Here is a 48,491-nt window from a genome sequence, read left to right on the forward strand (position 1 = left end):
TATTGTAATATTACAAATTTATGATTTATGTAAATTGATTTTTCGATATAAAAGAAAAATATAAATCAGCAAAACTAACAACATATTGATAACAAACACTTTAGTCATTAGCAATATGATGAAAAATATAAATATTTTCAATGTCTGAAAGTTCTTGTTTAACCCATATGAATTTGTATCTTTGCATTAAAGATATATTTTTGCAATCACTTAAAATTAATGACGATGAAAAACTTTTTTATATCACTTATTTATATTTTCTTTTTACCGACTATGATTGTCGCAAAAAGCGACAACGAGAATTTACTGAAAGAACTCGACGAAGTTATTTCAAACAAGAAGTATTACCATAAACTGCGTGAGGACAAAATATCACATTTAAAAGACAGTTTAAGGAAATCGGGCGATGTAAAAGAGAAATACGATCTTTGTGGAGCTTTGTTCTATGAATATCTGCACTATCAGGCAGATTCTTCCTTATACTATATAAATATGAAACACAGCTATTTTCCACAAATGAACAAGCCGGAACTGGAAGATGAAATTCTCATCAACCGGGCCGAAGTTTTTGGAGTGATGGGTATGTATAATGAAGCTGAAATAGAGTTGGATAAAGTAGATTTACATAATATAACCAATCCAGGACTAATAGGATATTACTACAGAACGAGAAGGGCATGCTACGGCTGGTTGGCAGACTATACTGCAGATGACAAAGCAAGCCGATATTATAAAAAAATGACAGACGCATACAGAGACTCCATTTCAATGATGAACATATCAAATGCCGATACAAATATAAACCAGGCGGAAAGATTTATTATTAAAGGTGAGTACCTTAAGGCAATAGAGCTGCTCATGCACTGTATGGAATCATCACATGACATAAAACGTAATGTATATGCCTATTATACCTTATCACAAGCATACGAAGCATTAGGAGATACTCTTAACCAAATAAAATATCTTACAATAACGGCCATAATGGATATAAAAATGGCTGAATGCGAATATGCGTCATTGCAAAAACTTGCATATATAATATACCAACAGGGAGACATTGAAAGAGCTTACAGATATCTTACATGTTCTATGGAGGATGCAGTAGCCGCAAATGCAAGGCTTCGTTTCCTTGAGGTAACACAAATATATCCTATCATAGACAAAGCTTATAAGAAGAAAGAGGCTGAAAAGAAAAAAGATATAAGACGATTATTGATTGGAATAAGTATTCTTGCCTTCCTGCTGATAATAGCTACTTTCTACCTCTACTATTGGATGAAAAAACTTTCGGTTATGAGAAGAAACTTATATCATGCCAACAAAAAACTGGTAGAAGCAAACAGAAACCTGGCACAAACGGGTAAAATCAAAGAAGTGTATATTGCAAAATACCTGGACAGATGCGTCATATATCTTGAAAAGTTAGAACAATACAGACGCTCATTGGAAAAACTTGCAATGGCATCGAAAATAGACCAGCTTTTCAAGGCTATAAGGTCTGAAGAGTTTCTGCGCGATGAAAGAAAGATGTTCTACGATGAATTCGACAGGTCTTTCCTTGATTTGTTTCCGAACTTTGTGGAAGATTTCAACAATCTGCTTACAGATGATGCCGGAATATATCCCAAAAAGGATGAACATCTGAACACAGAACTGAGAATTTTTGCTCTTATCAGGCTGGGAGTTACAGATGCAAACCGTATTGCACACTTCCTTGGCTATTCTCTGGCTACCGTATATAATTACAGAAGCAAGATAAGAAACAAGGCTAAAGGGAACAAAGACAATTTTGAACAGGACGTAATGAATCTGTAAGGTGAGTTATTAGTTGTTGGTTCTTAGTTATTAGAGTCATACGGATAAATTATATAAACTAAAAATACATTCACCATGAAAAAAATACCTGATTTAAGTTTCTGGAAGCTATGGAACATCAGCTTCGGATTTTTCGGCGTGCAGATAGCCTACGCATTGCAAAGCGCAAATATCAGCAGAATATTCTCCACCCTCGGAGCTGATCCTCACAGTCTGAGCTACTTCTGGATACTACCTCCCCTGGCAGGAATAATCGTACAACCTATTATAGGAGCATTGAGCGACAAGACATGGTGCCGTTTCGGACGACGTATCCCATACCTCTTCGTTGGAGCACTCATAGCAGTCCTTGTAATGTGTCTGTTGCCTAATGCCGGCAGTTTCGGAATGTCTGTATCAGCCGCTATGATATTCGGTCTGTTCTCTCTTATGTTTCTTGACACTTCCATAAACATAGCAATGCAGCCATTCAAAATGATGGTTGGCGATATGGTAAACGAAAAACAGAAAGGTCTGGCATACTCTATACAGAGCTTCCTATGCAATGCAGGCAGCCTGGCCGGATATCTCTTCCCGTTCATCTTTGCAGCAATTGGAATAAGCAATATTGCACCTAAAGGCGTTATCCCTGATTCTGTGATATATTCTTTCTATATAGGAGCAGCAATACTTATCATATGTGTGATATATACCACTGCGAAAGTAAAGGAATATCCACCTGAGCTGTATGCCGAATATCACGGAATAACAAAGGAAGCGAAAGAAGAAAAATCCAACATATTCTCTCTATTGGTAAAAGCTCCTAAAGCATTCTGGACAGTCGGTTTGGTACAATTCTTCTGCTGGGCTGCATTTATGTTTATGTGGACATACACAAACGGAACTGTAGCTGCAGGTGTTTTCAACACACCTTCTGTAGAAGTAATTAAGGATGGTATCTCGCATATGGTACTTGACACACAGTCTGTCCAATATCAGAATGCCGGCGACTGGGTAGGCATACTGTTTGCCGTACAGGCTGTAGGCTCTGTTCTTTGGGCTATGGTATTACCACTGTTCAAGAGCCGCAAATTCGCCTATGCATTAAGTCTGATATTGGGAGGCGTGGGCTTTATTTCCACAATGTTCATACACGACCAGTACGGACTGTTCGTCTCATTCCTTCTTATCGGTTGCGCCTGGGCCGCAATGCTTGCATTACCTTTCACAATTCTGACTAATGCATTGACCGGAGGACATATGGGTACTTATCTCGGACTTTTCAACTGTACGATATGCGTTCCACAGATAATAGCAGCAGTGGTTGGGGGATGGATTCTCAAAATATTCACTACTCCGGGAAGCGTACCGCCGGAAGTTAACATGCTTGTACTGGCCGGAGTACTACTCATCACAGGTGCATTATGTGTAGGAATAATCAAAGAGAAAGAAGCGGAATAATAACTTAGTGAACGGGCGCTGAACGCCAAGTGAACGATATTCGAACGGACTTCGAACGAGCTTCGAAGTCCGTTCGTCCGGTATTAAAACTGCATCTAAATGATGTTTAAACAGTTTTTAAATACTATTTAAATGGTATTTAAAACTCGTTTAGCAGACGTTCACTGAGTGTTCGGCAGCCGTTCAGCAGCTTAAACTTTTATCAACTTCAACAACGATAATTTTGCCAAAAAGACAAAACTGTTTACCTTTGCCGAGGAACATTATTTTTACAAAATGAATATACTTGGAAAATTATTATCCGGCTCGCTTATTTTAATCTATGCTGCATCTGTTACCGCTTGTGGCAGCAGCAAAAAAAGCGATACTTCAATCAGCAAAGAAGAATCTGCCCCCAGTGTACAGGTTCCTATATTCAATGCCGACAGTGCATACAGTTATGTCAAGGCTCAGGTAGATTTCGGACCTCGTGTTCCAAACACAAAAGCTCATATAGAATGCGGAGAATATCTTGCTTCCGAGCTTGAACGATTCGGAGCAAAGGTATATAATCAGAATGTAGACCTTGCAGCCTACGACGGAACACTGCTCAAAGCACGCAACATCATAGGTGCATATAACCCTGAAGCTAAAAAAAGAGTGATTCTGTTTGCCCATTGGGACAGCCGTCCATATGCCGACAGTGACGAAGAAAAATATCACCATACAGCCATAGACGGTGCCAATGACGGTGCGAGCGGCGTAGGAGTACTGCTTGAGATAGCAAGACAGATTCAGATACAATCTCCTGTAATAGGTATCGACATTGCCTTTTTCGATGCAGAGGATTACGGTATTCCGGAGTTCTATCAAGGAAACTATAAGTCAGATACATGGTGTCTCGGTTCACAGTACTGGGGTAGAATTCCTCACGTATCGAACTACAAGGCACGCTACGGAATACTTCTCGACATGGTGGGAGGTAAAAACGCTACTTTCTACTATGAAGGTTATTCACAACGTACGGCAAACAACGTAATGAAAAAGATATGGAATGCTGCACATGAACTTGGCTACAGCAATATGTTTATCAAGGAAAAAGGTGGAGAAATAACAGACGACCATATCTACGTGAACCGATACAGGCAGATTCCTTGTGTAGATATTATACATTACGATGTAAACAGTCATACAGGATTCAACCCTACATGGCATACCATAGATGATACAATGGAGAATATAGACCGTGCAACTTTACAGGCCGTAGGACAGACTGTACTTCAGGTGATTTACAACGAGAAATAACATAAAAAGCAAAATAACGATGAAAACAATAAACGAACTTCAGGACGAAGTAATAGAAGAGTTCAGTGATTTTGAAGACTGGATGGACAAGTACCAGCTTTTGATAGATCTTGGAAACGAACAGAAGCCGCTCAATCCGGAATACAAGACAGACCGGAACCTTATAGACGGTTGCCAAAGCCGTGTATGGCTTCAGGCTGACATGGAAGACGGAAAGATAATATTCCGGGCAGAAAGCGATGCCTTAATTGTAAAAGGTATAATTGCACTGCTAATAAAAGTGGTATCAGGACATACTCCTGATGAAATTCTAAAATCAGAACTTTACTTTATTGAAAAAATAGGATTGAAAGAACATCTTTCGCCTACACGCAGTAATGGTCTGCTTGCAATGGTGAAACAGATGCGCATGTACGCATTGGCTTTCAAGGCTAAAAATTCATAAGAAACCGCACATACTAAAAGAAACGCCATGTTCCGTTAGAAATGGCGTTTCATTAGTATAAAAAAGACAAGTGTATTATTCAGGCATTACAGGATACAGCGTCCTGCCGTTATTACCGACCGGATATAAAGCCCCCTCAAGCTTAAGTCTTTCAATCATCATCCTGCACATTTCATTCAGCTTTTCAGGATTATCCAAAGCAAGATCAGTTTTTTCATACGGGTCTTCTTTCAGATTATAAAGTCTATATGAAGGTACTCCATCCTTATCCGGATTATAGTAATAAATAATCTTCCAGTCACCCTTACGATAAGTTGAAAAATAACTGCCTCTATGATTATGAGGAAAATGAATAAGTACATCGTCTCTTCTGTGCTTATCTTTTTTCCCGGCAAAAAGTTTGGTCATACTGCTACCGTCAAGAACATAATCTTTCGGAACACTTACTCCTGCAACGGCCAGCACAGTAGGATATATATCCATAACAGTACCAAACTGAGTCTGTACATAATTTTCGGCAATAGGAAATCTCTTCTGGAACTTGTTTGACTTGTCTTGCTTACACCATGAAGCAATAAACGGGACTCGCACTCCACCTTCATATTCGGCTCCTTTCTTTCCTTTTAGCGGAGCTGATGAACCATAATCTGCTGCTCCACCTAACGGAGCATCCCCACCATTGTCTCCGAGAAATATTATCATTGTGTTTTCAGCGATTCCCATTTTTTCGAGATTGTCCATAATATCACCCAACGATTTGTCCATTCCTTCTATAAGAGTGGCAAAGGCACGGGCATCGTCTTTTTTCTCTCCCTTAGGATAATTGTTTATAAAACGCTCGTCTGTTTCGAATGGAGTATGGACAGCATAATGGGCAAGATTCAGATAAAACGGTTTTCCTTCCGATACAGCCTTCTTTACTTCTTTCATGGCTTCAAGAGTAAGCGCGTCAGAAAGGAAAGTATTTGTTCCGTGATACTGTTCGAGGTCAGGAACAGCCCTTGCCCTCTGTCCCTTTATCCATCCGTAGCCATTCTCTCCATGATAACTTCCCGGATGACCAATGGCAGAACCGGCTATATTTACATCAAAACCTATATTACGTGGATTTTCTCCGAAACTGTCATTACATCCAAAATGCGCTTTTCCTACATGAATAGTCTTATAACCGGCCGATTTCAACAATGCCGGATATGTAATATCGGAAGAACGCAACCCTTTCCAATTCCATTCATACGGTCCGAACTCATCCCTGTTGTTGTTTTCTGCATTAATCCAGTTTGTAGTACGATGACGGGCGGCATTCTGCCCGGTCATAATTGAAGTCCGCGAAGGTGAACTTACGCTTTGTGCATAGAATGTAGAAAAGCGTACTCCCCGATTCGCAAGTCTCTCCATATTCGGAGTACGATACCAATCATTCAACGGTTGCGGCATTACGTTCCCCGTCGCATCGGTAATAAACGGTACGGAAGTATCCATCACTCCCATATCATCAACTAAAAATACTATGATATTTGGTTTGTCCTGTGCAGACAAAGCTGAAAAAGCAGATAATGTGATTATTTGTGCACTAATTCTTTTCATAGGTATTATTCTTTAAATGTTTCTTATCGTCATATACAAAGATAGTTCTTTTATTCATATGACAAGAAAAAAAAGCAACATTTATGAACATTTTATAAAATAAGCACAAAACAACGCTTCGGTAAACAAAGCAATCAAACACTTAAAAATCAAAGACTTTAGGAACTTTACAGGAAACGGGACATCATATTGTTCGGAGGCAAGTGAGGATATGGCCCCGAAACAAACAGTGTCATATATTCAAAGTCCAAGATAATTCTTTGCGTTATTATAACATATATCTTCTATCATAGACATTATCCTGCACATTTCCGATTCGGGAAGTAATCCGTTATCAACATCACAGCCTATCATATTACACAATATTCTGCGGAAATATTCATGACGAGGATATGAAAGAAACGAACGAGAGTCTGTAAGCATACCTACAAAACGGCTTAAAAGTCCCTGTTCAGACAAAGCATTCATCTGGCGAAGCATTCCTCCCATCTGGTCGTTGAACCACCAGCCTGAACCGAACTGCATCTTGCCCGGCACACTTCCATCCTGATAGTTGGCTATCATTGCAGCCACCATATCATTCTCCGACGGATTAATATTATAGAGTATAGTCTTTGCCAGTTTACCTTCTGAGTTCAGGCGGTCAAATATCTTAACCATAGCCTCAGCACATCTGAAATCGCCGATAGTATCAAAGCCTGTATCCGGACCAAGCTTTGCCATCATTTTCGAGTTCGTATTACGTAGTGGCCCGTAATGATACTGCTGTGTCCATCCAGCCTCTGCATTCATCTCGGAAAGGATAATCAACAGAGCTGACTGATATTTTGTTTTTTCTTCCTTAGTCAATTCATTACCGCCATATACCTTGTCGAATATCGCTGATATCTCAGCCATAGTATAATCAGCAGCAGGTATATCAGCAAGCCCGTGGTCGGCAAGTTTACATCCGTGGTCGGCAAAATACTGATGACGCACTTTCAAAGCCTCAACCAAATCATCAAACTTGGAGATTGTCACTCCACTTGCCCGTGAAAGCTTTTCAAGATATGCCCTGTATTCGGCCGCTGTAGTGACATTCATGGCCTTGTCCGGTCGCCATGTAGGAAGGACTTTCACCTCAAAACCGGAATCAGCAATAGCTTTATGGTATTCAAGTGTATCAACCGGGTCGTCAGTTGTACATACAGACTCTACATTATATCTTCTCATCAGTCCACGAGCCGAGTATTCAGGAGTAGCAAGCAGTTCATTACATTTATCGTATATCCTTTTTGCCGATGCAGGATTCAAGGTTTCACATATACCGAAAGCTGTTTTCAATTCAAGATGAGTCCAGTGATAAAGCGGATTGCGCAATGTATATGGAACTGTTTCTGCCCATTTCTCGAATTTCTCCCAGTCGGAAGTTTCCTTACCTGTGATATACTTTTCATCTACCCCATTTGCACGCATCGCACGCCATTTATAATGATCGCCGCCAAGCCATATCTCTGTAATGGAACTGAATTTATAATCATCTGCAATCATCTTCGGATTAAGATGGCAGTGATAATCTATGATAGGCATCTTTTCCGCGTGTTCGTGATACAGCATCTTTGCCACATCACTTTGAAGAAGGAAATCTTCGTTTATAAAATCTTTCATACTACAATTATCAAATTTCAATTATCTTATATTTCGGAACAAGTATCTTTATCATTATCCAGCTGAACAGATAAGCTACTGAAGCTATAAGGAACACTATCATATAGCCGGCATGGATGCCTTCGAATCCCATGAAAGCCATATTTGTTTCCTTTGAATAAGTAAACAGGATACCTGAGCCCTGATTGAACAGCAAGCTGCCGATACCACCGGCCATACCACCGATACCTGTAACTGTTGCTACAGCCGATTTAGGGAACATATCGCTCACTACAGTATAAGTATTGGCACTCCAGCTCTGATGCGCTGCACCTATTATACCTATTATAATTATAGGGAACCAGCAGGATATATTTCCGAGCGGCTGTGCAAAAAGCCCGAGCAATGGGAACAAAGAGAAGATGAACATGGCACGCATACGTCCTGCGAATGGATTCATGCCAAGGCGTGTGATAAACACCGTAGGAAGATAACCGCCAATAATGGAAAGCATTGATATAAGATAAAGAGTAAAGATAAGCAGCATACCCATAGTAGAATCGGAGCTGTATCCGTAAACATCTTTCACATAAGCAGGTGCCCAAAAAAGGAAGAACCACCACACACCGTCAGGAAGACAACGTCCGAATATAACTGCCCAGGTCTGACGGAAAGTGAAACACTTCCACAGGCTGATACCCTTCTCCTTTTTCTCTTCTGTTGCAAGCTTTGCAGTCTCAGAAGCTTCTGTCAGACGATCCTGCTCGATATATTCCAGTTCTGCCTTGTTGACTTTCTTCTGCTTTGACGGAGTTTCATACATTCTTACCCAAAATCCCATCCAGAAGAAACCTAAAGCACCGATGATAAGGAATGACATTTCCCAACCCATATAACGTGCTATGACAGGAATGGTGAAAGGCGCGAGCAAGGCACCAAGCTGTGCTCCGGCATTGAACACACTTGTAGCGAAAGCACGGTCTTTCTTCGGGAAATATTCGGCTGTAACCTTGATGGCACAAGGGAAGTTACCTGACTCTCCTACTGCCAGTATGGAACGTGCGGCAAGGAAAAGCCATATACTTACGGTCGATACACTCCATATCACTGTACCTGCTGTTTCGGCAGCTTCGATAGCCTCACGCGCACCTTCAAAAGTGAAAGCCCATGTGCCTGTAGATATTCCGGCAGTAAGTATTCCGCAGAAAGTATGAAGACAGGCACCTACAGACCATATTCCAATAGCCCATAAATAGCCTTTTTTAGTACCAATCTTATCAACAAACTTTCCTACGAAAAGCATACTTACAGAATACAGTATTGAGAAGAAACCGGCGATAGTTCCGTAATTGGCATCAGTCCAGTTAAATTCAGGAGCAATAAAGTCCTTCCAAGTAAGAGAAAGAACCTGTCGGTCCATATAGTTTATCGTTGTGGCGATGAACAGCATAAGGCATATCGTCCAGCGATAATTTGTCATTTTCGTTCTATTATCTTGTGAATTCATGGCATTCCGTTTTTCAGTTCATCTTCTACCACAGCCATCATACCTTCCACCTGTCCTAAGGCAAGCATACGCCCATGGAACGAATATCCGGCATTATATCCTTTGTCTTCGTCGCCAAGCATCATACGGCCATGGTCAACACGCATAGGCAATCCAGGATTTTCCTTTTCGAAAATTCTGATAAGGTCAATCAGATGTCCGCGACCTGACAAATGTGTACTCTCGATAAAGTTACCGCCTGGCATAGCTGCCGTACTGCGCAAATGTACGAAGTGTGTACGTTTGGCAAACTTCTTTGCAAGTTCACGTGTATCGTTATGCTCGCCTGCGCTTAATGAACCAGCACAGAAAGTCAATCCATTGTGAGGATTGTCTACTGCATTGAGGAACCATGCTATATCCTCTTCGTTTGTAACGATACGAGGCAATCCGAGAATCTGGAAAGGAGGGTCATCCGGATGAACACACATGTTTACACCGTATTCCTCGCACACAGGCATAATAGCAGCAAGGAAGTAACGCATGTTTTCGCGCAATGCATCACGGTCTATACCTTCATAAAGTGAAAGCAGACGCTTGAATATAGCTACAGGGTTCTTGTCTCCTTCGCGGATATTTCCGTTTACGAATCCCTGAGTTTTAACTATGATAGCGTCGATAAGCTCATCTTTTTCAGCTTCTGTGATAACCTTGTCGAGTTCTTCCACCTTGCGGAGTTCTTCTTCAGAATAGTCTTTCTCCGCTCCTTCGCGCTGAAGAATCTTTACGTCGAAATATGCAAAACGTACCCTGTCGTAATACAACGAGCTTGTACCGTCTGCCCATGGATGCTGCAAGTCTGTTCTCACCCAGTCGATTACCGGCATGAAATTGTAGCATACTGTCTTTACACCGCACTTACCAAGATTGGCAAGGCTGACTTTATAGTTTTCAATCAGCCGGTCGCGTTCAGAACCTGCATATTTGATAGCTTCGCATACAGGAAGACTTTCCACTACCGACCATCTCAATCCGTATGACTCGATATACGATTTCAAGTCGTTGATAGCCTCTACAGTCCAAATCTCACCGTTTGGAACATCATGCAAAGCTGTCACTATTCCTTCTACTCCTATCTGACGCAGCATGGAAAGAGTAATCTTATCCTTCTTTCCAAACCATCTCCAAGTTTTTTCCATCATAATGTATAGAATTTATATCTAAAAACTAAGAACTAAAAACTCACATCATACTCCACTGAATGCACTGAAACCACCGTCGATAGCCAATGTTGCACCGGTGATAAAGCTTGCGGCATTGCTGCAAAGGAACTGAACGGCACCATTCAATTCTGAGATATCTCCGAATCTCCTCATAGGAGTCTTGGCAATTACTTTCTGACTGCGTTCAGTAAGCGAGCCGTCAGGGTTAATAAGCACGGCACGGTTCTGGTTTCCGATGAAGAATCCCGGAGCAATAGCATTTACACGAATCTTATCACTGAATTTGATAGCCATTTCCTGAGCCATCCAACGAGTAAAGTTTTCAACCCCACTCTTTGCCATAGAATATCCCGGAACGCGTGTAAGAGATTCGTATGCAGCCATTGATGAAACATTCACTATGGCTCCACTCTGCTGCTTAGCCATAATTTCACCAAAAACAAGGCATGGATATACCGTTCCGTACAGATTAAGGTCAACAACTTTGTTAAGGTCTTCCACCTTCATGTCAAATATATTCTGGTCAACAGTCAGCGTACCGCCGGGAATGTTACCACCGGCAGCATTGATAAGGAAGTCCACACGACCCCATTTTGAAAGTACTGTATCTTTTACAGAACGAAGACTCTCGATGTCAAGCACATTGCATACAGTACCTGCTACATCCCGGCTCACTGCTTTCAGACGTTCCAATGCCGCATCTACCCTGTCCTGATGAGCACCGATGATTATGACTTTAGCACCGGCTTTCAAAAGACCTTCTGCTATATTACTTCCCAAAACGCCGGAACCGCCTGTTACGACGGCTACCTTTCCGGTAATATCAAACATGTTATTCATATATATAAGTTTTAAATTTTTCTTATTGCAAAAATACTATAGAAAGAAACATACGGATATACACAAATTTGCAAGATATTTACTTATATTTGCATTAAAAGTATTTTAAATACATATATAATGAAAAAGATAGTAAACGAACAATTGCATATCTCAAATTCAAACCCCATAAAGGCAAGAAATTATAATTACAAAAAGTTCACTTATCCATGGCACTTTCATAGTGAATTTGAGATAATGTATGTAGAAAAAGGGTTCGGCCACTGCATCATAGGTGACAATATAATAGATTACTCCGACGAGAACTTGCTATTGTTCGGTTCCACACTGCCACATTGCATGCAGAATCCGCCGGAATACGAACACGATGAAAAGCTGAGGGTAAACGGAACGATTATACAGTTTGAGAAGGATTTCATGCAATATTCGTTCACTCATTATGTGCAGTTCATCAACATAAACAACCTACTGAACGAATCAAACAGAGGGGTAAAGATTTCGGTTAAGAACAAACCTGAGATAACATCGCTGCTGAAACGGATACCCGAAACTGAAGGTATGGAGCAGATTATCCTGTTCCTTCAGCTGCTTCAGTCGCTGTCAATGATAAAGAAAAGGGAATTTGCGGCATCGCCGAACTATAATCCTGTACCGGCAGAATTCAAGAACAAGAAGATTGAGAAGGTAGTGGCATATATAAACAAGAAATATACCGACAATATAACACTCGACGAAATAGCATCGTACGCAGCCATGAACCCATCCGCTTTCTGCAGGTATTTCAAGGACAATACGGGAAAAACGCTAAAGCAGTACATCACCGATATGCGAATAGGTTATGCATGCAAACTGCTTGCCGACGACCGTTTCAATATCTCAGAGATAAGCATAGAATGCGGATTCGAATCGGCCGTACATTTCAACAGATGTTTTAAAGGAGTCACAGGAGTTACTCCGACAGAATATAGAAGGAAAATATTGGAGTTGTAGAAACCGTTACACGTACGTGTAACGCGTGGAACACGAACGTGACGCGGGCGGAACACGAACGTGTTACGCGCGTGACACGAACGTGTTACGCTTTCTATTTATAGTCATTTCATCAACTTTTCGGCCAATCCTGCCAATTTCATACTATTCGAACCCTTAATCAGAATCATATACCCCTTCGGCATGTCGGAAGAAAGCACCGAATACACCTCATCGGCATTATTGAAATGCTCAAAAGTATTTACAGTCTTTCCAAATTCCGGACCAACGAGTATCACTCTGTCGAAACCACAGCCGGCAAGCATGTCTGCCACTTTCTGATGTTCCTCAAGGCTTGCTTCGCCAAGCTCTTTCATATCGCCGAGAATCACCATCTTATGTACGGCATCTATCATGCGGAAATTCTCCAATGCGGCAGCCATGGATGTTGGATTTGCATTATAGGCATCTATCACAAAGCGGTTTCCTCCTGCCTCTACCAGCTGCGAACGGTTATTACGTGGCTCGTATGATGAAAGCGCGTGACAGATGGCATCATCATCAACTCCGAAATATCTACCGATAGCAACTGCTGCCAGAGCATTATCTACATTATACGAACCTATCAGGTGAGTCTGCACTTCGTGGACCTTATCTTCCGACTTCCAGCTGAAAGTCAGAAAAGGAGAACATGAAAGGACTTTTCCGGAAACATACAGTCCGTCTTCCGCACCGTAACGGATACATTCCAGTCCTTCGGCTATGGAGTTGAGATAAGGATTTTCATTCTGTATGAAGATTTTTCCACCATTAGCACGAAGATAATCGTACAACTCGCCTTTAGTACGGATAACACCTTCGAAGGAGCCGAATCCTTCAAGATGCGCCTTTCCCACATTGGTTATTATACCATAATCCGGACATGATATGTTTACAAGCGTCTTTATCTCGCCGGGATGGTTCGCTCCCATCTCCACCACTGCCATTTCGTGTTCCGGAGTAAGTTTCAGCAATGTCAGAGGCACTCCGATGTGATTGTTCAGATTGCCCTGTGTGTAAAGTACATTGTATTTCTCTTTCAGAACCGCAGCTATCAGTTCCTTTGTAGTAGTCTTTCCGTTGGTGCCCGTGATACCTATCATCTTAGTGCCCAACTCGCGGCGATGCCATGCAGCCAGCTCCTGCAATGCCTTTAGACAGTCGTCCACAAGAAGAATCCGTCCTTCTACATCGTTGGCATATTCAGCCTCATCAACCACGGCATAGCGGCAGCCGCCTGCTATGGCTTGCGAGGCAAAAGCATTTCCGTTGAAGTTAGCTCCTTTCAGGGCTATGAACATTGAGCCTTCTGTACAATCACGGGTGTCAGTAGTAACTTTTCCGCACTCAAGAAAGTATTTATACAATAGTGAAGTTTCCATTTCTAATTACAATTTAATACGTGGCGCAAAGATAAACGAAAAATCAATCGCAAATCAATAAAAAATAAATTATTGTATGTACATTTGTACCATCATTACGCAAGTATCGAAATGGAAAACAAAATAGCAAAATACATCAATGTGAACGGCTGTCTGATGGACTTGGAACAACCCAGAGTAATGGGAATACTGAACGTCACTCCCGATTCCTTCTATGCCGGAAGCAGAAAACAATCGGAAGAAGATATATTACTGAGGGCCAGACAGATAATCAACGAAGGCGGAGAGATTATAGACATCGGAGCTTACTCTTCAAGACAGGATGCACAACATATCTCTACAGAAGAAGAGGCCTCAAGACTGAAAAAAGCTCTCACCTTATTAAATAAGGAGATGCCGGAAGCAGTGATTTCCGTAGATACATTCCGCGCGGACATAGCAAAGATGTGTGTGGAAGAACACGGTGTGGCAATAATCAACGACATTTCGGCCGGAAGCATGGACGACAGAATGATGCCTGTTGTGGCAAAATTAGGTGTACCATATATAATGATGCATATGAAAGGTACACCGCAGGACATGCAGAAAAATCCTGAATACGATAATGTAGTGAAAGAGGTTCTGTACTATTTCTCAGAAAAAGTACAGAAGATGCGCGACCTCGGTGCAAAAGATATCATCATCGACCCGGGATTCGGTTTCGGTAAGACTGTGGAACATAACTATATGCTTATGGACAAGTTAGAAGAGTTCCGCATATTCGACCTTCCTATCCTGGTTGGAATATCAAGAAAATCAATGATATACAGACTTCTCGGTAATACTCCGGAAGATGCACTGAACGGGACAACCGTACTCAACACCATTTCGCTGATGAAAGGGGCCAACATACTGAGGGTGCATGATGTGAAGGAAGCATACGAGGCGGTGAAGATATATTGCAAGATGGTTGTTGGGTGTTAGTTGTTGGTTTCCATCCGCACGGCTCTAAAAACTAACAACTAAAAACTTAATTATTAATTCTTAATTATTAATTATCAAAATGCCATTCGATTTAAGCATAATAAGTCTGAAAGACATACTGGACATACTGTTAGTTGCATTCATACTGTACAAGACGTACAAGGTTATGAAATCGTCAGGTTCGATAAACATATTTATCGGAATACTGGTTTTCATCATAATCTGGATTATCGTATCTCAGGTATTGCAGATGCGCCTGCTCGGTTCCATATTCGACAAGTTGGTCAGCGTGGGAGTCATAGCTCTGATTGTGCTGTTCCAGGACGAGATAAGGCAATTCCTTCTGACTCTCGGTTCAAGATACCGCACCAACAGCCTGTTCAGGTTTCTGAAAGGAAAGAAATACAACGACAGCGACAAGAATGACATTATGCCTATAGTAATGGCCTGCCTGAGCATGGGTAAGGGAAAAGTGGGAGCCCTCATAGTGCTGGAGAAAGATGTTCCGCTGGACAATATAGTAATGACGGGCGATGTGATAGATGCCAATATCAACCAGCGACTGATAGAAAACATATTCTTCAAGAACAGTCCGCTGCACGACGGGGCAATGATAATAAGCGGCAAGAGAATAAAGGCAGCCGGATGTATTCTCCCCGTATCACATAATCTTAATATTCCCAAGGAATTAGGACTACGCCACCGTGCGGCCTTAGGCGTATCGCAGGAGACAGACGCATTAGCTATTATAGTATCGGAAGAAACAGGCGGTATCTCTATAGCCTACAAAGGTGAGTTCTACCTCAAACTGAATGCCGAGGAGCTGGAAAGAATGCTGACAAACGAATATATCAATCAAGCATAAGGCTCATATAGGGTTTCATATTTCGGAATAACCATGACGGCATATCATTGATATGCATTCTTAAGCACTCTGCATCGGTGACACAATCATGGTTTTCAGTTTTTCTGCATTTACCATCCGAAATAAAATAGATACCGTTATTCTCAGGAATAAGACTATCTCCATAGATTTCAACAATGTGCTTACCTTCCATGCCGTGTGCTACTGCTTCAAGCATACGGTATGCATTTATCACACGAGCCATACCGCAAGGTGAGGGTTTCACTGCCTCGGAAACAGAATAGCGACTGAATATAAAGTTGAGCATTGCAGATTCGGTCTTTGCGTCTATAGCCACCAATTCCCTGATAATCACCTGACTGTCAGAAGCTATAAGTAATGCCAAGGCACAAAGATTGCCTTTTATATCATGTGCTGCCCACGCCTGACCTCCGGAAAGATGAAGGTCGGACAAAACAATCTTCATATCATGCAGAGGATGAAGAATACTTGCAGAATATGTTGATAACTGTTGATTAACAAAGTCTGTAAGCTCCCGGATTTCATTCTCCAACAGGCATAACTCATTGAATATCAACCGGCATTCTGAGTTATCAACAGTTTCGCACATACCTGTTAATAACTTTTCTTCCTGTTGAAAACTTACTCTATAGCCGAATTTAGAATAATACCCGACCAATCCTTCATTGGCCGGTATCAGCAAAGACAGATATTTGCCGTCGGTGTACATTCTCCTGTGCGCCTCGTCAATAAGCTGCGACATCAGACCTCTGGAACGGAAATCGGGATGAGTACATGCTCCTGAAATATAAGCCACCGGTATCACTGTATCCATAAATTGCATAGGATAAGGGATTCGTTGAAGCGCGGACACTACCCTGTCGTTTTCCGTAATGGCACTGTTTATTTCGTCCGTATATCTTGAAGAGAAATACAGATTAACGAATTCGTCCGAATCGTCCGGAAAGCACAGTTTCCAAAGTTCCTTTACCTGTTCCCTCATTTCAACTCCAGTTTATATTTCTCCAAAAGCAGATGCGGCTGATATGAGAGTTTGGCTTTTCTCAGTCCCTCAAGTCCAAGGTCCTCTTCCCTGTTTATGTATATGTACTGTTCGGGAATCATCTTTGCAAACTCATTGTTTATAATTGCATATGCGCCCTCATAGTCAGTATCGGATTTCTCCACACAAGTGTCAAATGTCTCATTATTAACAGGCGCACCATAGGTAAAGCCTACTATCTTTCCGTCCACCATCAACACACCGCCCATAATGTCGAGCTCGTCAAAATAGCGTAATGCGGCATTCATGGATTTCCTTTCGTTCTGCAATGCCTCATCCTCACTACAGTTATTAGCCCTACACCAGATTGATTCAAGCTTAATACATTCCGGTATCAGCTCGCGGGTAAGAGGCTTGAACTCATACCCCGGGTAATTGTTGCGGAACTTGTTTATATGATTGCGCTTGGGCTGAAACTTCTTTCCTACAAGAGTAGCAAGGTCGGAACGCAAATACAGATAATCGGAATAATCGCGGTCCGAAGTGAAGACAAACCTTCCGGGAAAAAGCCTTTCCAGTTCTTCACAATTCTCCTTGCAGACACCATACATCACAAAAGGAATACCTTTCATTCGGGCGTCAGACATAAGTTCCTCCATTACCGGCTTTATATCTCCCTCACCTACAGGCAGCATATATGACAGCTCCCCGTCCACATAAAATCTGAACGACAGGAAACCACCGAACTCGGCAATCTCGGTAAGATAAAGGAAACGCCAACTGTAGAGATTGGCAAATGTCAAATCGCAGTTGCGGCGTTTGCTCTGAAGAGTGTACTTCTGTACCAATAGTTTATCTTCTATATCAAGACGTCTGAAATTCATGGGGAGATATTTTTTGAGAAGTTAGAGAAGTTAAAGAAGTTAGAGAAGTTATATCAATACAACCCTATCAAATGTAATATATAAGGTGAAAGCAACGCGGTAAGAATACCGTTAAGAGTAAGTCCAAGGCTGGCATATGCTCCATACTTACCGCTTACCTCCATTGCACGTGATGTTCCTACGGCATGTGTAGCAGTTCCCATAGACAGCCCCTGAGCTATAGGGCTGTGTACACGTCCCACCTGCAAGACCTTAAAGCCGAAAATGGCTCCGAACAGACCTACCACTATAACTACAGCAGCTGTCAACGAAGGTATTCCACCTACAGCCGACGATACTTCCATCGCTATAGGAGTTGTCACAGACTTAGGCGCAAGTGACATTATGACTTCGGGAGTAGCTCCCAACCATTTTGCAACTACAGTTACAGAAATCAAACCTACCACACAGCCGGCCAACTGTGACAATATGATAGGAAGCAACTGTTTCTTTATCATTCGAAGCTGCAGATAAAGAGGTACTCCCAATGCTACTACGGCAGGACGCAACCAGAACTCTACCAGAGAACCGGCATCCTGATATTTTTCATACGAAACACCGCTGACCTTAAGGAAGCAAATCAGCATTGCTACAGCCAAAAGGATAGGATTAAGCAACACCCATCCTGTTTTCTTCTGTAAAAGCTTGGAAACAAAAAAGAAACCGAAAGTTATAGCCAGAAGAAAAAACTTATTTTCTAAAAAATCCATATTTGCGAACTATTTGATGAACCCAACCTGTTACTACCAACACTAAAACCGTACTTACCAATGTGGCTATCACTATAGGCCAGAACTGTGCCTGAATGATATCGAAATACAACATCAGCGCCACACCTGAAGGCACAAAGAAAAAACCGAGATTTGCCACAAGAAAATCGGACAAGCCTTGAACCCATTCAAGCTTTACCCATCCAAGAGACAAAAACAATGTGAGGAGCAACATGCCTATAATACTCGAAGGCAATTTTACACCGGTCAGGTAAACTATCAGTTCACCTAAAGCCATACATCCGAAAAGGATTGAACATTGACGAATCATACCTTAATTATTCTATTGAAAACCGGTGCAAATTTATGTATTAACACAGAAAACTTACGATTACACCAACAAAAAAGCCTATTATGTCCTTAAACATACATAAAATGACCTATTTTGAGAAAAAAAAGTTTGTATTTTGCAAACTACATATTACAAAAATGCGTATTTTTGCATCGGAATAAGAAATGACCGTTAACGCAAACGGTATATTTAGGAAATTACATTTTATAAAACATAAATCAACATGGATTTAATTAGTCAAATCGTTGAACGCGCTAAAGCAAACAAACAGCGCATTGTTCTCCCTGAAGGAACAGAAGAACGTACTTTGAAAGCTGCCAATCAAATATTGACAGACGGTGTTGCAGACCTTATTCTTCTTGGTAACCCTGAAGAAATCATGAAACTGGCTCAGGAATGGGGATTGGGTAATATCAACAAAGCTACAATCATCGACCCTGAAAACCACGAAAAGAAAGATGCATATGCTGAGCTTCTTTTCGAACTCCGTAAGAAAAAAGGTATGACAATGGAACAGGCTCAGGAACTTGTAAAGAACCCTCTTTACCTTGGATGCCTTATCATCAAAGCCGGAGATGCTGACGGACAGCTTGCAGGTGCACGCAATACTACAGGTGATGTTCTTCGTCCTGCACTTCAGATTATCAAGACTGCTCCGGGCATTACATGTGTATCAGGAGCCATGTTGATGTTTACTCACGCACCTGAATGCGGTGACAACGGTGTATTGGTAATGGGTGACGTTGCCGTTACTCCTGTACCGGACGCTAATCAGTTGGCACAGATTGCAATTTGTACAGCACAGACAGCACAGGCAGTTGCAGGTATCGACCCACGCGTAGCTATGTTGAGCTTCTCAACTAAGGGTTCTGCAAAACACGAAGTTGTTGACAAAGTAACAGAAGCTCTTAAGATAGCTAAGGAAATGGCTCCTGAACTGAAGATTGACGGTGAACTTCAGGCAGATGCAGCTTTGGTTCCACGCGTAGGTGCAAGCAAAGCTCCGGGTTCAGAAATCGCAGGTAAGGCTAACGTACTCGTTGTTCCATGTCTTGAAGTTGGTAACATCTCATACAAACTTGTTGAACGTCTTGGACACGCTACTGCTATCGGCCCAATCCTTCAGGGTATCGCCCGTCCTGTAAACGACTTGTCACGCGGTTGCAGCATCGACGATGTTTACAAGATGATTGCCATCACTGCAAATCAGGCTATTGCAGCAAAATCTCAGAATTAACAGACTATTAACTTTTTCTATAAGCACAAAGGGCTGTAAAAAGGCTTTTGTGCTTTAATTACTTTTTTACATATCATATATGAAAATATTAGTACTCAATTGCGGTAGTTCTTCAATCAAATACAAATTGTTTGAAATGACTACAAAAGAAATCCTTGCTCAAGGAGGTATTGAAAAAATCGGTCTTCCAGGTTCATTCCTGAAACTTACTTTACCTAACGGTGAAAAGAAAGTAATAGAAAAGGATGTTCCTGAACATACAACTGGTGTACAGTTTATATTTGATACTTTGACCAACGAAGAATACGGTGCTGTAAAGAATCTTCACGAAATCAATGCAGTAGGTCACCGTGTGCTTCACGGGGGAACAAAATTCAGCGGTTCTGTACTGATTAACGACGCTGTAATTGCAGCTGTAGAAGAATGCTGCGACCTCGGCCCTCTTCATAACCCGGCAAACTTGAAAGGTATCTATGCCGTACAGAAACTGTTGCCTGAAGTTCCACAGGTAGCTGTATTCGATACTGCATTCCATCAGACTATGCCTGACTATGCATACTTATATCCGATACCTTACAAATATTTCGAAAAATATGGTATCCGTCGCTACGGTTTCCACGGAACTTCTCACCGCTACGTTTCAAAGCGTGTTTGCGAATTCCTCGGAATACCACAGGAAGGCAGCCGTATCATCACTTGCCACATCGGTAACGGTGGTTCTATAGCAGCAGTGAAAGACGGTAAATGTATCGACACAACAATGGGTCTTACCCCACTTGAAGGTCTTATGATGGGTACTCGTTGTGGTGACATCGACGGAGGTGCCGTATTGTATATGATGAAGAAAGAAGGCATGACTCCTGACGAAATGTCTACATTGCTTAACAAGAAGAGCGGTGTTCTCGGTGTATTCGAAAAGTCAAGCGATATGCGTGAACTGGAAGACGCTGTAGCAAGAGGCGAAGAACGCGCTATCCTTACAGAAAACATGTACTTCTACCGCATTACTAAATACATCGGTGCTTATGCAGCAGCTATGGGCGGTGTTGACGTAATCCTGTTCACTGGTGGTGTTGGTGAAAACCAGGCTACTGCACGTGCAGGTGTCTGCAAGACATTAGGCTTCATGGGTGTTGAAATCGATGCTGAAAAGAACAAGGTACGCGGACAGGAAGCTATCATCTCTACAGAGAACTCTAAAGTGAAAGTTGTAGTAATACCTACAGACGAAGAGTTGATGATTGCTACTGACACTATGGACATCCTGAATAACAAATAAGATATAGGAATATCCTAAAAGAGTTAAAAAGAGGATACCTCATGGAAGTAATTCACTATCTTTGCAGCGGAAACAAAGCAAAGAGATTCCGACAAGAGGTATCCTCTTCTTTTTATGCCTTGGTTTCCACTTAAATCGAAAACTTGACATTATGAGCAAAAAGATTGTAACATTCGGAGAAATTATGCTCCGTCTTACCACACCTGACAACTTGCGTATCCAGCAAAGCCGTGATTTTCTGGTAAATTATGGCGGAAGTGAAGCAAACGTAGCCATCTCCATTGCCAATTTTGGCGGAGAGGTAGAGTATATCACAAGACTTCCTGACAATGCATTAGGAGAAACATGTATTTCTGAATTACGCTCGCACAACATCGGAACAAATCACATTCTATTCGGCGGACACCGTCTTGGAACTTATTACATGGAGAAAGCCGCAGCCATGCGTAACTCAAAAGTCATATACGACAGAGAGAATTCTTCATTTTCAGAACTGAAACCGGGTATGATTAACTGGCGCGAGATATTCAAGGATGCTGCAATATTCCACTGGTCAGGCATTGATGCCGCACTTACTCCGGGACTGGCAGATGTATGTAGGGAAGCTATCGATATTGCCAAAGAAATGGGGCTGAAGATTTCTTACGACATAAACTACCGTAAGAATCTGTGGAACTACGGAAAAACAGCCCGGGAAGTATTACAACCACTGATGAAGGACAGCGATATAATGTTCGGAAGCGAAGGAGAATATGCTCTCGTTACAGAAATAAAAGCACCGGGATTCAAGGCTACAAAGAGCGGTGAGAAGTATGACACTTCTGCATACGAAAAATTCTGTCAGGAAATCAGCAAACAGGTTCCTAACTGTAAATACATATATATCGCACTACGCAATGTAATGAGCTCTGAACATCACACTTTTGCAGGAATCCTTTACGCAAACGGAGAGATGAAACATACGCGTGTATTCGACATAGACAATGTCATAGACTGTGTGGGAGTAGGCGATGCTTTCTGTGGTGCCATGCTGTATGCACAAAGCGCATATACCGACAATCAGAAACGGGTAGATTTTTCTACAGCTGCATCAGTTCTTAAGAATACGATAGCCGGCGACTATAATATGGTAAAAGCGGCTGAAGTAGAAAGCCTTATTGCCAGCCATGAAAGTGGTGAGGTAGCAAGATAACAAACAGGAAAAAGAGCCATATCATAAACTCAAAGTAAATATGATATAGCTCTTTTCTTTATTATAAAAATCGACATTATATCTTCTCGCCATAAGCAAGGTCGCCTGCATCACCCAATCCAGGAACGATATACGAATGTTCGTCTATCTCAGGATCGATAGCCCCACACCAGAGAGTTACGTCCTGGCCGGCAAACACACGCTTTATTCTTTCTACTCCAGGCTGACTCGCTATAATACATGCGATAATAAGTTTAGACGGAATACCTTTTGTGGTGAAAGCTTTCCACGCAAGTTCCAGACTCTCGCCCGTAGCAAGCATCGGGTCAACGAGCATGACAGTCTTGTTTGTCAAATCCGGAGCAGCAATGTATTCTATTCTTACATCAAGATCCCTGTGTTCCTTATCCGTATAATAACGATAGGCCGAAACAAAAGCATTTCCGGCTTTGTCAAATATATTCAGGAAACCATTATGAAGAGGAAGTCCGGCTCTGAACACCGTAGCTATAACCACATTATCATCCGCTGTACCGGCCTCGGCAATACCCAATGGAGTCTGTATCTGTTTTTTGGAATAATCAAGGTCTTTGCTTATCTCGTAGGCCATAAGTTCGCCTATCCTCTCAATATTCCTGCGAAAACGCATTCTGTCACCCTGAACATTGACATCACGCATCTCGGCTACATACTGGTTTAGTATAGAATTGGTTTCAGCAAGGTTTATTACTTTCATATTACAGTTCTTTATATTTGATGATATAACACTAAAATGTTCATTTTGTTCACCGGTTTATCTTAAAGTTGAGTTTCTCCCTCGATAAACTGTTCCAAAAACATATTTTCTCCATCGAACACAGCATACGAAAATTCCGATATCCAGTCGCCAAGAATCATCATTCTTGATGTCCTTGAAAGCATCATATCAAACAAAATATGCCTGTGACCATAGATAAAGTAATTGATGTCAGGATGTGTCTTGAGATATTTCTTTGTAAACAATACCAACGGTTCCTTGTCTTCGCCCATATATTCAGGTTCCTTACCGTCCTTGCGCTTCAGGCGACTGTGCTTTGCCCATTCCAGCCCGAAGTCGATACTCCATCGTGGATGCAGCATAGAGAACAGACGCTGCAATGTCTTGCTATGGAAAACCATTCTTAGGAACTTGATTTTTTTGTCGTCATCGCCAAGACCGTCGCCATGTGCAAGGAAGAATTCTTTTCCGTATATCTCACATGTCAAAGGTGTGCGGTGTATAATCATCCCACATTCCTTTTCAAGATAATCGCCACACCATATATCGTGGTTTCCAATAAAGAAATGTACTTCCACTCCTCTGTCGGTCAGTTCAGATATCTTTCCGAGAAAACGTGTATAACCTTTAGGCACTACTGTCTTGAACTCATACCAGAAGTCGAACATATCGCCCAACATATACACAGCAGCAGCCTTATCCTTTATGCTGTCAAGAAAATTGACAAGCCTTCTTTCCTGCATACGAGCATGAGGTATAGCCCGCGAGCCCAGATGAGCATCGGAAATGAAATATATGTTTTTCATCTCATTCATAGTTATACCTTTTATAATTTATTATTACATGAAGCCCAATTCCAACTTGGCCTCATCAGTCATCATATCCTTATCCCATTCAGGTTCGAACACAAGATTAACCTGAGCGGAAGTTACACCTTCTACAGACTCTATCTTCTGTCGCACATCCTCCATTATGAAATCAGCTGCCGGACAGTTCGGAGCTGTCAGAGTCATATCCAAAGTGAGTTCACCATCGTCCTGAAGGTCAATTTTGTATATAAGCCCCAAGTCATAGACATTTACCGGAATTTCAGGGTCATATACAGTCTTCAGCATATCAATGATTTTCTCTTCTATCTTGAGTTTTTCTTCGTTGTTCATATCTTTCTATTAAGTAATATTTTCTGTGCAAATATACACAAATTTTATTTTACATCATATTCTACCTTCATCCGCATAGCTATAATATGCTCCGTCTGTCACTATTACATGGTCCAGCATTCGGATATTCATCACTTTCGATGCCTGAAACAAGGCCTGTGTCAGTCTGTCATCGTCGGCACTCGGACGCACATTGCCCGAAGGATGATTATGACTCATAATCATGGATGTGGCACGCTTTAGAAGTGCCTCGCGCAGAATCACACGTACATCCACCTGAGTAGAAGCCAGTCCTCCCTGACTTATTCTTGTGACATCTATCACTTTGGCAGCCTGATTAAGAAACATCACCCAACATTCCTCTACAGGCAAATCGCACATAATAGGATGGAAATAGCTGTAAATGTCCTCCGACGAACGTATCGGCTTCCTCTCCTCCTGTTTCTCATCCTTTCTCCGTTTACCTAACTCAGAAGCAGCCAGAATAGTGATAGCCTTTGCAGGCCCTATTCCCTTGAACTTACACAAGTCATCCACCGAGCATTTGCCCAATGCACTAAGACTGTTGTTATACTTGTCAAGAACCTTGCGCATGAGTTCCACTGCCGATTCGTCCGTACTTCCCGAACCAATCAGTATCGCCAACAGTTCTGCATTCGAGAGTGCAGACGCACCGTGCATCATCATCTTTTCGCGCGGACGGTCTTCTTCCGCCCACTGATTTATAGATAGTTTTTCCGTCATTTATAGAAACTTTTTTCAAAAGCCGAAAACGAAGATTTTCCTCTCACACAGCGTTTCCACCATGCTATAAGGGAACCGCTTCCATATCCCGTCAATTGTATAAACGATGAAACAATGGAAACAGCACCTATTTTAAGACTTTTATTCCGTATGGATGAATCAATGAATATCAACACTGAGAATAAAAACAAAGGTAACAATCCCACTGCGCACAGCCACAGTCCCAACGGATGCAACATATTATAACTTGAAACATCAGGACTGAATGATGTAAATGAAATCAGATATATCCCAGCAAGAACTGCCAGTAACAAGACAGATACCCCAACTGTAAACACAGCCGGAAGCATATGTACGAGTTTAAGCGATTCCGGGTATTTCTTATACAGATTGATACGGGCGATACCGGAGTTATGTACCTGTTTGAAGAATTTACGCATATCAGTCCTTCGCTTGTGCCATACCCATGCCCCCGGGAAAAGACGGCATGAATATCCTCCCTTGAAAATGCGTATACTGAAATCTATATCCTCACCGAAACGCATATCGGAAAAGCCTCCCAAAGCCTTATATACTTCGGCACGGATACCCATATTGAAACTGCGAGGATAGAACTTGTCCATTTTCTTTTTACCTCCGCGGATACCACCTGTGGTAAAGAAAGATGTCATCGAATAGTTTATGGCTTTCTGAGTGTCGGTAAACGATTCGTGCGCACGGTCAGGACCTCCGAAAGCATCTGCCGGTTCATTTGTAAGCTCTTCTTCCACTGCCTTGAAATAATCCGGAGGAAGAATACAGTCTGAGTCAAGTATTATAAGATACTCTCCATGACTTCTCTCCGCACCATAGTTTCTTGACTGCCCCGGTCCGGAATTGGATTTTGAATAATATCTGATGTTCATGGACGCAGCATACTTATCTACCACATCCTTACATGGCACTGCCGAACCGTCCTCCACGATGATGACTTCAAAATCGGTATATGTTTGTTGCATAAGGCTCAGCAACAGTTCATCCACCTCGTCCGGACGATTGTAAACAGGTACTATAACTGAATATCGCATAGTCTAAAAAATGAGTTATTTGCAAACTTACATAAATTATTCTTAATATCCTTGCGAAAGTAAACATATGTCAAAAAATAAAACAAGCGATACTGAGAAATTCAATATCGCCTGCCTTTAATTAATTACACTCCCTATCACTCAAAAACCAACCTTACCGAACAGAAACGCGGAGTAATGTCCGATTTTCCACGCATAACCTTAATTTCCCATTCTGATGCCTTTAGCAGCTGTTTAGGGAATTTCAGCACATGCAAGGCCTCCTTACCGTTTATATCTCCCATCTTTTGTCCATTGACATAAACTTCGGCATCCCTTGAAGCATCAATGAATGAATTTATCATAACCGCATTTACCGGCTTACCCTTAGACTTCATTTTGTAAGAGAACCATCCTTTAGTTTCGCGCCAAGGTGTACCCTGCTCGCTTCCTATCACGGATTGCTCCATCTTTACAAAATGGTCACTTTCCGGCTGCTGTTCGCCACATACCACCAAATCAGCAGTGATATTCTCCAGTCTGGCACGTTCCATTTCAGCCCTTGCCAACTCATCCTGTTTCTTTTTAAGCTCATCCTCGGATACTAATTCCCAATAAACCATGTATCTGCATTCGTGTGTCTTATAGAAAGGCTTCAATATCATACCTTCATATTTTGAAGGATAAGTTTCTGACAATGTAAATTCAAGTTTACTGCCGTTCTTCTTGATATTGGATAAAATATCCTTTTCATCACCTACTATGACCGGCATATCCTGCAAAGGCAACTGAGGACCTGAAGCAACATGTCCGCCACGGCTATCATCGGCAAACAGACCGTCCATTCTTTCCTTACCCATATCGGAAGCCAAGACTATCGGACCGTACATAAACGAATAATAAGGAGATTTGTCCGGAAGCCGGACAGCACGCAAAGACATAGGCAATGACATTTCTACCACATCACCATCTTTCCATTTTCTTTCGATAGTGAAATGGCCTTTACCACAAGAAGCGTCTGTTTCCTCACCGTTCACCAGGAAAGTAACTTTTGCATTCCCTATCCATTCAGGCTTACGGAAACTTATTTTCATTTTCTTAGGCTTTCTCGTAGCAACACTTATTTTTGTGCTTTCATTTTCAGGGAAAGATGTTTCCTGAGTAAATGTCATACCACATTCTTCCCACTCAAGCACAGAAGGGATGAACAGATTGACTATAAGCTCATTATCACGCGAAGCATATATCATCTCTGCATATTTGGCATGATTCTCCATTCCCGAACCTACGCAACACCAGAAGCAGTTCTGAGGCTGCGAATATACTCTGTAGTGCCCGGAACGCATAGGAGTGAAATACACCAATCCGCCCTGAACAGGATTCTGACTTGACAGAATATGATTATACAAAGCACGCTCATAATAATCCATATATGAAGCATCGGCAGAAGTCTGATAAAGCATCTTTGTCAGACGCAGCATATTGTAAGTGTTACATGTTTCAGGTCCCTGCTCGCTGGTCATCATACTTGAGAAATCGTCCGATTTATGGAAATGTTCCCTGACACTGTTTCCTCCTATTGATACACTTCTGTTGTTTACCACCGTATTCCAAAAGAATACAGAAGCATTATCCCAGTCACTGTTGCCTTCCAGGTCGGCTATTCTCTTGAATCCTATAACCTTTGGAATCTGCGTATTGGCATGAATCCCAGTCAGATTATCTTTATTTTCCAAAAGAGGATTAAGGATAGCCCTGTGCGAGAAACGTTTTGCAAAGTCAAGATATTTTTCTTCACCGGTAATACCATATACATCGGCAAAAACTTCATTCAATCCGCCATGCTCACTACGCAACATGTCCTGAATCTGATTGTCCGTCAAACCCGAAACTATGTCAATCATCCAGTCAGTAAGGGCAACGAGCATATCTTTAGCCTCTTCTTTTCCGGCTATCAAATACGCATCGCGCAAACCTGCATATGTTTTATGGATATTATAAAGCGGCACCCATCTGTTATTCAGTCCGAATGGATTAGCATCTATTTTACCGCTCTTGATTTCACTCCAGACAGCTTTTCCACCAGGTACGCCACACAGATATCCATTACCCGAAGCATCCTGGCAGCGTTTCATCTCCGAAAGAAAATAATCCAGACGCTTTCCTATTTCCTCATCGTCCGTAGAAGCATACATATAAGACAAAGCCGAAAGATAATGTCCTCCTATATGTCCGTCAAGACCGGTATTCTCCCAGTTAGGATAATTCTCTGCCTTAGGCTGTAGTCCTGCCTCCTTCATATACGGAGCGAGCAGTCTGTCAGGATCAAGTCCCATCAGATAACACTTGTCAAGCTTCTCAGCATGTTTGAATACACCCGATGTAAGACGTACATCGTCAATAGGAAATGTTTTGATTCTTTGAGGTAACCCGGCCTCCATATTTACAGTTGCCATAAGCATCAATCCCAAGAAATACAGTTTTCTCATGTTTTCCATTTATAAAATTAAGTTTTAACGGCACAAATATACAAATAAGTGTAAAACAAACAATTTATTTCATGGAAAAATTTTATAACTGACACTTCAGCATTAAATGAGAAACATCATAAATCCATTTCTTTCACACAGCCTGTATGATTATAGAAAACCTTATCGCCCCATATGGAATGAAACAAGGCATATTTGTCTACACCGGAACAATGACATACTCCGAGTTGGTCAGGCACAGACTGTTTCAGTCCCTCGATTATCGCGACATCTTTCTCAGAAGGAGCATTATGAATATGGAAACCACCTATTACCATCTTCAAAGGAAGGTTATCAAAAGAGGACAATATACAGCGTAATATATTTGTAATTCCACGGTGTGAACAGGCACTTAGAACTACCAATCCTTCACCGCCCTTCAACACAAGAGCCAACTCGTCTTCAAACCGGTCAGGAATCAACTCCCCGCCACGCTTTACAAGAAACTGCTCAAAATGCGTATCTCTTTCATCCGAAACAGTAAGTTCCGGGAACACCCATACCTCGGGCAGTATCTCTGTTGTCTTGTCGACAAACATAAAACGCGACATATCCAGGCGTTCAGAATGCTTTATACCATTCTCTCTATCTCCCTTAAACTTTGGATCAAGAGCCTCACGCTTGCATACTACCTTTGCCTTCTTGTTTATGTCAAGAAAGGCCTCAAGTCCACCTGCATGGTCACTATGCCCATGCGAAAGAACCAGATAATCAACCTTATCCAAATCGCAATGCAGGAAACGGGCATTCCTTGCAAACAAATCAGATGCACCTGTATCGAAAAGCACGACATTATCGCCGGCCTCAACATATAAGGACAATCCATGCTCCGCCTGCAGCTTGCGACCATATACACAGTTTTCAACTAATGTGGTTATTTTGTATTTCATATTTTCAGTTGTTTGACGGTATAAATATTTGATAAATAAGCTCTTAACAGAGTATTTTAAAAACAGCGATAACGAATTATTAACCAGACTATTTTCAATGTTTGGAAGTCAAATAACTCAATTGTATTGTCAATGTTTAACCTTACGGTACTTTTGATTTTTATCTTTTGGATTGTTTGGTATGGTCATTTCAATAACGCCCATCTCCAACAACTCACCAATATACTTTTGCCTGTTCTTACTCTGATTGGATATACCCAACCTATCCATTATTTCTTGTGATGTTCGTGGAACACTACAGAAATTACATATATCCTCTTGCTTCTTGGTTAATTTCTGATGGTTACTTTTTTTCTGTTCATAGTTACTTTCATAGTTACTTTCTTCCTTTTGATAGTTACTTTGAACATCTAAGTCATCACAGATTTGAATATGATTAACCAATCAGTTTTACAGTATTTTTAGGCAACAAAGAAAACCTAAATATTCGTATTTGAATGCAAAGTTAACCGTTCAATCTTAAACCACAAATTGTTCAAGGGAAATTGTACTTTTTGCGCCCATAAGCCGAAAAGGAAACGCTTCGTCATTTAAATCAAAACGCTTCGTCATTTAGACTTAAACGACGAAACGTTTTTATTCGTCATTTCTTTATTGTATTTTTGCCGATATTATAATGTTTTTCATCAATGACAAAAGACAAGACAGTATTTGTATGTACAAACTGCGGACAGGAGTCACCTAAGTGGATTGGCAAATGTCCTTCGTGCGGACAGTGGAACACTTTTTCGGAAGAAGTAGTCAGGAAGGAAACTCCTGTGGCTAAACATGTTGCACACGGGATTGAATCCATCCGATCAAAACCACAGTATCTGAGGGAGATTGTTTCATCGGACGAACAGAGAATAGACCTTATGGACGACGAGCTGAACAGAGTGCTCGGAGGAGGACTGGTGCAAGGCTCGCTCACACTTCTTGGCGGCGAACCCGGTATAGGAAAATCCACTCTCGTTCTGCAGACAGTGCTGCATCTGACCGACAAAATAATACTGTATATCTCAGGCGAGGAGAGTGCTCGGCAACTCAAACTGCGTGCAGACAGAATAAAGCATAATGGAGAAAGCGAACTGCTAATAGCATGCGAAACTTCGCTGGAACAGATTTTTGCCAATATTAAGAGTACCGCTCCCGACCTGGTTATCATAGACTCCATACAGACCATCTCTACAGAGAACCTTGACTCATCACCCGGCAGCATAGTGCAGGTGAGAGAATGCTCGGCAGCAATACTGAGATTTGCCAAAGAAACGGGTACTCCTGTCATACTGATTGGACATATAAACAAGGAGGGAAGTATTGCAGGGCCTAAGGTATTGGAACATATCGTCGATACTGTACTGCAGTTTGAGGGCGACCAGCACTATATGTACCGAATCCTAAGAAGCATAAAGAACCGTTTCGGAAGCACTGCCGAACTTGGTATATACGAAATGCGCCAGGACGGTCTGCGTCAGGTAAGCAATCCGTCGGAACTGCTGCTCACTCAAGACCATGAGGGTATGAGCGGAATTTCCATAGCATGTGCCACAGAAGGTATACGTCCTTTCCTTATCGAAGTACAGGCTCTCGTAAGTACAGCGGCATACGGTACGCCTCAACGTTCGGCAACAGGGTTCGACATACGAAGAATGAACATGCTGCTTGCCGTATTAGAGAAACGTGTGGGATTCAAACTGGCTCAAAAGGATGTATTCCTGAACATTGCCGGCGGACTGAAGGTGAACGACCCAGCTATTGACTTGGCCGTGATAAGTGCCATTCTTTCAAGCAATATGGATACCGAGATAGAATCCGGAGTATGTATGGCCGGCGAAGTAGGACTGAGCGGAGAGATACGTCCTGTGAACAGAATAGAGCAAAGGATAAGCGAGGCTGAGAAACTTGGTTTCACACGCATGCTCATACCGAAACATAATATGCAAGGACTTGACAAAAAGAAAATCAAGATAGAACTTGTTCCGGTAAGGAAAGTAGAAGAGGCATTCAGGGAACTTTTCGGATAAAGAATCTTCCAACCCCATCAACCAACAACTAAAAACTAAAAAACAACAACTCCACCCCAAAATGGTAAACGAATATCAACTCAGAATATTGCCTGAACAGGCTGCAAGCGAACAGTCGCTGAAGACATATATCAGCCGCGAAAAGGGGCTTGACATCAGAACCATCAACGCTGTGAGGGTACTGAAGAAGAGTATTGACGCACGTCAGCGTACCATATATGTAAACGTAAAGGTACAGGTCTTCATCAACGAGATTCCTGACACACAGGAATATATCCCGACTGAATATAAGAACGTAAGCGGAAAACCGGAAGTGATTGTAGTAGGTGCCGGCCCGGGAGGACTGTTTGCCGCACTGCGACTGATAGAACTTGGACTTCGCCCGATAGTAATTGAACGCGGAAAGAATGTACGCGAAAGAAAGGAAGACCTGGCAAAAATAAGCCGCGAGCATAAGGTTGATTCTGAATCGAACTACAGTTTCGGCGAAGGTGGTGCTGGTGCATATTCCGACGGTAAGCTTTACACCAGAAGCAAGAAGCGCGGCAATGTGGACAAGATTCTGAATTTATTCTGCCAGCACGGAGCAAGTACTTCAATTCTTGCAGATGCTCATCCTCACATCGGAACAGACAAGCTTCCGAGAGTAATTGAGAACATGAGAAATACCATCCTGGAATGTGACGGTGAGGTTCACTTCAGGACCAGGATGGATGCCATCATAATAGAGAAGAACAAGGTTATCGGTATAGAAACTAACGACGGAAGGACTTTCAGAGGTCCTGTCATACTTGCCACCGGTCATTCGGCTCGCGATGTCTACCGCTGGCTGTATGCCAACGGTGTGAAGATGGAAACTAAAGGTCTTGCCGTTGGTGTGCGTCTGGAACATCCGTCAATGCTTATCGACCAGATTCAATATCACAACAAGAATGGAAGAGGTAAATACCTTCCGGCTGCGGAATACAGTTTCGTACAGCAGGTGGACGGACGCGGTGTTTACAGTTTCTGTATGTGTCCGGGCGGTTTCGTAGTTCCGGCTGCAAGCGGCCCTCACCAGTTGGTTGTCAACGGAATGAGTCCGAGCAACCGTGGTACGAAATGGAGCAACTCAGGTATGGTGGTAGAAATCCGTCCCGAAGACCTGAACGACCCTACCCTGCAACTTCAGGCATGCGAAGTGTTTGAAGGTTCTGCCGAACAGCAGACTGAAGAACTTATACGCAAAACAGCCAAGAATGGAGAGCAGTCGGTACTGGCAATGATGCAGTTCCAGGAAAGATTGGAACAGATATGCTGGCAGCAGGCCAATATGCGACAGACAGCTCCGGCACAAAGAATGGTGGATTTCACAAGAAAGAAACTCAGCTACGACCTTCCTGTCACTTCCTACAGTCCAGGCATCATATCATCTCCCCTTCACTTCTGGATGCCTAAATTCATCAGCGAACGTCTGAGCAAGGGATTCGAAATATTCGGCAGAAGTTCGCGCGGATTCCTCACAAACGATGCAGTGATGATTGCAGTGGAAACACGTACTTCGGCCCCTGTAAGAATTGTGAGAGACAATGAAACCCTTCAGCATGTCACTGTAGAGGGTCTTTTCCCTTGTGGCGAAGGCGCAGGATATGCCGGAGGAATAGTTTCGGCCGGTGTTGACGGAGAGAGATGCGCAGAAGCCGTGGCTGCATTTATGAGAGTTTAAATACCATTTAAATACTGTTTAAACAATAATTAAATGACTTCAGAAATAGCTATCATAGAGAGAAATACTCTTACCGCATTAGGCTTACAGACTATCTTGGAAGAGTTTATTCCGCAGGCTGTAATACGTGTGTTTCATTCGTTCGAAGAGCTTATTGACGACACTCCCGACATGTATGCCCACTATTTCGTTTCAACAGCAATATACTTCGAGCATACAGCTTTCTTCCTGGAAAGAAGACCTAAAAGCATCGTTCTCTCGGCCGGAGAATCACAGATTCCTATAGGAGTTCCTGTGCTCAACACCTTCCTGCCACAGGAAAAACTGATAAAGGCTTTCATGAATATGCGCGACAGAGGACACGAAATGACTCACCACCGCACAAAGCCACAACCTCAAAGTGACGCTCCTACTCTTTCTGCAAGAGAGATAGAGGTACTGGTTCTCGTAACCAAAGGATATATCAACAAAGAAATAGCCGACAAACTTAACATCGGACTGACAACTGTTATATCGCACAGAAAGAACATCACAGAGAAACTTGGTATCAAATCCGCGTCCGGACTGGCCATTTATGCCGTAATGAACGGATATATCGATGCCGACAGCATATAAAATCATAAGAAATTAGGATTGTACGTTTATGTAATTTGGAGTTTCTTTGCATCCGAATTACAAAAACCACAAACAGACTGAAGAAATGAGAAGACGTACAGTTCTAAAGACATTTAAGTTTATGGCGGCAGGCGTTACCGTAGCAATGGGAGTAACTCCTGCCTACAGTCTGCCAACAAACGAGAGCATCAGTGCACCGGCAGACACTACAAGAGTGATAGACATAGAAGAAGTGGTGGTCATCGCCACTCCTAAGGAAAATAACAGACTGAGACAACAGCCTCTGTCGGCCACATCATTCTCACAGGGAGATATGAGGAACAATTCTGTAACTTCCGTAAAATCATTATCCGGACTTGTTCCAAACCTTTTCATCCCTGACTATGGTTCAAAGCTTACTACTTCTGTATATGTAAGAGGTATCGGCTCAAGAATCAACACTCCTGCCGTGGGACTGTATGTTGACAATATACCTTTCATAGACAAGTCGGCTTTCGACTTCAATTATTCCGACATTGAACGTATCGACGTATTGCGCGGTCCGCAGGGAACACTGTACGGACGTAATACTATGGGCGGTCTTATCCGTGTATTTACTAAATCACCGTTCACATACCAGGGTACTGACATCAGTCTGGGAGCTGCAACTTACAATAATTATAAAGCTTCCGTAAATCACTATCACCGTATTTCTGATAAATTCGCTTTCTCGGCAGGTGCTTTCTACGAGCATGAAGGAGGTTTCTTTGAAAATACAGCACGCAACAACGAAAAGATAGACAAGGGTGATGAAGTCGGCGGCAGAATGAGGGCTATATGGTTGCCAAAGGAGAATCTGAAACTTGACTTTACCGTAAATTACGAATACTCAAATCAGGGAGGTTATCCGTATCAACTGACAAGCCTTTCTGAAACAGATATTTACTATCAGGACTTGAAAGGCGACTTGGGCAAAGTGGCATATAACAACGAATGCGGATATATGCGCCATCTTCTTAACGGAGGTCTGAACATCGAGCACCAGGCTGAGAACTTTATCCTAAGCAGTGTGACAGGTTTCCAGTATCTTAAAGATGAGATGAACCTCGATCAGGACTTCACAAGAAAGAATGTCTACACAATGTCACAAAGACAGAACTCAAAAACCATAAGCGAGGAGATTGTGCTCAAATCAAAACCGGGACGCCGCTGGCAGTGGACTACAGGTGTGAGCGGTTTCTATCAATGGCTTAATACTGAAGGTCCTGTGACTTTTCACGAGGATGGAATTCAGAATTTGATTGAAGATAATATAAACAGTATATTCCCAAGTGGCAATCCTAAAGCACCTGAAATGAAGGTAGATATCGCTTCAAATCAGATTCATGTACCTGGTATATTCGACACACCAACACTAAATAGTGCAGTATATCATCAGTCAACCATTAATGACTTATTGGTTGAAGGTCTTTCGCTCACTGTTGGTATACGTTTGGATTATGAAAAAATTAAAATGAACTATAATAGTTCTACCAATATGCCATTTAACTTCCTGTTTAAGATGAGTCCAATGCCAATGCCTATAGAAGTTAAAGACCTTAAGGCTTTATCTGCGTTCGAAGGTGAACTCTCTACCGATTATTTACAGGTACTTCCTAAATTTTCTTTGCAGTACAGCTGGAATAAAATGAATAATGTATATGCAACTATAAGCAAAGGATACCGTTCTGGAGGTTATAACATACAGATGTTCTCTGAAATTATCCAAGGTTCACTTCGAAACTCAATGATTGATGCAGTAGCAAACACCAAAGAATTCAGCAAACTTGCCGGAATGCTGGAAAATTTCAAGAAGGATGGAATTAATATCAAAGATGCCACACTCTACAAGCCTGAATACTCATGGAACTACGAAATAGGTTCACACATGACTATGTTTGACGGACGTTTGCAGGCCGATGTGGCAGCATTCTATATGGACACTCACGACCAGCAGATTTCACGTTTTGCGGCAAGCGGACTTGGACGTATTACCGTCAATGCAGGAAAGAGCAGAAGTATAGGTGGAGAACTGGCACTAAAAGGACAGATAACAGACAATTTTATTCTGAACGGCAACTATGGATATACTCATGCCACATTCACAGACTATGCAGTAAGCGATGAAGTAAGCTATAATGGCAATTACGTTCCATTCGTTCCTGAACATACATTCACAGTTGGAGGTCAGTATATCTTCCGTATGAAAAGCGGTGCATGGCTGGATAACATTATATTAAATGCCAACTACAAAGGTGCCGGACGCATCTATTGGACAGAGCAGAACAATGCTTACCAGAACCTCTACGGTACACTGAACGGACGAATAAGCCTTAATAAAGGTAACGGACAGATTGGTATCTGGATAAACAATGCCCTGAACACAGAATACCAGGCATTCTACTTTGAATCAATGAACAGAGGATTCGCACAGATGGGACGCCCGATGCAGATTGGCGTTGACTTGAGATGCAGATTCTAATATACTTAGTCATACTACACAGAAACGGCGGAACGATTTGTTCCGCCGTTTCTGTGTAGTATATCACACCTCATTATTCAGAGCCTTCCATTTATTGCGCAGATAGATACCGTCTATCACTCCATCGGCAAGACCGATAACAGGAACATAGATGTAAGTAGCCTTTATGATATCGGCAATAGTAAGGAATATATCTCCGGCAGGTACAATAACGTCCGCACGGTCAGGCTTCAGATTGAATTTCTGCATTCTTTCAGCCACTGTGTACTGTTTCAACTCGTTATGCAGTTCCTGCAAAGAGACTACAGTCATGCGGGCACGCTTCTTGTCCTTCTTTTCTATCATGCGGTACAACTTGTTTATATTTCCTCCCGAACCTATGATATTGATGCCGGGATAAGATTGTGCAAGTTCGGCCATATCGTTCTTGAGCCTGTCCCACTCTCCTTCTTTTACGGCATCGTTAAGAATACGCACTGTACCGATATTATAAGAACGGCTGCATACCAACTGACCTCGGGAAAGGAGATTGATTTCTGTACTACCACCACCTACATCGACATACATGTAATTTCCCTTACGGTCTTCCATAGACTCAACATGATTGTTATATACAATCTTTGCTTCTTCCTGGCCATCGATTATTTCTATCTGAATACCCGATTCCTTAGCCACACGCTTTATTATCTCCTGACCGTTCTTTGAATCACGCATAGCCGAAGTGGCACAGGCACGATAATCTTTCACATCGTAAATCTTCATCAGATAGCTGTATGATTTCATCAGACGGACCATGTTCTTGGCTTTCTTATCCGAAATCTTATTCTTGGAGAACACATCGAAACCCAAACGAAGAGGCACACGCAATAGCAGAACTTTAGAGAACTTCACCCCATCTTTCGTTTCTTCCAGATGCTTTATAAGCAAACGTACAGCATTCGAACCTATGTCAATAGCTGCATAATTCACACCGTTAAGTGCTGTTTCCATTTCCTTACTCATAGTATTCGTTTTTTATAATTTAACAGTTAGTTTATAAATGCGAATAATTGCTTGCCACTATACCCTTGTGGGCAAGCGACAAGCAACGTTGTGAAAAATCAAGCTATAATATCTATTCGTTAACTTCGTTGACTTCACAGTTTTCAGCAAGATAGCTATTGTAGAGAGCTTCCTGAGAGCGGAATGGTGTTTCATCTTCTTCGAGAGAAACAAACTTGTTATCACCAAATCCGTCGACTATACGTCCCTGAAGCGTATCTTTAAGTCCATATTCTACAATACGTTTCAATTCACCTTTTATGGCCGGGTCGTAAACCGGAGTAATTACCTCTACACGGTTGTCAAGATTTCGCGGCATCCAGTCGGCAGAACCCATGAAAATCTTTTCCTCTCCTCCTGCTGCAAATATAAAGATACGTGAGTGTTCCAGATAGCGGTCAATAATACCTGTAATTCTGATATTGCTGCTCACTCCCGGTATTCCCGGTACCAGAGAACAGTTTCCTCGTACTACCAAATCAATATCCACTCCGGCCTGAGATGCCTCATAAAGCTTTTCAACCATTACCGGGTCTGTGATATGGTTTATCTTAATCTTGATATATGCAGGTTTTCCAGCCTTGCGGTTCTTAATTTCATTATTGATAAGAGTTATGAACTTGTTCTTCATCTCATTTGGTGAAACAAGCAACTCTTTAAACTTAATCGGTGTGTAAGGACGTTCGATAAAGTCGAATACCGCATCAACATCGTTTACAAGTCTTCTTGAAGCAGTCATCAATACACAGTCCGTGTACATACGGGCATTACCTTCGTGGAAGTTACCTGTACTTACGCAAGCGATATCCGGACCGGTCTTCATACCGATGTGTGTAATCTTGGAGTGTACCTTCAGACCTTCAACTCCGAATATGACCTTGATACCTGCATCCTGCATTTTCTTTGACCAGCTTATATTTGAAGCCTCATCGAAACGGGCAAGCAACTCGATTACTACGGTAACCTTCTTTCCGTTTCGTGCTGCACCGATAAGGGCTTTTACCACCTTAGATTCCTTGGCAAGACGGTACAGAGTAATCTTGATACTGTTAACCCTCTTGCTTACGGCAGCTTCCTGAAGCACTCTGATGAACGAGTCAAAGTTATGATAAGGAACATGAATGAATCTGTCCTTCTCCTGAATCTTAGACAAAAGACTTTCCGGACCGTCAAGTTCCTTTTTCATAATAGGAGTCCATGCCGGATATTTCAGATTCTTCCTTCCGCAATCAGGGAATTTCATCAGGTCCTTATGATTCTGATAACGGCCGCCGGAAAGGATAGTATCCCATGAATCGACATCCAGCTTGTTGAGAACACGTTTCATCAGGTCTTTTGGCATATCACCGTCGTAAATAACACGGAGAGGTTCACCACGCTTACGGCTCTTTACACCTTTCGAAATCTTCTGCAACGTACCTGTTCTCAGGTCATTATCGATTTCCATTTCAGCGTCACGTGTAAACTTGAAGGCATATGCTTCGTATTTTGTATATTCCAGTCCTTCGAAAACTATAGGAAGACAACATCTGACCACATCATCAAGATACATCATGTAGCTCTTGCCGTCATTATCCGGAAGACGGACAAAGCGTCCGCATAATCCTATCGGAAGTTCCAGAAACGCATAATCTGTTATATTTTTTGAATTCTGGTTTTTCTGAAGTTTTACAGCTAAGTAAATATTCTCGTCAGTTTCAGAATCAAGAGTCTTTACAGCAGAGAACCATACAGGAACAATAAAACCGTTCAGTTTCTCTTTATAATACGAACGTATGTAGTCCAACTGTTCAGGAGTGACATTATCATTATCAACCAAGAATATGTTTTCTTTTTCCAAATCAGAGATAACACTTTCTACAGCCTGTTCGTACTCCTTGGCATACTCCGAATTTAGCTTCGTGATTTTCTTGATTATCTTCTTGGCCTTCTCCCTATCTTTGGCGGCAGACTTGTCCTCACATTCGGCAATACGGTTCTGTGAAGCCATACGAACACGGAAGAATTCATCAAGATTGTTGGAATAGATTCCAAGAAATGCCATCCTTTCGAGCAAAGGAACATGTTGGCGCGTTGCCTCCTGCAAAATACGCCTGTTAAAATACATCCAGCTGATATCTCTTTCAAGATATGGGTTTTCTTTCTTCTTAATTGCCATAATAACTACTAAATTTTCTGTAAAGGAAAGTAATACTTGTTACAATGTTATTGCAATTTACAAAAAAAATCAATACAATATAACATGAGATAGTACAAAATGCTTAAGCCTCATTAAATGTACTCTTCCACCATATACATGTTATGCATAAATGCTGTGGAAGCCAAGCTTTCAAGTTCATTGACTATCATGTACTCAGCTGAGTTAACCCATTCTCTAAATCTTGTATCAGGCTTATATGTTTCTGCAAATTTCAGCAGTTTGGCAAGGTCAAAATCATCATCCACTATACCGGCAGAACTTTTCATGGCATCGTAAGCATTGCATTCCTGCTCTATATGAGCCGGAACCATCATCAATGGTTTGCCTAAATACATTGCTTCGCATACTGACTCAAAACCGGCAGTACTTGCATATGCCTTGCAGCCGGACATCTGGCGCAGAAACTCCACATCATCCAACTGATAGAAGGACAGTGTTTCGTCTATTTTCTTAACGGGCGTTTCCTCCCATCGATCCCAGAAAAAGCGTAATGGAGTTTCAGGATGTTCTTTATGCCATCGCATTATGCACTCTGAGAAACCCGAATTTACCATATATCCATGTATATAATCGCCATTTGTGACTTCCTGACGGAAAACATCACGCCTAAGTAATGGAGGTACAACTTTTATTCTTTTACTTTTGTCATCTTTCATACTGCGGAACGAAAGAGCCAGATATTCTTTTGCCCCCAAAGCAGTCAGACGTGTAAACATATTGAGTAGTTTCATTCCGAATTTATGCTTTTCAGGCATTTCGAAATCCTTATGCAGAAAAAGATACTGATGACCTATGCATACCTGAGGAACTGCCGGACGATATAAGAAATATGTCAAACCGGTCAGCAGTTCATAAAAATTGATAACCATATCTGCACCGGTTTTAATAATACGCTCATTGATATAGTGCATGCTTCTCAAATACTCTGGCACTTTAGCTATATTATACAATACACTACGAGTGATATTGACACGTTTGTTTGCAGGTGTAGGCAGAAAATTAGGACTTACGAACTGTTTTACCGGTGCATGTACACTACGTGTAAAAAATCCCGGGAGTCTTCTTGACTCACTTTTTCCAACCAATATTTCCACCACTTCGTGTCCGCTCCTGAGCAGCACATTTTCCAAAGTTATAGCTTGGGTAAGGTGTCCGCGACCTTCCCCCTGTACAATAAACAAAAATTTCATGATGCAGCAGATAAAAGTGTAAGTTTTGCAGTTTTGCTCAATTGATTTGTCACTTCAGAATAGTTCACCACTTCCCATTCTCCGTTTTCATCTTCCGTAAGTGCGGAAAGAGTTTCAACCCAGTCGCCGGAGTTAAGATAGTGAATACCGTCTACCATCCTGTTTTCAGGATGATGTATATGTCCGCAAATCACACCGTCACACTCACGTTTTCGGGCGAAATCTACAAGAACCTTTTCAAAATCGGAAATGTAAGAAACTGCAGATTTTACTTTATGTTTTATTGCCTGCGACAACGAATAATAAGGTTTGCCGTGTTTGGCTCTATACCTATTGTACATACCGTTCATCCAAAGCAATAAGGTATAGCCCACATCACCCAACTTTGCCAACCATTTCATCTCGGTTGTAACCTTATCGAATACATCGCCGTGGGTAACGAAATAATGGCGTCCGTTGCTTTCCAATATATAATCTTTCACAATACTGATGTTGGAAAACTGCAATGGTACAAGATTATCAAGGAAATCATCATGATTGCCACGAACATAAATAACCTCAGTACCACATTTTTCCATCATCTTCATTATAATCTTAAAAAACGGGTGTGCTGAGGTTTCCACTTCCTTACACCCGATTTCTGCAAATGCCATCCGTCTATGATATCGCCGTTAAGAATAAGGCGGTCACAATCCACTGTACTAAGGAAATCACTTACCTCATCCACCTTAGAATGAGTTGTTCCCAAATGAATATCCGATAAAACGATTGTTCTGTAATGTGGTCTTAATTCCATTTCTCTTTCATTTTTGTACGATGCAAAATAACGGAATCGATATTACAAAGACGTGTACTTTAGGTTAATAAGGTAATACATTTCTGGAAATAAAAAAGGAAGATATAAATTTCCGAATTACTCAGCTATTTATATCTTCCTTTTCGTGCGCCTGATAGGACTCGAACCTACACGTCTCACGACACCAGATCCTAAGTCTGGCGCGGCTACCAATTACGCCACAGGCGCGTGAGAAGCTTTATTTCTCATTTGCGATGCAAAGGTACGCATTTTTTTTATTCCTGCAAACATTTCACTGATTTTTTTTCAGCAAAACACATGCTTCTTCTATTATTGTATCTTTTCCACGCAATATATCAGCTTCCGACATGTCTACACGAACATCCGGTTCAATGCCAAACTCTATCTGATTCATTTCAGCATCATACATAGGTGCGGCAGAAAACCTTATCAACCATCCGTTAGGAATTTCTGACGAGAAAGGCAGACCGGAACCTCCGCCGGTCTTGTCGCCCATTATTGTAACCAATGGCATACTTTTCATACAGTTCACAAAATCGTTGGTAGAACTGTACGAACGTCTGTTTGACAATACCACAGCTTTCTTCTGCCAGCGTACGCCATTTGACGGCTCGATATAGACCGGTTCGGGTATTGAGAACTCATTATGTCCTGGCCCCATTTTGTGCGACATATATCCCACGAGTATCTTCTCGTTGGTAAACCTTGCAGCGAGTTTCTGTGCAGTAGTCAGGTTTCCACCTCCGTTGTTTCTGACATCTATTATCAGTCCGTCGCAAAGCTCCATCTCTTTAAGCATATAATCGAGATTTCCATCCCCTATACCATCCGAGAAGCTCGAACAATACACATAGCCTATATTATTCTCCAATATCTGATATGTCAATCCGGAAGTTATGACATAATCCTTGCCTAAGTAGTTGCTCTGAATACTGTCGCTGAAATTACGCGGATATGCATCAAACCATTCCCTATACTGCGAACTGCCATATCCGCTGCTCAGATTAACATGCCCGTCGCGCAGTTCGTTCACCATTTCTGACAGCACCTCGAAAAGGTTATAGCTCGACATATTCGGAGTTATACGTTTGGAATATCTGGAATACACTTCATCCCAATCCAGTCCGTACACTTCTTTCTTATAATCAAGAAAACAATATTGCTCGTCTATTATTCTCCACAAAGATTCAAAATTCGCCTGAGGGGTATTTCCTGATACATCCTCTCTGATGCACGATGCCGAAACCGCTGACATTATGACACAAAACAATATTGCAAATAAAGAATTGTTCCTTAGTTTCATACCGATAACTTTTTTTAATCAAAATGGAGTAACTTTAGACGGAAGACTTATCCTGTTCTTTCCTCTTATCATGTGAAAGTTTCTGACAAAGCCTATCATGAAATTATGTGAGTAGAAATGACTCTTCAGATTATTGACCTTGGCCTGCTGGATGTCACACAGATAACCGGCACGTATTATAGTCTTGCCAACAGGAAAGTCAAGTGTCAGCATCTGGCGCAGTGACGGCGCGTTATGAAAAGACGTAAACAGCACGTTTCGGCCACCGTGTCCCAAAGAGAATATCTCATAATATGACTGTCCGTATTCAGGGGAGAACATAACCCCCATAAAAGGCAGATTAGCCTGGTATCTCACAACCATAGGATATCTTACTATCCTGAACTTATATATAGCCATTGCCGACGCATCAATATTGCCGTAAACCTTTGCCTGAGCCGGATTGTTGGAATTGCGTGTATTGTAAATAAATCCGCCATTAAGGTCAATCATCGGTCCAAACAGAATCTTCAGATTCCCGTTCACATTATACTGATAATGCAGGGCATAAGTCCAGTTGAACATTCCTGAATAAGAGGTTGAGGACTTGGAGATATTATCTGTAGATGAACAGTTAACCTGCACAATACGCTGTGCAGACACACGTCCTCCCATCAACCTTGTCATACGCATGCTCTCATACATGAACCTGAGTTCCGGGCCTTTGTACTCCAAAGGAGAAAGATATGTATCGTACACATTGGTCTTTCCTATACCGACCATAGCGGAACGTACAAGATATTTTTCATGCGACAAAGTATCCTGCGCCGATATTCCGACACAAGATACCAACAGTATTAGCAAGACTGATATATATAATCTACCCATAATATCTTAGAATAACTTCATCTGACCGTCGTCTTCGTTCACCATTTCTTCCGAGTCGTTCACCGCTTCGTCCACTTCCTCAGTCTGTACCTCAGGCTCCTCTCTGACTATCGGCTCCAGTTCCTCTATCTTGTCGATGGCAAATGTAGTAAGTCTTTTTCCTTTGGCCTTAAAGCTCTTGACACCTACGAACTCGCCGGCATCTACTATCATCGGTTCTCTGAAGCTGTCATGCCCGCCGAACACTACGTTTATCCTTGGATATGTTTCCGAAGTAAGAAGCAACAGTTCATTCTGTTTGTTCTCGCCAAGGAAGTTCTGACGCTTGGTACTCTGCTCAAAACAGAATCTCTTAAGATACGGATAGTTCTGCTGGTCGGCATCATAGAGTACTGCAGTCCATACCTTTTCCGGGTCGTACTTCTCGAGAATCATTATATCAGAATCGTAATGGTTGTTCAAGTCAAAGTCTGATGTATAGAATTCACCGTTCTTGTGCACCACCAATATGCTGTCCTCGCTATGGAACTCTCCGAGATATTCTCCGCGTCCGTCATAGTTCAATCTGAGTACGTCATAGTCGAACCATACTTTTCTACCTCCCAAAGTAGAACCGCCGCGATGTTTCAGGCTGATTTTGTGTACCTCAAGACGGGTAAGCAGATTACCCATCGACTGACGGCCCTTGATGGAAATCTCACTGAAGTCACGCTCCAGAATCAGTTTCTTTATTCTCGGGTTCGGTCTGAGAGCCACCTTCACCACTTCGGCCTCACCGTTAGGATTGGCAGTGAAATACATTATCTTAGAACCCGGATTGCCCTGGGTGACATCATACTCGCGGTCGCGTATCATCGAAGTGACGTTGAAGCGCTTTATGAAGTACGCTCCATCCTTACCGTCGCGATATATCACATTATATATAGTACGCTTGTCATTCTTCTTGAAAATATTCACATACAGGATATTCTTACCCACAAACAGTTTGTCGCTGATTCTCACTATCTTGTACTTACCGTCCTTATAGAATATTATCACATCGTCTATATCCGAACAGTTGCAAACAAATTCATCCTTCTTCAGTCCTGTTCCTATGAAACCTTCCTCGCGGTTGATATAAAGCTTTTCGTTTGCCTCTGCCACCTTGGTTGCAACAATGACGTCGAAGTTTCTGATTTCGGTCTTACGCTCGAAGTTCTTGCCATACTTGGCTTTCAAGCCCTCGTACCAGTTAATGGTATAATCAGTGATGTGCGCAAGATGATTGTCTATTTCCTCTATCTCACCTTTCAGACGTGCTATCAGTTCATCAGCCTTATCCTTGTTGAACTTCAGGATACGCGCCATCTTAATCTCCATCAGTTTCAGAATATCCTCCTTGGTTACTTCGCGCACCATCTGAGGATAGAACGGAGTCAGACGGTCGTCAATATGTTCGCACGCCGCATCCATATTTTCCGCCTGTTCAAACTTGGCATCCTTGTATATACGCTCTTCGATGAATATTTTCTCCAATGAAGCAAAATGCAGAGCTTCAAGTTTTTCCTCGCGTTCGATATTCAGTTCCTGACGGAGCAGGTCCAATGTATTGTCTGTAGATTTCTTAAGCACATCACTCACAGACAGAAAATGAGGTTTCTTATTGTCTATCACACAGCAGTTTGGCGAGATATTAACCTCACAATCTGTAAATGCATACAGCGCATCGAGTGTCTTGTCCGACGAAACACCCGGAGCAAGATGCACAAGAATCTCAACCTTACCGGCTGTATTGTCTTCCACCTTCTTGACCTTGATTTTACCTTTCTCAACAGCCTTAAGGATAGAGTCTATAAGCGAAGATGTAGTCTTTCCGTATGGAATTTCACTGATACACAGTGTCTTATTATCGAGTTTGGATATCTTTGCTCTCACGCGCACCACTCCTCCGCGCTCACCGTCATTATATCTCGATACATCTATCGAGCCTCCTGTCTGGAAGTCCGGATAAAGCTGGAACGGTTCGCCTTTGAGATACGCTATGGAAGCATCGCAAAGTTCGTTGAAGTTATGTGGAAGAATCTTTGACGACAGACCTACGGCAATACCTTCTACCCCCTGAGCCAACAGCAAAGGGAACTTGACCGGCAGAGTTATAGGTTCTCTGTTTCGTCCGTCGTAGGACGACTGCCACTGAGTAGTTTTCGGATTGAAAACCACATCCAAAGCAAATTTTGATAAACGGGCCTCGATATAACGCGGAGCAGCCGCACTATCGCCTGTAAGGATATTACCCCAGTTTCCCTGACAGTCTATGAGAAGTTCCTTCTGTCCCAACTGAACCAAAGCATCACCTATTGAGGCATCGCCGTGAGGATGGAACTGCATGGTATGACCTACTATGTTTGCCACCTTGTTGTACCTTCCGTCGTCCAGACGCTTCATGGAGTGCAGTATTCGTCTTTGCACAGGCTTCAGTCCGTCATTGATATGCGGTACGGCTCTTTCAAGTATTACATACGATGCATAATCAAGAAACCAGTTCTGATACATACCGCTCAGCTGATGTCTTACCGCATCATTTGAGGTATCTGCCGGTTTATAATCAGAATGGCCTTCACCTTCCTGTAAATCGTTCTCTTTATCAAATGTATCTTCGCTCATTTTTAGTATATTAATCAAGAATAAAACAGTCTTTGCAAATTTAAGAAAAAAAGAGGATATACCACGAAAAGATATATCCTCTTATTAGTCTATTTTATTATAATTCTGTTATTTGGCAACTTTTTCAAGCCATTTCACCATGAACAGCATCACTCCCATTGAGATGATACATACTATCATAAAGATAGCCCAGCAATATCCGATAGGAATAGCATTGTACATAAGAGGGCCAATCCACAACAGAAGGTTACCTACAGCTGTAGCACCAAGCCACAAACCCTGGCAAAGTCCCAAAAGGTGTTTTGGAGCCACTTTCGATACGAACGACAATCCAAGCGGAGAAATGAAAAGTTCAGCTACAGTCAGAAGGAAGTAAAGAACTATCAACACCCATGCTCCTGCCTTCACCTGCTGGTCGATAGGAAGATCTCTGTATTCCGCTGCAGAAGGATAGCCCATAACGAGTGAATATGCAGCAAGGAAGAGATAAGCCAGACCTGCAATAAGCATACCGATGGCAATCTTACGTGGTGTAGAGATTTCTTTTCCTCTTCTTGAAAGTAAACCGAAAATCATCATGATAATCGGTGTAAGTGTAATCACGAAGAAAGGATTTACAGCCTGCCATATTTCAGGAGCTATAGTCGATGTATCAACGAAGTCTCTTGCAAAAAGCGACAGCGAAGTACCGTTCTGATGGAACGAGAACCAGAAGAAGATAACAACGCCAAGCACCGCGAACAATGCGTAAAGACGCTGTTTGATTTCCTTAGCCATAGTAGCTTTTTCTTCAGCTGTATAAGTAACAGCAGTTGCAGCTTCTTTCTTTCCCGGATTTGGGAACTGACGCTTAGTGGCAAAGAAGATTACCAGAGAAATAAGCATTGCAGCTACAGAAGCCACAAATGAATAGTGGATACCTTCGTTGAATATCTGCAGATACTGCGCACATGATGCAGCCATATCGGCTGTTTCGCCTACACACTGTGTCATCAGTTTATTGAGGTTACCCATTGCTTCGGCTGACATTCCTTCAGCACCTTTTGAAATATATTCATGACACAAAGCCGGAAGGCTTGCATTGTAATCCATATTGTGCGCACTGAGCCACCAGCTTCTCAACAAAGGAGCCACGAATGGAGCTATAAGTCCACCGATATTGATAAACACATAGAATATCTGGAATCCTGAATCTCTCTTGCTTTTGGCTTCTATCAATTCCTTTTCGCTTTTTTTTGCAGCCTCAGCTTCGAGGTCATCATACATCTGACCTACAATAGCCTGAAGATTTCCTTTGAAAAGACCGTTACCGAAAGCGATAAAGAACAATGCGATACAGGTAAGTGTAAGCAACCATGAAGTGTTGCCGGCATTGGCAGTAATAGGAACAGACAATGCAATATAACCGATGGCCATAACCACAAGACCGGCCATGATTGTACCTTTATAATTCTGCTTTCTGTCTGCTATCAGACCACCGACAAGACTCAACAGATATATACCTGCATAAAAGAATGAATAGATAAGTGTACTTTTCTCCTCACTTATACCGAATTTTGAACAAAGGAACAACACCAGCACAGCATTCATGATGTAATATCCAAAGCGTTCGCCCATGTTTGAAAGTGCGGCAGGTATCAGCCCTTTAGGATGTTTGTTAAACATAAATAATGAAGATTTAAATGATTAATGATTAAATTTTTATGCAAAAGTACGGAAAAAACAGATAACACACAATACAGTACATATATAAATAAAG

The 48,491-nt window shown here is 42.0% G+C and carries 39 protein-coding genes, 1 tRNA gene and 1 pseudogene; 14 read left to right on the plus strand and 27 right to left on the minus strand.

Annotation, left to right across the window (positions count from 1 at the left end; all coding sequences use genetic code 11):
• Nucleotides 1–225: 225 nt before the first annotated feature.
• The 4 genes from QZ379_RS02825 to QZ379_RS02840 all read left to right on the plus strand — a co-directional run bounded on the left by QZ379_RS02825 (nucleotide 226) and on the right by QZ379_RS02840 (nucleotide 4,987).
• Nucleotides 226–1,818 carry a DUF6377 domain-containing protein gene (locus tag QZ379_RS02825; protein WP_291558144.1) on the plus strand — a complete coding sequence of 531 codons (1,593 nt, stop codon included), beginning with the start codon at nucleotides 226–228 and terminating at the stop codon, nucleotides 1,816–1,818.
• A 75-nt stretch (nucleotides 1,819–1,893) separates the two neighbouring features.
• Nucleotides 1,894–3,258: an MFS transporter gene (locus QZ379_RS02830; protein WP_291558146.1), complete on the plus strand. Its 1,365-nt coding sequence runs from the start codon at nucleotides 1,894–1,896 to the stop codon at nucleotides 3,256–3,258.
• A 276-nt stretch (nucleotides 3,259–3,534) separates the two neighbouring features.
• Nucleotides 3,535–4,542, plus strand: coding sequence for a M28 family peptidase (locus QZ379_RS02835; RefSeq protein WP_291558148.1), 1,008 nt, complete (start codon nucleotides 3,535–3,537; stop codon nucleotides 4,540–4,542).
• A 19-nt stretch (nucleotides 4,543–4,561) separates the two neighbouring features.
• On the plus strand, nucleotides 4,562–4,987 hold the full coding sequence (locus QZ379_RS02840; protein WP_291558150.1) for a SufE family protein: 426 nt from the start codon (nucleotides 4,562–4,564) through the stop codon (nucleotides 4,985–4,987).
• A gap of 75 nt (nucleotides 4,988–5,062) precedes the next feature.
• Here the strand turns inward: QZ379_RS02840 and QZ379_RS02845 are convergent, their stop codons facing one another.
• The 5 genes from QZ379_RS02845 to QZ379_RS02865 all read right to left on the minus strand — a co-directional run bounded on the left by QZ379_RS02845 (nucleotide 5,063) and on the right by QZ379_RS02865 (nucleotide 11,749).
• Nucleotides 5,063–6,574: a sulfatase gene (locus tag QZ379_RS02845; protein WP_291558153.1), complete on the minus strand. Its 1,512-nt coding sequence runs from the start codon at nucleotides 6,572–6,574 to the stop codon at nucleotides 5,063–5,065.
• Nucleotides 6,575–6,814: 240 nt separating this feature from the next.
• The gene (gene uxaC, locus QZ379_RS02850; RefSeq protein WP_291558156.1) at nucleotides 6,815–8,221 is read right to left on the minus strand and encodes a glucuronate isomerase; all 1,407 of its coding nucleotides are present in this window, start codon (nucleotides 8,219–8,221) and stop codon (nucleotides 6,815–6,817) included.
• Nucleotides 8,222–8,231: 10 nt separating this feature from the next.
• Nucleotides 8,232–9,707, minus strand: coding sequence for an MFS transporter (locus tag QZ379_RS02855; RefSeq protein ID WP_291558158.1), 1,476 nt, complete (start codon nucleotides 9,705–9,707; stop codon nucleotides 8,232–8,234).
• Complete coding sequence (gene uxuA, locus QZ379_RS02860; RefSeq protein ID WP_291558161.1) at nucleotides 9,704–10,888, minus strand: mannonate dehydratase; 1,185 nt, start codon at nucleotides 10,886–10,888, stop codon at nucleotides 9,704–9,706. Before uxuA ends, QZ379_RS02855 begins: the two co-directional genes overlap by 4 nt.
• Before the next feature lie 45 nt (nucleotides 10,889–10,933).
• The gene (locus QZ379_RS02865) at nucleotides 10,934–11,749 is read right to left on the minus strand and encodes an SDR family oxidoreductase (RefSeq protein WP_291558164.1); all 816 of its coding nucleotides are present in this window, start codon (nucleotides 11,747–11,749) and stop codon (nucleotides 10,934–10,936) included.
• 120 nt (nucleotides 11,750–11,869) lie between these two features.
• On the opposite strand from QZ379_RS02865, the gene QZ379_RS02870 reads away from it, so the two are divergent.
• The gene (locus QZ379_RS02870; RefSeq protein WP_291558167.1) at nucleotides 11,870–12,739 is read left to right on the plus strand and encodes an AraC family transcriptional regulator; all 870 of its coding nucleotides are present in this window, start codon (nucleotides 11,870–11,872) and stop codon (nucleotides 12,737–12,739) included.
• Nucleotides 12,740–12,843: 104 nt separating this feature from the next.
• Here QZ379_RS02870 and murF read toward each other — a convergent pair whose 3' ends face one another.
• Nucleotides 12,844–14,139 carry a UDP-N-acetylmuramoyl-tripeptide--D-alanyl-D-alanine ligase gene (gene murF / locus QZ379_RS02875; RefSeq protein WP_291558170.1) on the minus strand — a complete coding sequence of 432 codons (1,296 nt, stop codon included), beginning with the start codon at nucleotides 14,137–14,139 and terminating at the stop codon, nucleotides 12,844–12,846.
• 111 nt (nucleotides 14,140–14,250) lie between these two features.
• Between murF and folP the strand changes: the two genes are divergently transcribed.
• Both folP and cdaA read left to right on the plus strand, forming a co-directional pair.
• Nucleotides 14,251–15,102: a dihydropteroate synthase gene (gene folP, locus QZ379_RS02880; RefSeq protein ID WP_291558173.1), complete on the plus strand. Its 852-nt coding sequence runs from the start codon at nucleotides 14,251–14,253 to the stop codon at nucleotides 15,100–15,102.
• Between the two features lie 79 nt (nucleotides 15,103–15,181).
• Nucleotides 15,182–15,967: a diadenylate cyclase CdaA gene (gene cdaA, locus QZ379_RS02885; RefSeq protein ID WP_291558176.1), complete on the plus strand. Its 786-nt coding sequence runs from the start codon at nucleotides 15,182–15,184 to the stop codon at nucleotides 15,965–15,967.
• Here cdaA and QZ379_RS02890 read toward each other — a convergent pair.
• From QZ379_RS02890 to QZ379_RS02905, 4 genes are read right to left on the minus strand one after another with little or no spacing between them, the layout of a single operon-like run.
• Nucleotides 15,954–16,970 carry a GNAT family N-acetyltransferase gene (locus tag QZ379_RS02890; RefSeq protein WP_291558178.1) on the minus strand — a complete coding sequence of 339 codons (1,017 nt, stop codon included), beginning with the start codon at nucleotides 16,968–16,970 and terminating at the stop codon, nucleotides 15,954–15,956. The two genes, cdaA and QZ379_RS02890, sit on opposite strands and share 14 nt — an antisense overlap.
• Nucleotides 16,967–17,854, minus strand: a complete 888-nt coding sequence (locus QZ379_RS02895; protein WP_291558179.1) for a DUF2156 domain-containing protein — start codon at nucleotides 17,852–17,854, stop codon at nucleotides 16,967–16,969. Before QZ379_RS02895 ends, QZ379_RS02890 begins: the two co-directional genes overlap by 4 nt.
• Before the next feature lie 53 nt (nucleotides 17,855–17,907).
• Complete coding sequence (locus QZ379_RS02900) at nucleotides 17,908–18,603, minus strand: LrgB family protein (RefSeq protein WP_291558181.1); 696 nt, start codon at nucleotides 18,601–18,603, stop codon at nucleotides 17,908–17,910.
• Nucleotides 18,584–18,934: a CidA/LrgA family protein gene (locus QZ379_RS02905; protein WP_204404095.1), complete on the minus strand. Its 351-nt coding sequence runs from the start codon at nucleotides 18,932–18,934 to the stop codon at nucleotides 18,584–18,586. The genes QZ379_RS02900 and QZ379_RS02905 overlap by 20 nt, the downstream gene beginning before the upstream one ends.
• 244 nt (nucleotides 18,935–19,178) lie before the next feature.
• Here QZ379_RS02905 and pta point away from each other — a divergent pair, with 244 nt between their 5' ends.
• The 3 genes from pta (at nucleotide 19,179) to QZ379_RS02920 (ending at nucleotide 22,663) form a co-directional block, all read left to right on the plus strand.
• Complete coding sequence (gene pta / locus QZ379_RS02910) at nucleotides 19,179–20,192, plus strand: phosphate acetyltransferase (protein ID WP_291558186.1); 1,014 nt, start codon at nucleotides 19,179–19,181, stop codon at nucleotides 20,190–20,192.
• Nucleotides 20,193–20,271: 79 nt separating this feature from the next.
• Complete coding sequence (locus tag QZ379_RS02915; RefSeq protein WP_291558189.1) at nucleotides 20,272–21,471, plus strand: acetate kinase; 1,200 nt, start codon at nucleotides 20,272–20,274, stop codon at nucleotides 21,469–21,471.
• Between the two features lie 151 nt (nucleotides 21,472–21,622).
• Entirely contained in the window at nucleotides 21,623–22,663 is a 1,041-nt protein-coding gene (locus QZ379_RS02920) for a sugar kinase (protein ID WP_291558192.1), read from the plus strand.
• A gap of 76 nt (nucleotides 22,664–22,739) precedes the next feature.
• Here the strand turns inward: QZ379_RS02920 and upp are convergent, their stop codons facing one another.
• The 8 genes from upp to QZ379_RS12725 form a co-directional block, all read right to left on the minus strand.
• Nucleotides 22,740–23,399 carry a uracil phosphoribosyltransferase gene (gene upp, locus QZ379_RS02925; protein ID WP_291558195.1) on the minus strand — a complete coding sequence of 220 codons (660 nt, stop codon included), beginning with the start codon at nucleotides 23,397–23,399 and terminating at the stop codon, nucleotides 22,740–22,742.
• A gap of 62 nt (nucleotides 23,400–23,461) precedes the next feature.
• Complete coding sequence (locus QZ379_RS02930) at nucleotides 23,462–24,226, minus strand: UDP-2,3-diacylglucosamine diphosphatase (protein WP_291558229.1); 765 nt, start codon at nucleotides 24,224–24,226, stop codon at nucleotides 23,462–23,464.
• 33 nt (nucleotides 24,227–24,259) lie between these two features.
• The gene (locus QZ379_RS02935; RefSeq protein WP_291558198.1) at nucleotides 24,260–24,580 is read right to left on the minus strand and encodes an iron-sulfur cluster assembly protein; all 321 of its coding nucleotides are present in this window, start codon (nucleotides 24,578–24,580) and stop codon (nucleotides 24,260–24,262) included.
• Between the two features lie 54 nt (nucleotides 24,581–24,634).
• On the minus strand, nucleotides 24,635–25,324 hold the full coding sequence (radC, locus tag QZ379_RS02940; protein ID WP_291558200.1) for a DNA repair protein RadC: 690 nt from the start codon (nucleotides 25,322–25,324) through the stop codon (nucleotides 24,635–24,637).
• Nucleotides 25,321–26,391: a glycosyltransferase gene (locus QZ379_RS02945; RefSeq protein WP_291558204.1), complete on the minus strand. Its 1,071-nt coding sequence runs from the start codon at nucleotides 26,389–26,391 to the stop codon at nucleotides 25,321–25,323. Before QZ379_RS02945 ends, radC begins: the two co-directional genes overlap by 4 nt.
• A 137-nt stretch (nucleotides 26,392–26,528) precedes the next feature.
• Complete coding sequence (locus QZ379_RS02950) at nucleotides 26,529–28,859, minus strand: glycoside hydrolase family 127 protein (RefSeq protein WP_291558231.1); 2,331 nt, start codon at nucleotides 28,857–28,859, stop codon at nucleotides 26,529–26,531.
• 116 nt (nucleotides 28,860–28,975) lie between these two features.
• Complete coding sequence (locus QZ379_RS02955) at nucleotides 28,976–29,788, minus strand: MBL fold metallo-hydrolase (protein ID WP_291558206.1); 813 nt, start codon at nucleotides 29,786–29,788, stop codon at nucleotides 28,976–28,978.
• A gap of 129 nt (nucleotides 29,789–29,917) precedes the next feature.
• Nucleotides 29,918–30,232 carry a Fic family protein gene (locus QZ379_RS12725; RefSeq protein ID WP_366933567.1) on the minus strand — a complete coding sequence of 105 codons (315 nt, stop codon included), beginning with the start codon at nucleotides 30,230–30,232 and terminating at the stop codon, nucleotides 29,918–29,920.
• Nucleotides 30,233–30,477: 245 nt separating this feature from the next.
• Between QZ379_RS12725 and radA the strand changes: the two genes are divergently transcribed.
• From radA to QZ379_RS02975, 4 genes are all read left to right on the plus strand, one after another.
• Nucleotides 30,478–31,851 carry a DNA repair protein RadA gene (gene radA, locus QZ379_RS02960; RefSeq protein ID WP_291558209.1) on the plus strand — a complete coding sequence of 458 codons (1,374 nt, stop codon included), beginning with the start codon at nucleotides 30,478–30,480 and terminating at the stop codon, nucleotides 31,849–31,851.
• 61 nt (nucleotides 31,852–31,912) lie between these two features.
• On the plus strand, nucleotides 31,913–33,556 hold the full coding sequence (locus tag QZ379_RS02965; RefSeq protein ID WP_291558211.1) for an NAD(P)/FAD-dependent oxidoreductase: 1,644 nt from the start codon (nucleotides 31,913–31,915) through the stop codon (nucleotides 33,554–33,556).
• A 33-nt stretch (nucleotides 33,557–33,589) separates the two neighbouring features.
• The gene (locus tag QZ379_RS02970; protein WP_291558214.1) at nucleotides 33,590–34,171 is read left to right on the plus strand and encodes a LuxR C-terminal-related transcriptional regulator; all 582 of its coding nucleotides are present in this window, start codon (nucleotides 33,590–33,592) and stop codon (nucleotides 34,169–34,171) included.
• A gap of 145 nt (nucleotides 34,172–34,316) precedes the next feature.
• Nucleotides 34,317–36,671, plus strand: a complete 2,355-nt coding sequence (locus QZ379_RS02975) for a TonB-dependent receptor (protein WP_291558234.1) — start codon at nucleotides 34,317–34,319, stop codon at nucleotides 36,669–36,671.
• A 63-nt stretch (nucleotides 36,672–36,734) separates the two neighbouring features.
• Here QZ379_RS02975 and QZ379_RS02980 read toward each other — a convergent pair whose 3' ends face one another.
• The 9 genes and pseudogenes from QZ379_RS02980 to QZ379_RS03020 all read right to left on the minus strand — a co-directional run bounded on the left by QZ379_RS02980 (nucleotide 36,735) and on the right by QZ379_RS03020 (nucleotide 48,397).
• On the minus strand, nucleotides 36,735–37,673 hold the full coding sequence (locus QZ379_RS02980; protein WP_291558215.1) for a Ppx/GppA family phosphatase: 939 nt from the start codon (nucleotides 37,671–37,673) through the stop codon (nucleotides 36,735–36,737).
• 112 nt (nucleotides 37,674–37,785) lie between these two features.
• The gene (locus QZ379_RS02985; protein ID WP_291558217.1) at nucleotides 37,786–39,870 is read right to left on the minus strand and encodes an RNA degradosome polyphosphate kinase; all 2,085 of its coding nucleotides are present in this window, start codon (nucleotides 39,868–39,870) and stop codon (nucleotides 37,786–37,788) included.
• Nucleotides 39,871–39,983: 113 nt separating this feature from the next.
• Complete coding sequence (locus tag QZ379_RS02990) at nucleotides 39,984–41,102, minus strand: glycosyltransferase family protein (protein ID WP_291558219.1); 1,119 nt, start codon at nucleotides 41,100–41,102, stop codon at nucleotides 39,984–39,986.
• Nucleotides 41,099–41,898: pseudogene (locus QZ379_RS02995) on the minus strand (UDP-2,3-diacylglucosamine diphosphatase). Before QZ379_RS02995 ends, QZ379_RS02990 begins: the two are co-directional and overlap by 4 nt.
• 146 nt (nucleotides 41,899–42,044) lie before the next feature.
• A tRNA-Leu gene (locus QZ379_RS03000) sits at nucleotides 42,045–42,126 on the minus strand.
• A 64-nt stretch (nucleotides 42,127–42,190) separates the two neighbouring features.
• Nucleotides 42,191–43,222, minus strand: coding sequence for a S41 family peptidase (locus tag QZ379_RS03005; protein WP_291558221.1), 1,032 nt, complete (start codon nucleotides 43,220–43,222; stop codon nucleotides 42,191–42,193).
• Between the two features lie 18 nt (nucleotides 43,223–43,240).
• Complete coding sequence (locus QZ379_RS03010) at nucleotides 43,241–44,089, minus strand: DUF3316 domain-containing protein (RefSeq protein WP_291558222.1); 849 nt, start codon at nucleotides 44,087–44,089, stop codon at nucleotides 43,241–43,243.
• Nucleotides 44,090–44,095: 6 nt separating this feature from the next.
• Nucleotides 44,096–46,732 (minus strand): DNA gyrase/topoisomerase IV subunit A, encoded by a 2,637-nt coding sequence (locus QZ379_RS03015; RefSeq protein WP_291558224.1) that lies wholly within the window; start codon nucleotides 46,730–46,732, stop codon nucleotides 44,096–44,098.
• A 108-nt stretch (nucleotides 46,733–46,840) separates the two neighbouring features.
• Nucleotides 46,841–48,397: a peptide MFS transporter gene (locus tag QZ379_RS03020; RefSeq protein ID WP_291558227.1), complete on the minus strand. Its 1,557-nt coding sequence runs from the start codon at nucleotides 48,395–48,397 to the stop codon at nucleotides 46,841–46,843.
• Between the last annotated feature and the right edge of the window lie 94 nt (nucleotides 48,398–48,491).

Source organism: Bacteroides sp., from assembly GCF_019417265.1.
In the GTDB taxonomy this organism is placed as follows: domain Bacteria; phylum Bacteroidota; class Bacteroidia; order Bacteroidales; family Bacteroidaceae; genus Phocaeicola.

Bases quoted from the DNA above. Each gene is read 5' to 3' on its own strand.
- QZ379_RS02920 (WP_291558192.1), top strand. From the start codon at position 21,623: ATGAGCAAAAAGATTGTAACATTCGGAGAAATTATGCTCCGTCTTACC.
- radC (WP_291558200.1), bottom strand. From the start codon at position 25,324: ATGACGGAAAAACTATCTATAAATCAGTGGGCGGAAGAAGACCGTCCG.
- QZ379_RS02845 (WP_291558153.1), bottom strand. From the start codon at position 6,574: ATGAAAAGAATTAGTGCACAAATAATCACATTATCTGCTTTTTCAGCT.
- pta (WP_291558186.1), top strand. From the start codon at position 19,179: ATGGATTTAATTAGTCAAATCGTTGAACGCGCTAAAGCAAACAAACAG.
- radA (WP_291558209.1), top strand. From the start codon at position 30,478: ATGACAAAAGACAAGACAGTATTTGTATGTACAAACTGCGGACAGGAG.
- murF (WP_291558170.1), bottom strand. From the start codon at position 14,139: ATGGAAACTTCACTATTGTATAAATACTTTCTTGAGTGCGGAAAAGTT.
- QZ379_RS02825 (WP_291558144.1), top strand. From the start codon at position 226: ATGAAAAACTTTTTTATATCACTTATTTATATTTTCTTTTTACCGACT.
- upp (WP_291558195.1), bottom strand. From the start codon at position 23,399: ATGAAAGTAATAAACCTTGCTGAAACCAATTCTATACTAAACCAGTAT.
- QZ379_RS02945 (WP_291558204.1), bottom strand. From the start codon at position 26,391: ATGCGATATTCAGTTATAGTACCTGTTTACAATCGTCCGGACGAGGTG.
- QZ379_RS02970 (WP_291558214.1), top strand. From the start codon at position 33,590: ATGACTTCAGAAATAGCTATCATAGAGAGAAATACTCTTACCGCATTA.
- QZ379_RS02865 (WP_291558164.1), bottom strand. From the start codon at position 11,749: ATGAATAACATGTTTGATATTACCGGAAAGGTAGCCGTCGTAACAGGC.
- QZ379_RS03015 (WP_291558224.1), bottom strand. From the start codon at position 46,732: ATGAGCGAAGATACATTTGATAAAGAGAACGATTTACAGGAAGGTGAA.
- QZ379_RS02990 (WP_291558219.1), bottom strand. From the start codon at position 41,102: ATGAAATTTTTGTTTATTGTACAGGGGGAAGGTCGCGGACACCTTACC.
- folP (WP_291558173.1), top strand. From the start codon at position 14,251: ATGGAAAACAAAATAGCAAAATACATCAATGTGAACGGCTGTCTGATG.
- QZ379_RS02840 (WP_291558150.1), top strand. From the start codon at position 4,562: ATGAAAACAATAAACGAACTTCAGGACGAAGTAATAGAAGAGTTCAGT.
- QZ379_RS02830 (WP_291558146.1), top strand. From the start codon at position 1,894: ATGAAAAAAATACCTGATTTAAGTTTCTGGAAGCTATGGAACATCAGC.
- QZ379_RS02870 (WP_291558167.1), top strand. From the start codon at position 11,870: ATGAAAAAGATAGTAAACGAACAATTGCATATCTCAAATTCAAACCCC.
- QZ379_RS02975 (WP_291558234.1), top strand. From the start codon at position 34,317: ATGGGAGTAACTCCTGCCTACAGTCTGCCAACAAACGAGAGCATCAGT.
- QZ379_RS02935 (WP_291558198.1), bottom strand. From the start codon at position 24,580: ATGAACAACGAAGAAAAACTCAAGATAGAAGAGAAAATCATTGATATG.
- QZ379_RS02890 (WP_291558178.1), bottom strand. From the start codon at position 16,970: ATGAGGGAACAGGTAAAGGAACTTTGGAAACTGTGCTTTCCGGACGAT.
- uxaC (WP_291558156.1), bottom strand. From the start codon at position 8,221: ATGAAAGATTTTATAAACGAAGATTTCCTTCTTCAAAGTGATGTGGCA.
- QZ379_RS02980 (WP_291558215.1), bottom strand. From the start codon at position 37,673: ATGAGTAAGGAAATGGAAACAGCACTTAACGGTGTGAATTATGCAGCT.
- QZ379_RS02900 (WP_291558181.1), bottom strand. From the start codon at position 18,603: ATGGATTTTTTAGAAAATAAGTTTTTTCTTCTGGCTATAACTTTCGGT.
- QZ379_RS02895 (WP_291558179.1), bottom strand. From the start codon at position 17,854: ATGAATTTCAGACGTCTTGATATAGAAGATAAACTATTGGTACAGAAG.
- QZ379_RS02965 (WP_291558211.1), top strand. From the start codon at position 31,913: ATGGTAAACGAATATCAACTCAGAATATTGCCTGAACAGGCTGCAAGC.
- QZ379_RS02905 (WP_204404095.1), bottom strand. From the start codon at position 18,934: ATGATTCGTCAATGTTCAATCCTTTTCGGATGTATGGCTTTAGGTGAA.
- QZ379_RS02915 (WP_291558189.1), top strand. From the start codon at position 20,272: ATGAAAATATTAGTACTCAATTGCGGTAGTTCTTCAATCAAATACAAA.
- QZ379_RS02835 (WP_291558148.1), top strand. From the start codon at position 3,535: ATGAATATACTTGGAAAATTATTATCCGGCTCGCTTATTTTAATCTAT.
- QZ379_RS02985 (WP_291558217.1), bottom strand. From the start codon at position 39,870: ATGGCAATTAAGAAGAAAGAAAACCCATATCTTGAAAGAGATATCAGC.
- QZ379_RS02950 (WP_291558231.1), bottom strand. From the start codon at position 28,859: ATGAGAAAACTGTATTTCTTGGGATTGATGCTTATGGCAACTGTAAAT.
- cdaA (WP_291558176.1), top strand. From the start codon at position 15,182: ATGCCATTCGATTTAAGCATAATAAGTCTGAAAGACATACTGGACATA.
- QZ379_RS02930 (WP_291558229.1), bottom strand. From the start codon at position 24,226: ATGAAAAACATATATTTCATTTCCGATGCTCATCTGGGCTCGCGGGCT.
- uxuA (WP_291558161.1), bottom strand. From the start codon at position 10,888: ATGATGGAAAAAACTTGGAGATGGTTTGGAAAGAAGGATAAGATTACT.
- QZ379_RS03005 (WP_291558221.1), bottom strand. From the start codon at position 43,222: ATGAAACTAAGGAACAATTCTTTATTTGCAATATTGTTTTGTGTCATA.
- QZ379_RS02855 (WP_291558158.1), bottom strand. From the start codon at position 9,707: ATGAATTCACAAGATAATAGAACGAAAATGACAAATTATCGCTGGACG.
- QZ379_RS02955 (WP_291558206.1), bottom strand. From the start codon at position 29,788: ATGAAATACAAAATAACCACATTAGTTGAAAACTGTGTATATGGTCGC.
- QZ379_RS03010 (WP_291558222.1), bottom strand. From the start codon at position 44,089: ATGGGTAGATTATATATATCAGTCTTGCTAATACTGTTGGTATCTTGT.
- QZ379_RS03020 (WP_291558227.1), bottom strand. From the start codon at position 48,397: ATGTTTAACAAACATCCTAAAGGGCTGATACCTGCCGCACTTTCAAAC.